General features: G+C 66.7%; 54 protein-coding genes and 1 pseudogene (1 of these 55 only partly in view). 45 read left to right on the top strand and 10 right to left on the bottom strand.

Annotated elements, in window-relative coordinates; translation table 11 throughout:
• Positions 1 to 293 (bottom strand): annotated as a pseudogene (locus ACWDXS_RS00005) (hypothetical protein); the annotation flags it as partial.
• Between the two features lie 165 nt (positions 294 to 458).
• Positions 459 to 1154: a TetR/AcrR family transcriptional regulator gene (locus ACWDXS_RS00010; RefSeq protein WP_449960277.1), complete on the bottom strand. Its 696-nt coding sequence runs from the start codon at positions 1152 to 1154 to the stop codon at positions 459 to 461.
• A 95-nt stretch (positions 1155 to 1249) separates the two neighbouring features.
• Here ACWDXS_RS00010 and ACWDXS_RS00015 point away from each other — a divergent pair, with 95 nt between their 5' ends.
• The 7 genes from ACWDXS_RS00015 to ACWDXS_RS00045 all read left to right on the top strand — a co-directional run bounded on the left by ACWDXS_RS00015 (position 1250) and on the right by ACWDXS_RS00045 (position 7689).
• A complete protein-coding gene (locus ACWDXS_RS00015) occupies positions 1250 to 2350 on the top strand; it encodes a hypothetical protein (protein WP_449960279.1) in 1101 nt (366 codons plus the stop codon).
• 49 nt (positions 2351 to 2399) lie between these two features.
• Positions 2400 to 3992, top strand: a complete 1593-nt coding sequence (locus ACWDXS_RS00020; RefSeq protein WP_378992858.1) for a zinc-binding dehydrogenase — start codon at positions 2400 to 2402, stop codon at positions 3990 to 3992.
• Complete coding sequence (locus ACWDXS_RS00025; RefSeq protein WP_449960284.1) at positions 3989 to 4783, top strand: MBL fold metallo-hydrolase; 795 nt, start codon at positions 3989 to 3991, stop codon at positions 4781 to 4783. The genes ACWDXS_RS00020 and ACWDXS_RS00025 overlap by 4 nt, the downstream gene beginning before the upstream one ends.
• Before the next feature lie 57 nt (positions 4784 to 4840).
• Positions 4841 to 5377 carry a VOC family protein gene (locus ACWDXS_RS00030; protein WP_449960287.1) on the top strand — a complete coding sequence of 179 codons (537 nt, stop codon included), beginning with the start codon at positions 4841 to 4843 and terminating at the stop codon, positions 5375 to 5377.
• The gene (locus tag ACWDXS_RS00035; protein ID WP_449960290.1) at positions 5374 to 5904 is read left to right on the top strand and encodes a carboxymuconolactone decarboxylase family protein; all 531 of its coding nucleotides are present in this window, start codon (positions 5374 to 5376) and stop codon (positions 5902 to 5904) included. The genes ACWDXS_RS00030 and ACWDXS_RS00035 overlap by 4 nt, the downstream gene beginning before the upstream one ends.
• 473 nt (positions 5905 to 6377) lie before the next feature.
• On the top strand, positions 6378 to 7460 hold the full coding sequence (locus ACWDXS_RS00040; protein ID WP_378992862.1) for an oxygenase MpaB family protein: 1083 nt from the start codon (positions 6378 to 6380) through the stop codon (positions 7458 to 7460).
• A 13-nt stretch (positions 7461 to 7473) separates the two neighbouring features.
• Entirely contained in the window at positions 7474 to 7689 is a 216-nt protein-coding gene (locus ACWDXS_RS00045; protein ID WP_378992864.1) for a hypothetical protein, read from the top strand.
• A 6-nt stretch (positions 7690 to 7695) separates the two neighbouring features.
• On the opposite strand, the gene ACWDXS_RS00050 is transcribed toward ACWDXS_RS00045, so the two are convergent.
• The gene (locus ACWDXS_RS00050) at positions 7696 to 8448 is read right to left on the bottom strand and encodes a TetR/AcrR family transcriptional regulator (protein ID WP_378992866.1); all 753 of its coding nucleotides are present in this window, start codon (positions 8446 to 8448) and stop codon (positions 7696 to 7698) included.
• Between the two features lie 298 nt (positions 8449 to 8746).
• On the opposite strand from ACWDXS_RS00050, the gene ACWDXS_RS00055 reads away from it, so the two are divergent.
• The 12 genes from ACWDXS_RS00055 (at position 8747) to ACWDXS_RS00110 (ending at position 20793) form a co-directional block, all read left to right on the top strand.
• On the top strand, positions 8747 to 9541 hold the full coding sequence (locus tag ACWDXS_RS00055; protein ID WP_378993009.1) for an MlaE family ABC transporter permease: 795 nt from the start codon (positions 8747 to 8749) through the stop codon (positions 9539 to 9541).
• A gap of 1 nt (position 9542) precedes the next feature.
• Complete coding sequence (locus ACWDXS_RS00060) at positions 9543 to 10406, top strand: ABC transporter permease (protein WP_449960295.1); 864 nt, start codon at positions 9543 to 9545, stop codon at positions 10404 to 10406.
• A 9-nt stretch (positions 10407 to 10415) separates the two neighbouring features.
• Positions 10416 to 11765 (top strand): MlaD family protein, encoded by a 1350-nt coding sequence (locus tag ACWDXS_RS00065; protein ID WP_449960298.1) that lies wholly within the window; start codon positions 10416 to 10418, stop codon positions 11763 to 11765.
• Position 11766: 1 nt separating this feature from the next.
• Positions 11767 to 12792 (top strand): MCE family protein, encoded by a 1026-nt coding sequence (locus tag ACWDXS_RS00070; protein ID WP_379312775.1) that lies wholly within the window; start codon positions 11767 to 11769, stop codon positions 12790 to 12792.
• The gene (locus ACWDXS_RS00075; protein WP_449960302.1) at positions 12792 to 13856 is read left to right on the top strand and encodes an MCE family protein; all 1065 of its coding nucleotides are present in this window, start codon (positions 12792 to 12794) and stop codon (positions 13854 to 13856) included. The genes ACWDXS_RS00070 and ACWDXS_RS00075 overlap by 1 nt, the downstream gene beginning before the upstream one ends.
• A complete protein-coding gene (locus tag ACWDXS_RS00080) occupies positions 13856 to 14950 on the top strand; it encodes an MCE family protein (protein WP_449960305.1) in 1095 nt (364 codons plus the stop codon). Before ACWDXS_RS00075 ends, ACWDXS_RS00080 begins: the two co-directional genes overlap by 1 nt.
• On the top strand, positions 14947 to 16029 hold the full coding sequence (locus ACWDXS_RS00085; RefSeq protein WP_449960308.1) for an MCE family protein: 1083 nt from the start codon (positions 14947 to 14949) through the stop codon (positions 16027 to 16029). Before ACWDXS_RS00080 ends, ACWDXS_RS00085 begins: the two co-directional genes overlap by 4 nt.
• Positions 16026 to 17300, top strand: coding sequence for an MCE family protein (locus tag ACWDXS_RS00090; RefSeq protein ID WP_449960311.1), 1275 nt, complete (start codon positions 16026 to 16028; stop codon positions 17298 to 17300). The genes ACWDXS_RS00085 and ACWDXS_RS00090 overlap by 4 nt, the downstream gene beginning before the upstream one ends.
• 25 nt (positions 17301 to 17325) lie before the next feature.
• The gene (locus ACWDXS_RS00095) at positions 17326 to 17910 is read left to right on the top strand and encodes a hypothetical protein (RefSeq protein ID WP_449960314.1); all 585 of its coding nucleotides are present in this window, start codon (positions 17326 to 17328) and stop codon (positions 17908 to 17910) included.
• 40 nt (positions 17911 to 17950) lie between these two features.
• Positions 17951 to 18544 (top strand): SRPBCC family protein, encoded by a 594-nt coding sequence (locus ACWDXS_RS00100; protein WP_387446661.1) that lies wholly within the window; start codon positions 17951 to 17953, stop codon positions 18542 to 18544.
• A 744-nt stretch (positions 18545 to 19288) separates the two neighbouring features.
• Positions 19289 to 19774, top strand: a complete 486-nt coding sequence (locus ACWDXS_RS00105; protein WP_387446662.1) for a hypothetical protein — start codon at positions 19289 to 19291, stop codon at positions 19772 to 19774.
• Between the two features lie 167 nt (positions 19775 to 19941).
• Positions 19942 to 20793: a hypothetical protein gene (locus ACWDXS_RS00110; protein ID WP_449960318.1), complete on the top strand. Its 852-nt coding sequence runs from the start codon at positions 19942 to 19944 to the stop codon at positions 20791 to 20793.
• Between the two features lie 77 nt (positions 20794 to 20870).
• On the opposite strand, the gene ACWDXS_RS00115 is transcribed toward ACWDXS_RS00110, so the two are convergent.
• A complete protein-coding gene (locus ACWDXS_RS00115; RefSeq protein WP_378992880.1) occupies positions 20871 to 21089 on the bottom strand; it encodes a hypothetical protein in 219 nt (72 codons plus the stop codon).
• Between the two features lie 124 nt (positions 21090 to 21213).
• On the opposite strand from ACWDXS_RS00115, the gene ACWDXS_RS00120 reads away from it, so the two are divergent.
• From ACWDXS_RS00120 to ACWDXS_RS00180, 13 genes are all read left to right on the top strand, one after another.
• Positions 21214 to 21888 (top strand): winged helix-turn-helix domain-containing protein, encoded by a 675-nt coding sequence (locus tag ACWDXS_RS00120; RefSeq protein ID WP_378992881.1) that lies wholly within the window; start codon positions 21214 to 21216, stop codon positions 21886 to 21888.
• The gene (locus tag ACWDXS_RS00125) at positions 21876 to 23159 is read left to right on the top strand and encodes a sensor histidine kinase (RefSeq protein WP_449960323.1); all 1284 of its coding nucleotides are present in this window, start codon (positions 21876 to 21878) and stop codon (positions 23157 to 23159) included. The genes ACWDXS_RS00120 and ACWDXS_RS00125 overlap by 13 nt, the downstream gene beginning before the upstream one ends.
• 627 nt (positions 23160 to 23786) lie before the next feature.
• Entirely contained in the window at positions 23787 to 24614 is an 828-nt protein-coding gene (locus ACWDXS_RS00130) for an MlaE family ABC transporter permease (RefSeq protein ID WP_378993011.1), read from the top strand.
• Positions 24614 to 25468 (top strand): ABC transporter permease, encoded by an 855-nt coding sequence (locus tag ACWDXS_RS00135; RefSeq protein WP_378992883.1) that lies wholly within the window; start codon positions 24614 to 24616, stop codon positions 25466 to 25468. Before ACWDXS_RS00130 ends, ACWDXS_RS00135 begins: the two co-directional genes overlap by 1 nt.
• 1 nt (position 25469) lies before the next feature.
• A complete protein-coding gene (locus ACWDXS_RS00140) occupies positions 25470 to 26735 on the top strand; it encodes an MlaD family protein (protein ID WP_449960327.1) in 1266 nt (421 codons plus the stop codon).
• Positions 26732 to 27772 (top strand): MCE family protein, encoded by a 1041-nt coding sequence (locus ACWDXS_RS00145; protein WP_067447068.1) that lies wholly within the window; start codon positions 26732 to 26734, stop codon positions 27770 to 27772. The genes ACWDXS_RS00140 and ACWDXS_RS00145 overlap by 4 nt, the downstream gene beginning before the upstream one ends.
• Positions 27773 to 27780: 8 nt before the next feature.
• A complete protein-coding gene (locus ACWDXS_RS00150; RefSeq protein ID WP_449960332.1) occupies positions 27781 to 28836 on the top strand; it encodes an MCE family protein in 1056 nt (351 codons plus the stop codon).
• Complete coding sequence (locus tag ACWDXS_RS00155) at positions 28833 to 29939, top strand: MCE family protein (protein WP_378992889.1); 1107 nt, start codon at positions 28833 to 28835, stop codon at positions 29937 to 29939. The genes ACWDXS_RS00150 and ACWDXS_RS00155 overlap by 4 nt, the downstream gene beginning before the upstream one ends.
• On the top strand, positions 29936 to 31045 hold the full coding sequence (locus ACWDXS_RS00160) for an MlaD family protein (protein WP_449960335.1): 1110 nt from the start codon (positions 29936 to 29938) through the stop codon (positions 31043 to 31045). Before ACWDXS_RS00155 ends, ACWDXS_RS00160 begins: the two co-directional genes overlap by 4 nt.
• Complete coding sequence (locus tag ACWDXS_RS00165; protein WP_449960337.1) at positions 31042 to 32349, top strand: MlaD family protein; 1308 nt, start codon at positions 31042 to 31044, stop codon at positions 32347 to 32349. The genes ACWDXS_RS00160 and ACWDXS_RS00165 overlap by 4 nt, the downstream gene beginning before the upstream one ends.
• 10 nt (positions 32350 to 32359) lie before the next feature.
• Positions 32360 to 33028: a hypothetical protein gene (locus tag ACWDXS_RS00170; RefSeq protein ID WP_449960340.1), complete on the top strand. Its 669-nt coding sequence runs from the start codon at positions 32360 to 32362 to the stop codon at positions 33026 to 33028.
• A gap of 142 nt (positions 33029 to 33170) precedes the next feature.
• Positions 33171 to 34694, top strand: a complete 1524-nt coding sequence (locus ACWDXS_RS00175) for a coniferyl aldehyde dehydrogenase (RefSeq protein WP_449960342.1) — start codon at positions 33171 to 33173, stop codon at positions 34692 to 34694.
• A gap of 73 nt (positions 34695 to 34767) precedes the next feature.
• Entirely contained in the window at positions 34768 to 36435 is a 1668-nt protein-coding gene (locus tag ACWDXS_RS00180; protein ID WP_378992897.1) for an acyl-CoA synthetase, read from the top strand.
• Positions 36436 to 36553: 118 nt separating this feature from the next.
• Here the strand turns inward: ACWDXS_RS00180 and ACWDXS_RS00185 are convergent, their stop codons facing one another.
• The gene (locus ACWDXS_RS00185; protein ID WP_449960345.1) at positions 36554 to 37339 is read right to left on the bottom strand and encodes an SDR family oxidoreductase; all 786 of its coding nucleotides are present in this window, start codon (positions 37337 to 37339) and stop codon (positions 36554 to 36556) included.
• 168 nt (positions 37340 to 37507) lie between these two features.
• On the opposite strand from ACWDXS_RS00185, the gene ACWDXS_RS00190 reads away from it, so the two are divergent.
• From ACWDXS_RS00190 to ACWDXS_RS00205, 4 genes are all read left to right on the top strand, one after another.
• Positions 37508 to 38737, top strand: a complete 1230-nt coding sequence (locus ACWDXS_RS00190; protein WP_449963344.1) for a cytochrome P450 — start codon at positions 37508 to 37510, stop codon at positions 38735 to 38737.
• A gap of 126 nt (positions 38738 to 38863) precedes the next feature.
• Entirely contained in the window at positions 38864 to 40045 is a 1182-nt protein-coding gene (locus ACWDXS_RS00195) for a thiolase family protein (RefSeq protein ID WP_449960348.1), read from the top strand.
• A gap of 29 nt (positions 40046 to 40074) precedes the next feature.
• Positions 40075 to 40836, top strand: a complete 762-nt coding sequence (locus ACWDXS_RS00200) for a crotonase/enoyl-CoA hydratase family protein (RefSeq protein ID WP_449960351.1) — start codon at positions 40075 to 40077, stop codon at positions 40834 to 40836.
• A 49-nt stretch (positions 40837 to 40885) separates the two neighbouring features.
• Entirely contained in the window at positions 40886 to 41656 is a 771-nt protein-coding gene (locus tag ACWDXS_RS00205) for an SDR family oxidoreductase (RefSeq protein ID WP_378992903.1), read from the top strand.
• 213 nt (positions 41657 to 41869) lie between these two features.
• On the opposite strand, the gene ACWDXS_RS00210 is transcribed toward ACWDXS_RS00205, so the two are convergent.
• Positions 41870 to 44038 (bottom strand): acyl-CoA dehydrogenase, encoded by a 2169-nt coding sequence (locus ACWDXS_RS00210; protein ID WP_449960355.1) that lies wholly within the window; start codon positions 44036 to 44038, stop codon positions 41870 to 41872.
• Positions 44039 to 44377: 339 nt separating this feature from the next.
• Between ACWDXS_RS00210 and ACWDXS_RS00215 the strand changes: the two genes are divergently transcribed.
• From ACWDXS_RS00215 to ACWDXS_RS00240, 6 genes are all read left to right on the top strand, one after another.
• Positions 44378 to 44986 (top strand): TetR/AcrR family transcriptional regulator, encoded by a 609-nt coding sequence (locus tag ACWDXS_RS00215; protein ID WP_449960358.1) that lies wholly within the window; start codon positions 44378 to 44380, stop codon positions 44984 to 44986.
• Between the two features lie 169 nt (positions 44987 to 45155).
• Positions 45156 to 46703, top strand: coding sequence for a VWA domain-containing protein (locus tag ACWDXS_RS00220; RefSeq protein ID WP_449960362.1), 1548 nt, complete (start codon positions 45156 to 45158; stop codon positions 46701 to 46703).
• Positions 46700 to 47494 (top strand): AAA family ATPase, encoded by a 795-nt coding sequence (locus ACWDXS_RS00225; protein WP_449960365.1) that lies wholly within the window; start codon positions 46700 to 46702, stop codon positions 47492 to 47494. Before ACWDXS_RS00220 ends, ACWDXS_RS00225 begins: the two co-directional genes overlap by 4 nt.
• 151 nt (positions 47495 to 47645) lie before the next feature.
• Positions 47646 to 48383 carry a hypothetical protein gene (locus ACWDXS_RS00230; protein WP_449960368.1) on the top strand — a complete coding sequence of 246 codons (738 nt, stop codon included), beginning with the start codon at positions 47646 to 47648 and terminating at the stop codon, positions 48381 to 48383.
• A 42-nt stretch (positions 48384 to 48425) separates the two neighbouring features.
• Positions 48426 to 48851 (top strand): hypothetical protein, encoded by a 426-nt coding sequence (locus ACWDXS_RS00235; protein WP_449960371.1) that lies wholly within the window; start codon positions 48426 to 48428, stop codon positions 48849 to 48851.
• Positions 48851 to 49996, top strand: a complete 1146-nt coding sequence (locus ACWDXS_RS00240) for a phosphotransferase family protein (protein WP_449960374.1) — start codon at positions 48851 to 48853, stop codon at positions 49994 to 49996. Before ACWDXS_RS00235 ends, ACWDXS_RS00240 begins: the two co-directional genes overlap by 1 nt.
• Before the next feature lie 63 nt (positions 49997 to 50059).
• On the opposite strand, the gene ACWDXS_RS00245 is transcribed toward ACWDXS_RS00240, so the two are convergent.
• Both ACWDXS_RS00245 and ACWDXS_RS00250 read right to left on the bottom strand, forming a co-directional pair.
• Positions 50060 to 51316 carry an amidohydrolase family protein gene (locus tag ACWDXS_RS00245; RefSeq protein WP_378992913.1) on the bottom strand — a complete coding sequence of 419 codons (1257 nt, stop codon included), beginning with the start codon at positions 51314 to 51316 and terminating at the stop codon, positions 50060 to 50062.
• Between the two features lie 60 nt (positions 51317 to 51376).
• Complete coding sequence (locus ACWDXS_RS00250; protein WP_449960378.1) at positions 51377 to 52237, bottom strand: acyl-CoA thioesterase; 861 nt, start codon at positions 52235 to 52237, stop codon at positions 51377 to 51379.
• Between the two features lie 130 nt (positions 52238 to 52367).
• Here ACWDXS_RS00250 and ACWDXS_RS00255 point away from each other — a divergent pair, with 130 nt between their 5' ends.
• Positions 52368 to 52685: a hypothetical protein gene (locus ACWDXS_RS00255; protein WP_449960381.1), complete on the top strand. Its 318-nt coding sequence runs from the start codon at positions 52368 to 52370 to the stop codon at positions 52683 to 52685.
• Between the two features lie 16 nt (positions 52686 to 52701).
• Here the strand turns inward: ACWDXS_RS00255 and ACWDXS_RS00260 are convergent, their stop codons facing one another.
• Together ACWDXS_RS00260 and ACWDXS_RS00265 are read right to left on the bottom strand one after the other, a co-directional pair.
• Positions 52702 to 54141, bottom strand: a complete 1440-nt coding sequence (locus ACWDXS_RS00260; RefSeq protein WP_449960384.1) for an amidohydrolase family protein — start codon at positions 54139 to 54141, stop codon at positions 52702 to 52704.
• A complete protein-coding gene (locus ACWDXS_RS00265) occupies positions 54138 to 55379 on the bottom strand; it encodes a CoA transferase (protein WP_449960387.1) in 1242 nt (413 codons plus the stop codon). The genes ACWDXS_RS00260 and ACWDXS_RS00265 overlap by 4 nt, the downstream gene beginning before the upstream one ends.
• Before the next feature lie 72 nt (positions 55380 to 55451).
• Here ACWDXS_RS00265 and ACWDXS_RS00270 point away from each other — a divergent pair, with 72 nt between their 5' ends.
• Both ACWDXS_RS00270 and ACWDXS_RS00275 read left to right on the top strand, forming a co-directional pair.
• Positions 55452 to 56492, top strand: coding sequence for an enoyl-CoA hydratase/isomerase family protein (locus ACWDXS_RS00270; RefSeq protein ID WP_449960390.1), 1041 nt, complete (start codon positions 55452 to 55454; stop codon positions 56490 to 56492).
• Between the two features lie 143 nt (positions 56493 to 56635).
• Positions 56636 to 56685, top strand: the 5' portion of a protein-coding gene (locus tag ACWDXS_RS00275) for an SDR family NAD(P)-dependent oxidoreductase (RefSeq protein WP_378992923.1). 748 nt of this gene lie beyond the right edge of the window; 50 of the gene's 798 nt are visible here — the first part of the coding sequence; the start codon lies at positions 56636 to 56638; its stop codon lies off the right edge, out of view.

The following is a 56685-nucleotide window of genomic DNA, read 5'->3' on the forward strand; positions in this document are numbered from 1 at the left end:
CAGGTGCTCTGAGTTTGGTTGTTGTCGGCGCCGGTGCCGTCGAGTAGGTACAGCGTCGGGCGTGGGGCTGTGCCGGTGGGGTGCAGGATGTCGAGCCCGACGACGCGGCCCATGGCGGGGGAGAAGACGTAGAGCTGCTCCCAGCGTTCGCTGCGGGTGATGCGGTGATCCACTGTCGCGGTGGTCGCGGAGGCGACACCGGGTGCGGTGAGTGCGGCGACGATGCCGAGTGTGGTGACCGAGCCGAGTAGTCGGCGGTGCAGGGTGCGGAGTCGAGTTGGTGACGCTGTCATCAGGTCCTCCCGGCCACGGTCGGTTGCCGGGCCACAAGGCTAACCGGTGAAAACTCGAATCTTGTTACGGTAGAACAGGTTCCGCTGCTTCGTCGTGTTCTCGGCGACGTCGAATGCGATGCGCATCACCCACGTCTTCCGGCCGATCGGCGGTGTCGGTGCGGCTCAAGGGCTTGCCGGTGATATCGGGGTGGTGGCGAGCCGGACGATCAGGTCGACTGTGAAGTCGAACTCGCGATCGCGGTCGAATCGGGCGAGAAACGATGCGGCGAGTCCGATCTGCGGCAGCCCCGATCCTTCGAGCGTGGACTGACGCTCGGCGATTTGGGTGGGGTCTTCCGACCCGAACGTCGGTCCGGCTGCGGCCTCGCGCAGCAATGTTCCGATGAGCGTTGCCAGCAGCGTGCGCATGAGATGGACCGCCTCCTCGGGGCTGCGGCCCGTGCGTCGTAGCACGGTAAGGATTCCTTCGACGGGGGCAAGGCCGACTGTCGAGGAGAGTTGGCGGGTCAGCACCAGCGTCGCGGCCTGGGGGTGGGCGAGGGTGATTCGGCGGAATTCGTTGGCCCACGCGCGAATATCGCGCTCGATCGAGTCGGTCGATTCCGGCGGGCGTAGTTGTTCGAGTACATGCTCGGCGACAGCGTCGAGCAGATCGCCTTTGTCCTCGACGTAGTGGTAGAGGCTTTTGGCGTCGACCCCCAGGACCCGGCTGACCGACCGCATGCTGACGGCGTCTGTGCCCTCGGCGTCGATGACCGAGAGCGCGGCCTCGCGGATCGCGGTGCGTGAAAGCTGGGCCTGAGTCTTCGGCGGACGGCCTCGTCGGGGCTGTCGCAGGCCTGTTGTCGCGTCGGTCATGGCGTTCATTAAACCCACTCTTGCATATTTCCACGGTGTGGGTTTAATCTGTCATTAATCCCACACCGTGGAATTAATGACGTGAGGTGAAATCGATGCGGATGCCCTGGCATCAAGGCGATGTGCTGGATCTGGCGAGTGTTGGTGTGCGGGTCGACAGCCTGACCGACCTCTCGGCGATCTCTGGTGGTCCGGGTGCCCGGCTCACCGCGATCCGGGCCCAGGCGGTGGCGTTCAGGCAAGAGTTCCTCGGAACCGGCACTCCCGACAGCGTCACGACCTGTGACCTGGTCACCCTGCCGTATCCGACACGGTTCGGCTTGTTCCGCGCGTCCCGCGCGATAGCGCCGTTCCTCGCGATCACCAACCGGATGTTGGTCATCAGGTGGCGTGCGAGCGACGGGACGCCACGGGTGCTGCTCTTCGAGCCCAGCGATGTCGAACTCGGCCGCTACACGCCGTACTTCGACAAGCTCGTCGAACGGACCCCCGCCATGGTGTCGAAACGGATGGTGACCGAACACGGCACTGTGGTCGAGCACCTGTCCCGCCTCGGAATCGATCCGGCCGAGGTCGATTATCTGATGTTCGACCACCTGCATACCCAGGACCTGCGCCGCTGGATCGGCACCACCACGCACCAGGCCGACCTCGGCGAGCAACCGAAACCCGTTTTCCCGCGCGCGAAGGTCATCGTGCAGCGTGACGAACTGGCCGCGATGGCGGATCTGCACCCGATGCAGCGCCCGTGGTATCAGCCCGGGGCCTACCGCGATGTGTCGCCGGAGTCGTTCCTGCCCATCGACGGGTCGGTGGTGCTCGGTCCCGGCGTCGCGGTGGTGAAAACCCCCGGCCACGTCTTCGGTAACCAGAGCTTGGTGCTCCAGACCTCCACCGGGGTCTGGGTCAGCAGTGAGAACGTCATCGCTGCGGAATGCCTCACCCCGGAGTTCTCCCGGATGCCCGGGATCGCGCGTTGGGCGCGGGAGTGGGGACAGGAGATCGTGCTCAATGCCAACACCATCGAAACCACTGTCGATCAATACAACTCGATCATCTTGGAGAAGACGCTGGCCGATCGAAGCCAACGTGATTCCCGCTTCGTGCAGTTCTTCCCGTCGAGCGAGCTGACAGCGGCGTGGACCAATCCTGGTACCTCACCGACATTCACCCACGGTGCGATCACGCACCGGTGACCTCAGGGCCAACCAGCCATTCCACAATGCTGTGAAAGGAATCCCGCACATGCGTGCACTCATCGGCGGCGCCGGACCCCACTGGCAGCTGCGCGATATCGATACTCCGCACCAACTCGGTGCGGTCCGCATTCAGGTGATGGCCGCCGGGCTGAACCGCGCCGACCTCTACGCCCTGGAAGGTAACTACTCTGCCAACTCCCAGCAGCCGGGTGAATTCACCGCGGGCATGGAAGTAGCGGGCATTGTGGAGACGTCGAGTCCGCTCGCACCACATCTGTGCGCGGGGACTCGGGTCATGGGGATCACGATCGGCGGCTTCGCCGACTACGCGCTGTGTGATCCACGGTTACTCGTGCCCATCCCTGAGGGGCTGAGCTTCGAGGAGGCCGCGTCCTTGCCGATCGGGCTGATCACCGAACACGACGCGCTGGTCAGCCAGGCGGGTTTCGTCGCGGGCAACAGCGTGCTGATCGTCGGTGGGACCAGCTCGATCGGGCTGGTCGGCATTCAACTCGCCAAAGCACTCGGCGCGAGCACCGTCATCGCGACCACCACCAGCGCGGACAAGCGAGACGCACTCACCGCCGCGGGCGCAGACCTCGCTGTCGATACCACCGGTGAGGATCTCGCGGCAGCGGTGGCATCCGCGACGAACGGCAACGGCGTCGATATCACCCTCGACCATGTCGGCGGTGAACTCTTCGCGCAGCTGCCCGCTGCCACCGCGATCGGCGGCGCCATCGTCAGTATCGGCCGACTTGCCGGCGCCACGACCACCCTCGATCTGGACACGATCGCTTTCCGTCGCCAGCGACTGCTCGGCACTACCTTCAGCATCCGCACCCGTGCCGAGCTGGCCGAGGTAGTCGCCGCGCTGACCTCGCAGGTTCTTCCCGCGGTCGCCGCGGGAACGATCAGCCCACGCGTGGACGCCGTTTTCGCCCCCGAACAAGCCGAGCACGCGGCCGAGCGGCTCCGGCGGAACTCGGCGGTCGGCAAGGTCATCTTGTCCTTCGCCGACGCGCATACCGGGCCCGCTCCGGCACCGTCACCGCGGGCCAACATGTTCGGCACCATTCGCCAGATCGGTTATGTCGTCCGTGATCTCGAGTCGTCCCTGCGCGGATTCATCGACAGCGGAATCGGGCCCTGGTTTCATCTGCGCGGCCTGCGGCCGGGGAACTTCACCTATCGCGGTGAGCCGTCGGGCATGGTGATGGATGTCGCGGTCGCCAACAGCGGCGACATCCAGCTCGAGCTCATTCAGCCCGTGAACGCGGAACCGTCGATGTACAAGGACTTTCTCGACGCCGGCCACGAAGGCGTGCAGCACATCGCCTACTGGGCGGAGAACTATCAGGAACTCTACGACCGAGCGCTGGCCGCCGGGTTCACTGTCGGACAGGAAGGCGAAATCGGCGGTCCGACAGGTCGATTCGCCTACCTGGAGACCGAACATCATCCCGGCACCGTCGTCGAGATCTCGGATCTGAGCGGATCGAAGAAGTTCGTCTTCGACCTGATCAAGGTCGCGGCGGCGAACTGGGACGGCACCCACCCGATCCAGGTCATCGATCCGGCCTTGCTCAGCGGCGATCCCGCGGCGATGGACGAGATGAAGGCAGCACTGGGCGGATGAAGGTCCATCACCTCAACTGCGGAACCATGCACCCACCCGCGACTCCCGGCGGGCTGGTCTGTCACGTGCTGCTGGTGGAAACACCGCGAGGGCTCGTGCTCGTGGATGCGGGCCTGGGGTTACAGGACTCCCGTTCTCCGGGGCCGAGGTTCGGTGCGGGCCGCTGGTACGTCCGACCCGTCTTCGACCCGGCCGAGGCCGCGATCACGCAGATCCAGAGGCTCGGCTTCGATCCCCACGATGTGCGCCACATCGTGCTCACCCACTTCGACGCCGACCATGCCGGCGGTTTAGCCGACTTCCCTTGGGCCCGGGTGCACCTCACCGCGGCAGAGGCCTTCGCTTCCCGGCATCCGCGCACGCTGATCGAACGCGGCCGCTACCTCCCCGCACAGCGCTCCCACCACCCGGTCCTCGTCGAGTACACACCGGCCGCGGGGGAGTCATGGCGCGGGTTCGCCGGTGCGGAAGAGCTCACCGGCATCTCACCCGGGATCGTGCTGATCAATCTCCCCGGCCACAGCCGGGGTCACGCGGCGGTGGCGGTCGACGCCGGTGATCGCTGGATTCTGCATGTCGGCGATTCCTTCTATCACCACGGCCAGCTCGATGGGTCCCGTTCCGCGCCAAGGGCTCTCACCGCGATGGAACGTGTCATCGCCGCCGACTGGACCAGGGTCAAGGCCAACCACGAACGTCTCGCCGAGCTGTGGACCGCCGCCGACCCCGACCTGTTCCTGATCAATGCCCACGATCCGTACCTACTCGATCGGGCACTGGGACGCCGCTGAATCCAGCTCGCCGGGCGCATGCCTCGGCGAACCCTTTGAACAGAAAGCGAGATCGCTATGAGCCGGATCTTCGGCAGTGTCACCCAATTGGGCTATGTCGTACGCGACATCAACGCAGAGATGCACCGATGGATCGCACAGGGCGTAGGCCCCTGGTTCTATGTCCACGACGTAGCGACCGACTACTTCACCTATCGCGGCAGCGATTCGCCGCTGAAAATGAGCGTGGCGCTGGCCAATTCGGGTGACGTGCAGATCGAGCTGATCCAGCCGCGCAACGACGCGCCGTCGCTCTACCGGGAATTCCTCGACTCCGGGCGCGAAGGCTTGCAGCACATCGCCTACTGGACCGACAACTACCAAGCGCTCTACGACAAGGCGCTGGCGCTGGGCTACGAGGTAGGCCACGAAGGGTCGATCGGCGGTGACCTCGGCCGCTTCGCCTACTTCGACACCGAGAAGACCTTCGGCCACATCATCGAAATCTCCGACATCAGCGGCCCCAAAGGCCAATTCTTCCGCTACATCCGGGAAGTCGCGCAGACCTGGGACGGCAGCGAACCCATCCGCGGCGAAGTCGACAAGCTCGCATGACCACAGAAGAGAACACCATGACGACCATCAACTTCCCCGACCCCGCGGCCCTGCCCGCCGCGCTCCGAGAAGCGCTGTCCACCCACACGGCCAACATCTACCGTATGGTCGCTCACTCCCACGGCATGGGCCTGAGCTTTCTGACCATGGCAGACGCCATGCTGCAAACCAACTCCGTTCCTTTCCCGCTGCGCGAGCTGGCGATCTTGCGCGTCGGCCACGTCTACGCAGCGCCCTACGAACTGCACCACCACGAGAAGTTCGCGCGCGCGGTCGGGCTCAGCGAGGACGCGATCGCCGCTGCCGCCACCGGCGGCGGCGAAGGGCTCCGATCCGAGGAAGCTGCCGTGCTCCGCTGGACGGATACGATCCTCGACCGGCACACGCTCGGCGCGGTGGCTCGGACCGAAGCGCTGGAACTGTTCAGCGTCACCGAACTAGCCGATTTCGTCCTCACCGTCGGGTTCTACCAACTCGTCTGCAACTTCCTCAACACCTTCGAGGTCACCACCGAGGGCGAAGCGTAGGCGCGGCGAGGGCCGAAATGACGATGCCCCGAGCTCGATCGAGTTCGGGGCATTCGGCCGCAGAGCCGCTGTGAAGGCGGGGACTGCTGTCACAGTGACAGATCAGTCCAGGCCCGGGAGCTGCTCGCTGAGTGTGAGAATCAGCGACGTCGATCGTGACAACTCTCCGCGTACCCGCGTCAGTGCAGGATCCCCCCATGTCCGAAAATTGGGGTAGCTGTCTCAGTCAGTTGGCGGCAGTCTGGATCGGATCGGATCTTTGGAAGGTATTTGGCCGTGAAGTCGGGGGCATCTTGTGCAGAGTAGGGCTGGAACTGCCTTTTTAGGCAGTGCGCCCGTGCCTTAGCTGTCTGGGTCAATGAGCGGGAAATCCCCGTGAACCGTTGACTCGGGGCTCGCAAGCGGTCTAGTATTCCTACTCACACGTAGTAATACTTCTACGTAGTCGTAGAAAATGGATTGGAAACCCTGCAATGGCAACAATTGCTTCCTTGCGTGAGTGGCTGTCGCTTCCCCCACTGACGCCCGCGGAGGACTACGGCTTCTTCGGCCCGGAGTCGGTCGCGTGGCAAGTCTGGAGTTACCCGACCAGTTTGACGATCGGCTTCCAGCGTGCGGTGGTGATCGAGGAGCTGGATCCGGCGCTGGTGGCCTCGGTGGACGCCACCCATGCGATCTACGACCGTCCTCGTACCCGATACGACCGCACGTTGCGATATTTCGCTATGGTGTTGTTCGCCGACAGCCGGTCGACCGCGCACGCGGCCGACATTCTGGTGAAGATCCACTCCAAGGGTATCGGCGTCGACCCCGTCACCAAGCAGTCCTACGACGCGAACAATCCGCAGTCGCAGCTGTGGATCCACCTGACGGCATGGCATTCCATCCTCGTCGCCTACGAGAAGTACGGTCCCGGCCGGCTCAGCGAGGCCGACGAACTGCAGTACTGGGCGGAGTGCGCGCGAGCGGCGGAACTACAGACTTGTGACCCGGCGGACGTGCCGCGCACCAGGGCGGGGATCAGCGAGTACTTCGAGCAGATGCGCCCGCAGCTGATCGGGTCCGACATCGCCCGCAAGGCGATGCGCCACCTGTTACAGGCGGAGGTGATGATGCCGGAGATCCCGCTCCTGGTCCGGCCGATGTTCAAGATCGTGTACGCCTTCCTGCGCCGGGGCACCCTGGCCACCATGCCGCGATGGATGCGGGAGATGGCCGGATTGCCGAAGGGCAGGCTGCTCGACGCGCTCGTCACGACGCCGATGAGCGTTGCCTTCACTCTGGTGAGTCTCAACGCGCGCCTGCAAATTCAGCTGCTGCGCTTGATCTCGCCGATGACGGTGGCGGTGGCGGGTCCAGTGCTGCTGAAGATTCCGCCCGCGAGCACGACCACGATGACCCCTCGGCAAGCGCAAGAGCTCTACGGCTACGACATTCCCGCGCTCGCCCATCAAGCGCTGCGGGACAAGCAGCGGGCCCGGGTCTTCGGCCGCGGGGAAGCGCCGGACGACCAGGGTCTGATCGAGTCCCAGGCCGTGCTCGGCGAGATCGCGTGAGGGGTGCGTTCTGATGATCAAAGAACTGCTGGGCTATCGGATCAGCCTTCGCCAGCTCATCTTCCTCGGCATCGCCTTCGGAGTGCCGTACTTCCTGATCGGGCTGTTCTGGCTGGGGGCCCACCATGAGCACCTCGACGATCTGCACGGCTTCGACAAGCTGTTCTCGGCGATCGGTGAGATCATCGCCTGGCCGCCGTTGGTGATCTCCGATATCCAGCTACGCTGACGCCGGTCAGTCGGGAAGTGTCTCCGTGTTGTCGGCCTGCCAGGCCGAGACCACCGATCCGCCGGACGGGATGATCCGAGTTCCCGTGTCGTCCTTGGGCAAGGTTCGAGTCAGTGCCCGCACCGCGGGCCGAAGTGCTTGGGGAGAAGCGAGTTCCGGATTCGACAAGACCAGCCTGCCGAGCGATTCGATGAACCCGAGCATGACGCGACTGGCCAGTTCGACGTCCACGTCCTTGGGGCCACCGCGCCGCGCGATGCCTGTCTCGAGCAGTTGGGCGCAGCGTGCGATGACCTTCTCCCTGGCATCGGCGAGCAGTCCGCGATAAGAGGCAGGGGCTCCGTCGGCGGGCATGAGGATCAACCGCCAGCGAACCGGATCGTCCTGGACCGCGGTGAGGAAGGCGATGACCGCTTCCTCGTACTCCACGTCCGGGTCGGAATCGTCGAAATCCGCTGGTAATGCCTCGAGGACCTGCGCGATTCCCCGGGTGTGTTCGCGCCGCAACAGCGCGTCGAGCAACTGGGGCGCGGTGGGGTAGATCGCATACAGCACGGGTTTGGCGACGCCGGCTTGTTTGGCCACCGCTTGCATCGTGAGCTCGGCCAATCCGTCACGACCGGTGACTTCGCGGGCCGCGTCCAGCAGCTGCTCGCGGCGTTCCTCCGGCGGTAGTCGCGGGCCGTTGCGACGCCGCGGCCGGGCAGGTTGCGGCGGGGCGATCCGCCAGACGCCGTCGGTGCCCTCTTCGATGCTCATCAGGAAATGATCCCCCAAAGCTCTGGTGCCGCGTGAGCGGCGCTGTTAGTGTCCACATATCTACTCTAGCGTAGTAATTCATGACTACGTAAACGTAGAAAACGTCCCGGGGATCAGGCGTCGCACCGAGTTCGTGCCTCGGAGCCGCGCCGGCAGCAATTCGTTCCGACCCATCAGCAACCGCCGAGAGTGAACAATCGTGCAGCAGCCGTCGACCAGGATTTCTGGTGAATTCAGTACCGGGACAACAGCTCCGCCAGGAGGTGGTGATGCCCGTGATCAGGTCGTCGCCTTCGGGCTGACCTACTGGCGCGAACACCCGCAACGCGCCGTCGAGACGGCCGGGCGCCAGGTCCTGATGACCGGCCGGGCACTCGCCGAACTGGTCCGCGCCCTGTTCACCCGGCGGTTTCCCACCACGGAATTCGTCAAGCAATGCGCGTTCATGGCCAGTGTGTCGGCGACACCGACACTGCTGGTCGCGATTCCCATCGCGGTGGTGGTGTCGATCCAGGTCGGCTCGCTCGTCAGCCAGGTCGGGGCGACCACCTTCATCGGCGCGGTCAACGGACTGGGAATCATCCGTCAGGGCGCCCCGCTCGTGACCTCGCTGATGATCGCCGGCGCGGTGGGGTCGGCGATCTGCGCGGATCTCGGTTCGCGCACCATCCGGGAGGAGATCGACGCCATGGTCGTGATGGGCGTCGATCCGGTCCGTCGCCTGGTCGCCCCCCGCCTCGCGGCGGCGGTCGTGGTCAGTACCTTGCTGTGCGGGCTGGTCGTGTTCGTCGGCTTCGCGACCGGCTATGTGTTCAATGTCTATATCCAGGACGGGACGCCGGGCTCGTACATCGGCACCTTCGCCTCGTTCGCGGTGGCCGGCGATCTGGTCGTCGCCATGGTCAAGGCCACGGTCTTCGGCGCGCTGGCGGCGATCATCGCCTGCGACACCGGGCTGCACACCCGCGGCGGACCGGCGGGCGTGGCCAACGCGGTGAACTCGGCGGTCGTCAACTCCGCGATCGTCCTGTTCGCGGCCAACATCATCCTCACGCAGCTCTACAACGCTGTGTTCCCGTCGAAGGTGCTCTGAGATGGCCTCGGGTTACGTGCCACCTCTGCTGCGTCCGGTGCGCCGGCTGCGCGCCGCCGCCGCAGCGTCCGCGACCGTTCCGGTGCGCCTCGGTCATCAAGGACTGGTGTTCCTGCAGGCGGTCGCCGCGATTCCGTTCGTGCTCAAGCACTATCGGAAGGAACTGCTGCGGCTGATCACCGATGTGAGCTTCGGCAACGGCTCCTTGATCGTCGGCGGCGGGGTGATCGGCGTCGTGGTCATCCTGTGCGGGTTCGGCGGAATCACCGTCGGCATGGAATCGCACACCGCGCTGAACCTGCTCACCATGAGCCCCCTCACCGGCGCGATCTCCGGATTCGCCACGACGCGGGAGTTGGCACCGCTGCTGGCGACCCTGGCTTTCGGCGCCCAGGCCGGGTGCCGATTCACCGCGCAGCTGGGTTCGATGCGGATCTCCGAGGAGATCGACGCCCTGGAGTCGATCGCCATCCGGCCGCTGCCCTACCTGATCACCACGCGCATGCTGGCGGCCGTCGTCGCCATCGTGCCGCTCTACACCGCGGGCCTGGCCATCGCCTACATCGCGACGAGGTTCACCGTGGCCTTTCTCGGCGGGACGACGCTGGGCACCTACGACCACTACTTCCACCAGTTCCTCGACCCGGTGGACGTGGCCTACTCGATCCTCAAGATCATCGTCTTCGCCGCCGTGGCGACCTTCATCCAGTGCTACTACGGCTACACCGCGGCGGGCGGACCCGAAGGCGTCGGAGTCGCGTCCGGCCGGGCGATCCGGATGACCATCGTCACGGTCGTGTTCATCAATCTCCTGTTCTCCCTGTCGATCTGGGGGATCGACCCGGGCATCAGGATCACGGGATAGGCCTCGATCATGATCTTCGACCCCAGCGGGCGTGGCCCGAGCGCGCTGCGCCTCGGCCTGCTCGGCGTGCTCATCGGCGTGCTCATCGCCACCACCGTCTACCTGCTCGGACTGCGCTACAACGGCAAGTTCCTCGACACCGTCGAGGTGACCGCAGCCATGACCAGCACCGGCGACGGCGTCCCCGCGCGCGCCGACGTCACCTTCCGCGGCGTGCTGGTCGGCCAGGTCGCCCGCACCGACATCGCCGCCAGAGGCGAACGCCAGAACATGCTGTTGCGCATCGAACCGCCGATGGCCCAGCGCATTCCCGCCACGGTCACCGCCCGGGTGGTGCCGAACAACATCTTCGGCGTCACGGCGGTGGAACTCATCGACAACGGACCCTCGCCGGACCGGCTGCGCGACGGAGCGACCATCGCGCAGGACACCAGCGAGGTGGGCGCCCAGTTGCAGACGACCCTGACCACCCTGCGGACCGTCCTCGACGCCATCGACCCGATCCGGCTGGCCACCGTCCTGGGCACGCTCGCCGACGCGCTCGACCCCAGCTACCGGATGCCCGGCTCCACCATCGAACGACTCGACACCTGGACCACACAGGTCAGGGCGACGCCGGGGATCGGCGACCTGCTCGGCGACCTCGGCGCCGCGGCGTCGGCGGTCAACGAGTCGGCGCCGCAGCTGGTCGACACTCTCGTCGCGTCGGTGACCGCGGCGCGCACCCTCACCGAGAAGCGGGCGAACCTGATCGCGCTGCTGACCGCCGCCCGCGGCGCGGTCGGGGTCACCAACACCCTGTTCGAACGCAATCCGCAGGCGGGCCCGGAACTGGTCGGCGGGCTGCACGAGACCTTCGGCGCGCTGGCCGCCGACTCCGGCGCCATCGGCGCCGCGGTCGCCAACCTCAATACCGCGCTGAGCAGGCTGGCGACGGTCTTCAACTGGGGACCCGACCGGCAGATGCGCTGGGCCGTCGACGTGAGCTTCACGCCCTTCACCCAGTACACCGCCGCGGACTGCCCCCGCTACGGCAACCTCGCCGGGCCGCGATGCGGCGGCTCCTCGGTGCCGTATACCGCGCCGGAACAACATATTCCGACCCAGCTGCTGCCGCGGCGGCTGGAAGCGGCAGGCCCGCCGGCCGTCGTTTCCGCGCTCCCGGCGATTCCCGGCCTGCCCGCGATTCCCGGCCTGACGGCCCCGGCCTCCGCGCCGGCGTCCCTGCAGGGCGTCGAGGCCATCGAGGCGCTCGTCGGGCGGCCGCCGAACGCCGCGCAGCTGGTGCTGCTCACGCCGGTCCTGGCCGACGGGGCAGTGCAGCTCACCTACTCCAACCCAGCGCCAGGGGGGAACTGACATGATGAAAACCCGCACCGCCGTGCTGATCCTGACGCTGTTCGTCGGACTGGCACTGGTCGCGAGCTACACGATCTTCTCGACCTTGCAGCGCGGAGTCAGCGGCGACACCGTCCGCTATACCGCGACATTCGGCAATGTCCTCGGGCTGCGCGTGGGCGACGACGTCCGGATGGCCGGAATCCGGGTCGGCCGCGTAGATTCCATCGAACTCGACGCGGATCGGCGCGCGTCGGTGGTGCTGCGTGTGCAGTCGCGCCAGCAGCTCACCACCACGACCAAGGCGCTGATCCGCTATCAGAACCTGATCGGGCAGCGATATGTCGCGCTGGCCGCCGGAGACCGAGGCGGGGACCGGCTGCCACCGGACGGGGCGATTCCCTACGAGCGCACCGAATCGTCCTTCGACGTGTCCACGGTGCTGGCGGGATTCGAACCACTGTTCGCCACCCTGGAGCCCGACGACATCAACTCGTTGTCGCACACGCTGATTCAAGCGCTGCAAGGTGACGGAGTGTCGCTGAGCGCGCTGGTCACCCAGGCGGCGCAGCTCGCCAGTACTTTCCGCGACCGCGACGAGATCCTCGGCCAGGTGATCACCAATCTCGGTGGCGTGGTGGAGGGTCTGGCCCATCGCAGTGGTGAGCTGGAAACGCTGATCACCCAGACCCGCACGCTGACGGTCGACCTCTACGAGCAGGGCACGACGCTCGCGACCGCGGTCGACCAGGCGTCGGGGTCGACCAGGCAGCTGGCCGATCTCATCACCCGGATCAGACCCGGACTCGCGCAGGCGCAACAGTCCGCGAACGAAGGTGTGCGCCTGCTGATCTCCAACGGCGCACGACTCGACATCACCGCCGCCGAACTGCCTTTCGTCCTGGCGGGTCTCGCCCGGATCAGCGGCAACGGCACCTACATCAACTCCTACGTCTGCAGTCTGGATGTCTCGCTGTGGGGTGTGCTGCTTCCGCCCGGGATGTTCAACCAGATCGGTGGCAATTCCCATTCGGAGGTATGCCGGTAATGAACTCCCCCCGACCACCCGAGCTTCTTCGACCGCTGGTGTCCGTCGTGCAGCGAATGTGGCAGGCGATACCGAGCTATTCGGGCAATCGCCATTGGTGGCTCGGCCTCGGCGCGGGCGCGGCGGTGGTGGTCCTGCTGTTCGGTTCGAGCGCGCTCACCCAGTTCGACCTGGGCAATCGGACCGTGTACGCCGAGTTCGCCCAGACCGCCGGGCTCCGCCAAGGCGACAGTGTCGATATCGCGGGCATCGACGTGGGCACGGTGAAGTCGACGCGGCTGGCGGGCGACCGGATCGAAGCCGCGCTCTCGATCGACAACGGCATCCGGATCGGCGACGACGCCAAGGCCGCGATCAAGATGTCGACGATCCTGGGCCGGATGCATGTCGAGCTCGATCCCGGCGCGCTCTCGGCGCCCGAAAGCCGCCGAATTCCGCTGGACCGGACCGAGGTTCCGTACAACCTGGCCAAGGTCGTCAACGACGGCAAATACACCCACTCCTTCGAGCACCTCGAACGGATGGACCCCGTGGCCTTGCGGGCCTCGCTGGACGCACTCGCCCGGCAGATGGGGGACTCGCCGCAATTGACCGCGGCGGCACTGGATTCGGTGGGTTCGCTGGCCGCGGTCATCAGCGATCGCCGGGACGAGGTCGAGCAGCTGCTGCGCAATATCGACAAGGTCTCGAGCGTGGTGTCCGACAACCAGAACGCCGTGCTCGTGCTGTTGACCCGTGGTCAGGCCATCGGTGACGCGGTCGCCCGACGACAATCCTTGGTCACCCAGCTCCTGGACAGTATCGCCGCGGTCTCGAAGGACCTGCAGGCGATGGGCATCGACAACGGGGGACAGCTCGCACCGTTGATCGCCGATCTGAACACGATGTCGACGGGCCTGCAGAACAACAAAGCCAATCTGGACAACCTGTTCCAGATCATGCCGGTCACGCTCCGGCAGTTCAACAACACTCTCGGAAACGGCCCCTACGGGGAGATCTATCTGCCATGGATGTTCCCCGACAACTGGCTGTGTGCCGTTCAGGCCGTGGAAGGTTGCCGCTGATGCGCACGACATTCGTCCGGATGGCCGTCCTGGCCGCTGTCGCAGTCCTGTTGTCGGGCTGCTCGGCGCTGCCACACAGCCTGACCTCGCTGCCGGACCGGCTGCTCGGCAAGGAGAAGACGATCACGGCGGATTTCGAGAATGTCGCCGGCCTGTACGTCGGCAACGAAGTCTCCGTTCTCGGGATGCCGGTGGGCCGGGTGACCGAGCTGGTCCCCAAGGGCGAGTACGTGCAGGTGCACATGGTGGTCGATCCCGAGGTCGACCTGCCCGCCGACGTGATCGCGGCGCTGGTCTCCCCGCAGATGATCACCAACCGCCACATCGAACTCACCCCCGCCTACACCGGCGGCCCCACCTTGCTCGACGGCAGCCACATTCCGTTCGCCCGCACCAGGACACCCGTCGAGCTGGACCGGATTCTCCGCAATTTCGACGACATCGGAAAGGCGCTGGCGGGCAACAACTCCGACGGTCCGATGGCGAGCCGGGTGCTGTTCCCGCTGCTCGACGGCAACGGTGACCGCATCAGGGAGACCCTGGACGCGCTCTCGGGCGCCTTCGAGGTGACCCTGGCCAACAAGGACCAGATCTCCAACGCGATCGTCCGGCTCAACGACGTCACCCAGATCCTCGCCGACAACGACGCGACGGTCCGCGACTTCAGCGCCCGGCTCACTCAGCTGGTCACCCTGATGCGCGAGCAGTCCCCGGGGCTGCAGGCGGTGCTCACCCAGATCAACGACTTCGTCGCCAACACCAGCGCTGTCGTCGGGGAGAACAAGCAACCGCTGACCGACGCATTGCTGCGACTGATCACGATCACCGCGCAGATGCGCGACCACGCGCGAGGACTCACCGAGATCGTCGACATCGCCCCGCTGTTCCTCGGCAACCTGGGTAACGCGGTGAGCCCCGAAGCCCGGGCCGTTCGTCTTCACCTGCTGACGGACAAGAGCCTGCTCGACAACGAGCTGCTCTCGCTGTTCTGCGAGCGGGTCGAGCTACGGGCCGACGGCTGCCGAACCGGCAGGCTGCAGGACTTCGGCCCCGATTTCGGGCTGTTCGCCGCGCTGCTGGGACTGACCCGATGAGCCGGCGTCTGTGGCGTGCGGCGGTGCTGGCGGTGGCGGCCTGCTCGGTCGCCGGCTGCACGGTGACCGTCGACTCCATGCCCTTGCCCAAGCCCGGTCTCGACGGCCCCACCTACACGGTGCGGGCGCTGTTCGACAACGCGCTGAACCTGCCCGATCGCGCGCACGTGAAGACCGGCGGCACCGACATCGGCGTCGTCACCGGCCTCGACACCACCGATTTCGTGGCGACGGTCGAGCTCGAGATCCGCGCGGACGTGCGCCTGCCGCGCGGATCGCGGGCCGAACTCCGTCAGCCGACCCCGCTCGGCGACATCTACGTCGCCATCGTGCTGCCCGAACTCCGTTCCGGCACACCGATGCTGGCCGAGGGCGACGTCATCGACAAGGACCACACCTCGGCGGGCGCCTCGGTCGAGGAACTGATGATGTCGCTGTCGATGCTGCTCAACGGCGGTGCGCTCAGCCAGGTCGCCCGGATCACCAGCGAGTCGAACTCGATGTTCGCGGGACGCGGGCCCCAGCTCTCGCATCTACTCACCGAACTGACCGCGACCCTGACCGCTCTCAACGAAAGGACCGGCCAGATCGATGCCGTTCTGCACGGTCTCGATGCGCTCAGCGCCACGCTCAACCAGCGCAGGGCCGAGCTCGGCCAGGCCGCGGATACCTTCCCGCCGCTGATCTCGGTGCTCACCGAGAACAACCGGGCGATCACCGAGCTCACCACCGAGGTCTCGACCACCCTCGGCGCGCTGGGCGAGTTCACCTCCACCAGCAGCGCCGACTTCGTCGGGCTCTTCGACAGCGTGCAGGCTCTGATGACCGGCTTCACCCAGATGGGCGACAACCTGGCGGGCGCGCTCGACCAGCTGCACGCGCTGAACCCGTCGCTGCGGGCCACCACCCAGGGCACCAGCCTCGCCGTCGCGGCGACGATCTCCTACCTCAGCGTCGGCGCCCTGACCGACCCGAACGGGAGCAGGCTGCCCGACGGGTCGGACCCCGGTGCCTTCGTCGGCAGTCTCGCCGAGGTCCTCGCGCGGGTCCTCGGCCGGTTGCAGGGTGGCGGGCGATGAACGGATACCCCCGTGGCAGTGTCCGCTACACCGTGGCGCTCGTCCTCACCTTCGGCATCTGGTTCGCCGGGGTGGCGCTCGAGGTCGCCGCCGAATTGCTGCTCCGGGCCGCGGGCTGGGCGAACCGGCACGTCAACGGCATCGCGGCCGCGGGCCTGGTGGCGACGCTGCTGGTCAGCGGCGGATATCTGCTCGTCGATGTCGTCCGGGTCGATCCGCTGCGGGACACCTTCACCGTGCGGGTGGAACTGGCCGGGTCCGGCGGGCTGCTCGAGCATTCCGATGTCACGTTCCGCGGCGTGCGCGTGGGCACGGTGCGGTCCTTGGAGCTGTCCGAGACCGGCGTCACCGCCGTCGCCGACATCGATGCCGGCTATCACGTTCCCGCGGGCGGCGCGGTGGTCGTGGCCCGGTTGTCGGCGGCGGGGGAGCAGTACCTCGATATCCGGCCCGATTCCAACGAGGCCCCCTATCTGGCCGACGGCGCGGTCGTCGAGCTGGACCGGACCTCGACGCCGGTCACCATCGACGAATTCCTCACCAACACAGCCGATTTCATCGGCAGCTTGAATCCGCAGCGGCTCAACGTCATCGTCGCCGAACTCGACAAGGCGCTGGCCGGCGGGCCGAACCAGCTGCGCACCGTGATCAGCGGGATCAGTCAGGCCATGGTGGGGATGACGGAGTTGCTTCCGCAAACCCGCAGTCTCGTCGAGAAGCTGTCCGTCATCGCGGAGACGACTTCGCACGCCCAGCCGGACCTGCGCACTCTCGTCGAGGGGTCGGGAGTGTTGTTCGGGCAGTTCGCCGCCGCCGACCAGGAACTGCGGCGCCTGCTCGACCTCGGACCAGGACAGCTGGCGACGCTCGGCGGCGTGGTCGCCGAGACCACCGACCCGATCACGAACCTGGTGACCAACCTGCGCGCCATCACCCGGGCCGCCCGGCTGCGCACACCGGCGCTGACGGCGCTGTTCCCGGCCCTGCGATCGGGCACAGCCCTGCTCGGAGTTCCGGCGCACGACAACGCCTTCCACACGATGGTGGATATCTGGCCGCGACCGTTCTGCGAGTACGACACCATCCCGGTCTCGCCCGCTACCGTCTCCGACGGCAGCGTCCGGCTCTACAACTACTGCATCACCAGCGATCCCGCGCAGCAGGTCCGCGGGTCGGCGAACGCGCCACGACCCGATACGCCCGACAACACCGCTGGACCGCCGCCGGGCAGCACCGGCGACGAGCGATCCGTGCCGCTGCCCGGCCGTTGATTCCCCTGCTACCGAAAGGAACTCCATGACAGACACCGACGAATCGACAGCCCCCGCGCCGCCGGAATCCGAGGAAACCGATACCGCGGCACCACCATCCACCAGCCGGAACCGCACCACCGCGATCGTGGTCGCACTGGCAGTCGCCCTCGGCATCGGCGGAACGGCCGCCGGCGGCTACTTCGGCTGGCAGAACCACCGCGCGAGCGAACTCGAGCGATCACGCACCGAGGCACGGGCGGCCGCCTGCGCGTACGGCTCGGTGCTGTCGACCTACAACGCCACCGATCTCGACGCCTACTTCGCCGCCGTGCTCGACCGGGCCACCGGCGCGTGGAAACAAGAATTCGAGTCCACCAGTGCCGATCTGCGCGAAGTCCTGATCCAGGGCCGAGTGCAGTCGACGGCGGGCACCGTCGACTGCGCGATCGCCACCAGCGGTACCGACACCGCCGAGGCGCTCGTCGTCGTCGACCAGTCCATCGCCAGCGTCGGCACCCAGCAGCAGCCCCGCCGTGGTCAGCTGTCGATCACGTTGTCGCTGGCGAAGTCCGGCGACCGATGGCTGACGAGCAAAGTCTCCTCGCCAATGCTGCGCACCACACCGTGAACCCGACTCCTCCACTCCCGCGACAAGGACTGCGCTGCACATGGTTTGGCTCGTTCTCCTCGGCACCGCACTCGGGGCCCTCGTTGTGGCCGCGGTCGGCGGTCTGGTCGTTCTGCTCGTCCTGCAGCGCCGCGCCGCACGGCTGCTCGGCGCCGAGACCCCGCCGGTCGACGACCACGCGATCCGGCTGATCGAATCCCGGCGCCCGACCTTCCAGATGTCGGTCGAGCAGGACTTCGCCGCCATGCCGTGGGAAGTGTGGTCCGCACTCGAGGACGGCGCCTTCACCTGGATCCCGATGATCGACGGCGTCACCTACCGTGACCAGGAACGTGGTCCGGGAACCGTCCGCACCCTCGACGCCATCGTCTTCGCCGCCGCGGAACAGGTCACCCGCCGCGATCCACACACCCGGCTGAGTGTGGCCGGCATCAAGACCTCGATCCCGCTGCTGGTCAAGTCCTACACCATGGACTTCGACCTTTCCGAAACGCCCGAGGGGACGACGGTTCTCCGGTGGACGATCGCGGGGAGACCAGCTGTCTTCGCTTTCCTCCGACTGAGCTGGACCGCGTTCTTCATTCGTCCGTTCGTCCGGGTCGTTCTCGGGAGATGGGCGAACTACTACCGCTGAAAGGCACGATGTGGAGCCGGTTCCGAATTTCGATGCCGGGGTCAGTCGGGAGATTCTCAACTACTTCGGCACCTGCGGCGCCTGTGGCTACCCGGCGCAAGCACACGCGGTCAGTATCTTCGCCGACGGCCACATCGTGACAAGGGTCATCGCGACCTGCGGATTGCCGTGTGGTTGGCGGGGAGTGTCCGACCGGACCACGATGACCTGACCGCCTGGCGTTCATCGGACTCCCGTCGTGAGCGAGGCGAGTAGTCGAGTACTCGTGCATGTCGCGCCCGCTTGGCTCATTCTCGTCTCATTGCACGAGAGGAGCGGGCGATGCGATGCGAATCCGATCGGTGTGACGCAGCGCGCGGTCGAGGTCGTCTCGGCGCTTGTTCGGCCGCTGGAATCACCCCTCGATGGCTGGTGATCGTGACCGCGGCCGCGATTGCGACGGTATCGGCCGGATGCGTCCGCCCCCCGCCCGAATCGCTCTCGCCCGCACCGACAGCCGCGAATAATACGGGTTCGGCATCGGAACCGGGAGGGCAATCGCCTGGCAGCGGCCCCGCGCCCGGTGGACCGATCGGCCAGGACGGCGCGGGAGCTCCCGCGCCCGGCGGTCCGGTAGGTCCGTACTCCCCACCTCCTGCCGGCGGCGCACCACCTCCGGATAAGCCGGGTGGCGGAAACCAGGCGAAGGGTTCACCGGTCAAAATCCCGTCTTTCCAGGAGAAGGGCTCTCCGCTCACCGCGGACTTGAAGGGACGCATCGATGCCGCGTTCGCGTCGGCCTGCCAGGAGGCAGGCCATGCAGCGGGTTGTGTCGAGCTCGCCTACACCATCACGTTGCCACTGGAATCCGATTGTGCGTATTCGGGATTCTCGCCGACCGACGGTGCGACCGTCGAGGCTGGGACGACCGTGACGGTCCAGCTCTCCGGTAAACAACCTTGCCCCATCAGCGGCGGCGGAGACGGTACCGGCGGTGGCGGTGGCGGTGGCGAGACGACAGAGGGCGGCGGCACGACTGGCGGCGGCACGACTGGCGGCGCTACGACAGAGGGCGGCGGCAAGACTGGCGGCGGCACGACCGAGGGCGGCACCGGCGGCACCGGCAGTACCGGCGATGGTGCGGGCACTGGCAACAGCAAGTCCGGGGGTGGTGAGACGGCCCCGGGCACCGGCAACAGCGGAGCCACGAACGGCGGCACCGATCATCCACCAGCACCGTCCGGTGGATGATCGGCAACTGATAGGACGACGATATGGGCTCTGGATTTCGTCCCGCCGGGACCGCGCGTTCTGGACGCGCCACACACCGGTCGACGGGTGTTCCCCGACCCGCGCAGCCACCGCAAGCCTCGACCTCGGCGGCACCGGGAGACACCGGGCTGTCCCGCCTCAGCCTGATGATCCGCAACTTCGCTGCGCCCACTACGTTGATCACCGCACTGCTGTTCTTCTTCGGCTGGTCTCACGCCTACTGGTTTTTCGACTACTTCGGCGTGAACGCCACAACTCTTGGCCTGACCACCCAGGACTACTTGATGCGCAGTCAGGATTCCCTGTTCATCCCGCTCGCGGCGAGCGCCTGCCTGTTCACGGCATATCTCTTCTGCCGCAGAATGTTCCGGGAATTGGCGCTGCCGCGGATCAGTCCTGAGAATCGCCGCAGACTGGTGATCGCATCGATGGTCGCCGGCTTCGTGCTCGTTGCCGCCGGACTGCTCACCATCGTGATCTCGACACCGCTGAGAATGGTTGTCGGAGCGCCGGGCCTGTGCATGGTCGGTGGAATCTTTCTGATCGTTTCCGCCGTCCGATCGAGACGCACTGATCAGGCCACCACCGAATCATCGGCAGACGTCCTCACCGCCGGAGAATGGGGCGCTGTGTTCGTTCTCGTCGGTGTCGGGCTCTTCTGGGCGGTAGCCGACTACTCGGCTGCCGTCGGCACCGGCCGAGCGATCGAGCAGGTCGAAACGTTCGCCGAACAGCCGAGCGTGTCGGTCTATTCGGACAAACGCCTCGGGCTGGCGGCGCCGGGCGTCGTGGAACTCACCTGCCCAGCTCCCGACGCCGCCTACCACTTCCGTTACGACGGCCTCAAACTCATCCTGCAATCAGGAAACCAGTACCTGCTGCTCCCGACGTCCTGGAGCCGTACGCACGGAGCAGCCTTCCTTCTCCCTCGATCCGACGCGAACCGAATAGATTTCTTCCCTCCGCAAGCCATCCCACCCGCACACAGTTGCGGGTGAGTAGAGAACCATCGCCATACTGGATCGCCCCGGTGCCGGCGCGGAGAGGTACCCCGCCGGCACCGCCGTGGGTGGGATCAGTAGGTGTACAGGTCCCAGCCACCGGCGACCTCGACGCACTCCCACTGCGCGCCGCCGGTGGTCGGTGAGGCGCCGTCGGCGGCGCAGGCTTCGAAGGTGGCGTAGCTTCCGACGAAACCGGTGTGCAGCACGGCGGGCGCCGCCGAGGCCAGACCTGCGCCCGCGACGGAGGCCGCGGCGATCACGGTGGCGGTGATGACGGACTTGAAGCTCATGGTGTTCCTTTCGTAGCAACCCGGTGGTGTCCGGGGCAGGACCAGAGAACCTCAGTGCGCGTGAGATTTTCGTGAGGTCGCCACGCCGCGAACCCGTGCCGGGCGTGCCCTACTCTCACTACTCGTGCGTGTGCTGGTGGCGGAGGACGACGAAGGACTGGGCCAGGAGATCGCGTCCGGGCTCCGAGTAGCCGGATTCGCGGTCGACCTGGTGAATCTGCTCGTCGACGCCGATCTGAAGATCTCGGTGAACACCTACGACGTCCTCGTCGTCGACCGGGGAATGCCCGACGGTGACGGCTTGCGGTTGCTCGCGGCACTGCGCGCGCGTGGCTGCCCGGTGCCTGCCCTGGTGCTCACCGCGCGCGACGAATTGTCCGACCGTATAGCCGGATTCGAGCACGGTGCCGACGACTATCTCGGCAAGCCTTTCGCGCTCGCCGAGCTGGCCGCCCGGGTCAGGGCGCTGTGCCGTCGCCGCGATCATCCCACCCCGGCGCTGCTCCGGTCGGGCGACATCGAGATCGATCTGCCGCGCCGCAGGGTGCGACGCGCGGGCATCCTGCGTTCGCTCACGCCGAAGGAATTCGCGGTGCTGGAACTGCTGGCGACACGGGCGGGCGCGGTGGTGTCGCGGTCGGACCTGATCGAGGCGTGCTGGGACGAGATGGCCGAACCGAATTCCAATGTGGTCGACGCGGTGATGGCAGGCTTGCGGCGCAAGCTCGGAGCCCCTCCGGTGATCGACACGGTGCGCGGTGCGGGCTTCGTCTTGGGCGGCGTCGCGTGCGAGTCCTGATCGCCACCTCCGACCCACGTCCCGCGGTGGCGCGGCTGCACCGGGCCAGGATCGAGCTCACGGTGCTCATCACCGCGATCACCATGCTGTGCTTGATCGTGCTCGGCCTGGTGGCCGCCGTCATCGACGCGCGGTCCCGTGACAATGCCCTCGACGCGGATCTCGACCGGGTGCTGACGGGACTGGGTCCGCGTCTCTACCTCGACGAGGACGACGCCGTCGACACCACGGATCTGCCCGGTGACGAGCTGGTCGGCGGCGAGATCGCCATCCTGGTGCTGACGGCCGACGCCACCGGCGGTTGGACGGTCCACTACGGACACCTCCGATCGCACATGCCCGCCGAATCGGGGATCGCGGCCACCGCGGACGCCGCTACCCAGGCGCCGGGCGACACGATCTACCGCGATTCGATCGACAGCGCAGGGCGCCGGGTCCGCTTGGCCGCCGCGACCTTCGGCTGGGAGGACTCCGACCGCGAGGCGGTCCTGATCACCGGCGCCGACCCCGACGCGTGGGACCGTGGCCGCGCACTCCTGCTGTGGGCATTGACGGTCGGCGGCACGGTGATGGTGGCGGCCGCCGCGGTCGGCGGGCATCTGCTGTCGGGGCGGAGCATGCGTCAGGCGCTGGCGCTGGTCGAGGAGAGGGAACGTTTCCTCGGCGACGCGGCGCACGAACTGCGCACTCCGCTCGCCACGCATCGGCTCGTCACCGTGCCGCGCGCACGCACACCGGCCGAATCCGAACGGGTGCTGGCCGATGCGAGGGCTCTCGGCGCGAGGATGGAACGGGTGGTGGCAGGTCTGCTGGCCAGGGCTCGCCTACAGTCGGGGGCGGCCACGCTGGAGCGGGTGCAGCTGCTGCTCGATCAGCTGACCGAGTCGGTGGTCGAGGAGTTCGGCGCCGACCGTCTCGTGCTGCGCGCGGAACCGACTGTCGTGGTGGGTGACCCAGGTCTGCTCGGCCTGGCGATCCGCAATCTGGTGGAGAACGCGCTCACCCACGGCGCGGTGAATCCGCGGGTGCCGGTGGAGGTCTTCGTCGGCGCGGGCCGGGTCTGGGTCCGTGACCACGGCACCGGGCTCGCACCCCAGCTGTCGTCGAATCCGTTCGAGCGCGGGGTCAGTGGGGGTCGTGGCAGCGGCATCGGCTTGGCGCTGGTGGCCTGGATCGCCGAAGCGCACGGCGGCACCGCCACCATCGAACCGGTGGCCGGCGGCGGGACGATCGCCACCCTGGTGTTGCCACCGCCGGGCGCCGCGATCTGAACGGTGTGCCCGCCGTGACGGCTGCCGAGCAGCCTGTAGCACTCTTGCGTGACTAACTGTAAGTAATACAGTATGCTTGCTCACGTCATGTCGGGCGGCTGCGGGCGACCTACGCCGCCCATGAGTCCGGAGTCGATTCGGCAGGTGATGTCGAGTGGCAACTGTAAGAGCCGGTAGGCGGATGGTGGTCATAGCGTGGCGGTCGGGAGGAGTGGGATGGTTCGTCGGAACTCGCGTCGCGGCTGGACCCTGTCCGCACGCTGGTGGCTACGGCACGGACATTCCTACGGCGCCGCGATCGGAGGGGTGTCCGACTGGTCGGACAGTCCATAAAATCTGAATTCCCTGCATATTATTTGTCGATCGTAAATATACGCCGATGCGTAGTGAGAGCTCGCCCACTATTCTGGGCGGGCAAATTGTCGTGCCATTTAATTAAATGGTCGAATTGGCTCGAAAAATAATTCCAGAATTCTGTTGACTAGACCGTGTGACGTCACGCACACTCGGGAATGGCAATTGGGCGGTGTTACCCGGATGGAGACGCGCGAACCGATGGTAAACGGATTTGATCCGGCAGCAGACAAGCGCCGTGAAAGGCGAGCAGTGAGCTCGGAGCGGTCTGTCATGCCGGCGAGCAGAGAGGTCGCCGCATGGTTCCGCGGATATCTCGACCGGCATCCCGGTGTTGCCATCGGCACTGTCGGTGGCCAATTCGTCCTCGGTGTTCGTACGGTGCAATATCTGCTGGTCGACCTCTTCACGGGGAAATTGGCTGTGCGGGAAACCCTGGCGCAGGGGGCCTTCATGGCTTCAGCGGCCGTCTTGCCGACAATCTTTGTCGCCCTGCCGATCGGGGTCACGCTCTCCATTCAGTTCGGACTGCTGGCCGGTCAGGTCGGTGCCACCTCCCTGGCGGGGGCCGCCAGCGGCTTGGCGGTCATCCGGCAGGGCGCCCCGATGGTGGCGGCGCTGCTGATGGCCGCGGCCGTCGGGTCGGCCATCTGCGCTGACCTGGGATCGCGGAAGATCCGCGAGGAACTGGACGCCATGGAGATCATGGGCGTCTCGGTGATCCGGCGCATGGTGGTTCCGCGGTTTCTGGCGGCGATCGTCATCGGCGTCTCGCTGACCGGGGTGGTGTGCTTCGTCGGTTTCGTGGCGGGCTATGCCTTCAATGTCTTCGCTCAGGGCGGTGCGCCCGGGAGTTTCGTAGCGACGTTCGCCTCGTTCGCCACGGTGGGGGATCTGGTCTTGACTCTGGTAAAAGCGGTGGTCTACGGCGCGATAGTCGCGGTGGTCGCCTGTCATAAGGGTCTTACGACCAAGGGTGGATCCGCCGGTGTCGCGAACTCGGTGAATTCAACGGTTGTTTCCTCGATCCTGTTGCTCATGATCGTTAATGTGTTGTTCACGCAGCTGTTCATGATGTTGTTTCCCAGGCAGGGCTTGTAATGGCATCCACCTATTACCCGTTCGGCACCAGATCGGTGACGACATATGCGAAGAAATTCGGCGTCGTATTCATGCGCCTGGGGCACATGCTCACCTTCTTCGTGCGTGCCGCCGGGTCGATTCCGGTGATGCTCCGCAATTATCGAGTCGAGTTCATGCGGACTCTGTCCGACATCGCATGGGGAAATGGATCGATCGTCGTCGGCGGCGGAACCGCGGGGGTCATCATCATCCTGGGCGCGGCCGGTGGCGCAATTATCGGGCTCGAAGGCTACAACGCCTTGCATCTGCTCGGTATGGAGCCCGCGATCGGCTTGGTCGCCTCGACGGCCTCGACGCGCGAGTTGGCGCCGATCATGGCCTCACTGGCCTTCGCGGCGCAGGCAGGTTGCCGGTTCACCGCACAGCTGGGCTCGATGGGTATCTCCGAGGAGATCGACGCCATGGAGTCGATGGCGATCCGATCCATTCCCTATCTCGTCAGCACCAAGCTCTTGGCCTCCGTAGTAGCGATCGTGCCGCTGTATCTGCTCTGTTTGGCGGCCAACTATGTGGCTGTCGAGATGGTGGTCGGTATGTCGGGTGGGCTGTCGATCGGGACCTATCGTCACTACTTCCAGCTCGTCTTGAACGGGCCCGACATCGTCTACTCGCTCGGCAAAGCGATTGTCTTCGTGCTGCTCACCACCACGATCCAGTGCTACTACGGGTACTACGCTGCGGGCGGACCTCAGGGCGTCGGCATCGCGGCCGGCCGTGCCATGCGCGCGGCGATCTCGGTGATGATCGTCGTCAATCTCATGCTGACCATCGCTCTGTGGGGCATCGGGGCCAGCGCGCGGCTGGGAGGGTGAGATGTCGGTCTTGTTCGACAAGGACGGACGCGGTCCGTCGAAATTGTCTCTGTTCTTGCGGGGATTGGTCGCGTTCGCGCTGATCGTCGGTGGGCTCACCGTCGTGTACATGAAGTCGACCGGGTCCTTCGAAGAGAAGGCCGAGGTCACTGCCCTGCTCGAACAGGTGGGTGACGGCCTGCCGCCCAACTCGGACGTGAAGTTCCGCGGTGTGCTGGTGGGGACTGTCACCGAAGTGACGCCATCGATCGACGGCGGCCGCAATCGGGCCCGACTCGAGCTGGAACCTCGTCTGCTGGTGAGCATTCCGGACTCGGTGACCGCGCGGGTTGTCCCCAGCAACATCTTCGCGGTGTCTTCGGTGCAGCTGGTCGACAACGGTCCTGGACGGCCGCTGCGGGCCGGTGCGCAGATCCAGCAGGACACGAGTTTGTCGACGGTGCAATTGCAGACAGCACTGACCAAGCTGCGAACCATCGTGGCGGCGACGGCGCGGATCAGTACGAGCGACACGGTGGGCGTGCTCGCCGCCGTCGCCAAGGCCACCGACCGGCGCGGCGCCGACCTCGTGCGCGCCGGTGCCCAGCTCGACCACATCACCAGGGAGCTCGCCGCCCAGATCGCGCCGCCGGGTGAGCCGTCCACGATGGGCGCGCTCACCGAATCGGTGCAGGGTTTGGCCTCGGCGGCACCGGATCTCCTCGATGCCCTGCATTCCGCAGTCGTCCCCATGCGTGCTGTCGTCGAGCAGGAGGCCGAGCTGCGCAACCTGCTCACGGCGGGCACCGCCACGTTGTCGACCGTCGGCGGCGGATTGGACCGCCACGTCGAGGAGATGGTGACGGCCACCGATCAGCTCACTCCGGTCCTGGATGTCTTCGCCGCGGGCAGTTCGAACTTCGGTCCCATCGTGGGCAGCATCAAGAACTTGTCGGACGTGTGGTTCGCCGAATTCTGGAACGAGGAGACCAAGAACGGGACCGGCAAATTCCAGATCAGGCTGACCCCGGACACCGCGTACACGCGGGCGGACTGCCCCCGCTACGGCGATCTCGCCGGCCCGAGCTGCGCGACAGCGCCGCTGACGACCTCGGCCGAGCCGCTGCCCGCGTCGCTCGACCCCCGCACCATGCCGAAACCTGTGCTGACCCCGCAGATGCAAGACCTCATCGGCCGGGTGCTCGCGGGCGGTGCCAACAGCGCGGAACAGGTGCTGGCCCAACTACTCACCACCGGTGTCCCCGGAACAGGAGGTGCCCCACGATGAACCAGCATCGTCGTTCGGTGGCCGGACTCAGCGTCTTTCTCGTCGTGGCGTTCGCCCTCATCTCGATGACCTTCGTAACCCTGAATCGCGGCATCGACGGCTCGACGAAGCCGTATTCGGCGATCTTCACCGATGCCACCGGATTGCGGGTCGGCGACGACGTGCGGATGGCCGGGGTACGCGTCGGACGTGTCGACGCGGTAGAACTCGCCGGTACCCGAGCCCGGGTTCGGTTTCGGGTTCAAGATGCCCAGCACCTCTACGGCGACACCGTGGCCGCCATCACCTATCAGAACGTCATCGGACAGCGCTACCTCGGTTTGTCCCGTGGGGAAAACCGCGTGGACTCCGTCCTCGCGAGCGACGGGGAGATCCCGGTGGAGCGTACCGAACCGTCCTTCGACCTCTCGGCGCTGCTCAACGGATTCGAACCACTGTTCAGCGGTCTCGATCCCCAGCAGGTCGACAATGTCACCGCCGCACTCGTGCAAGCGTTGCAGGGCGACGTCGGCTCGCTGACCCGGCTGATCGAGCAGATGTCCACGCTGGCACAGTCTTTGGCCGGTCCGGACCAGGTGCTCGGCGCGGTCATCACCAATCTCAACCAGGTCGTGCAGAACCTGGCGGGCCGACGGGCCGAACTCAGCACCTTGCTGAGCCGAACCCGGACCATCGTCGAGGGGCTGGCGCGTCACCGTGACGAACTGATGACGACGTTGACCGAGGTCTCGGGAGTCGCGGACCGGATGGCGACCGTCGTCGCCGAGGATCGGCCCGCGCTCGAGCGACTGATGAACCGGGAACCTGGGTTCACCCGGCATTTCGAGCAGAACAAGGATCAGTTCGCCTACCTGGGTTTCAACCTGCCCGCGCTGTTGAAGGGCATCGCCCGCGTCAGCCAGGAAGGCGCGAACCTCAACGTCTACCTCTGCAATCTCGGCTTCACCGCGATCCCGGCGCTCTCGGAATTGATCCCGGCGATCGTCAGAATGGCCACCCCGGCCGGAACCGTTCAGCAATCGCCGATCTGTAGGTGAGGCAATTCATGACACTCTCGACTCGAATTCGGCGGCTGAGCGCTTCGTACGCCCAGCCGATCGAAGAACAGAGCCCGCGCGCGCTCGGGCTCGTGGCGCTGGCCGTACTGGTCGTGTTGCTGGCGTGCGCGCTGGGCTGGAACACCCTCGGTGTCGGCGAGCGCAGCTACGACGCCGAGTTCGCCCAGGCAGCCGGGCTGCGCGTCGGTGACAGCGTCACGGTCGCCGGCGTCCAGGTCGGTGCGGTGACCGGCCAGACGCTGGTGGGTGACCGCGTCGTGGTGCGGATGCGGATCGCCGGCGACGTACCGCTCGGCACGGAGACCACCGCCGCGATCAAACTGACCACGCTGCTCGGCGCCCGCTATGTCGAGGTGCGCCCGGCCGGTCCCGGCGAGCTGCGTGATCGTCGGATCATGCTGTCGCACACCGCTGTTCCCTACGATCTGCAACAGTCGCTGGAGAACGCCACCACCACGTTCGAACAGGTCGACGCCGCGCAGATCAGCCGCTCCCTCGACACCCTGGCCACGCAGCTCGACGGCGTGCCGGCCGTCCTTCCCGGCGTGCTGACCAATATCAGGACGTTGTCGAGCATTCTGGGCAGCCGCCGGAACGAATTGGGTTCCTTGCTGACCGGGGTGCGTGAGTTGACCGCCATGGTCAACAGCCAGCAGTCCGATGTCGAAGTGATCGTCGGTATGGGTCGAGACCTGTTGACCGACATAGCTTCCCGGCGGCAAGCGATCGAGTTGCTGATGTCGGCGACGACTCGACTGGTCGAGCAGGTCCGCGGCATCGTCGTCGATGACCGGGCGGATATCGACCAACTACTCACCGGACTCAACGGGCTGCTCGGCAGCCTCGCCCGCCACGACGACCTGCTGCGCAATACCTTGCAGATCCTGCCCGTCGCGGTCCGCAACCTGACCAACGCCTCCGGCAACGGAAACTCGGTGGACTTCAACGCGCCCGGCGGTGTGCTCGTCGACTCGTGGATGTGCGCCCTGAGCGGACACGCCGAATTAGCCCAGTTGCCACAGTATTTCGGAGATTGTCGATGAGAACACTGATGAAGCTGGTGCGGGTCGTCACGGTGCTCGCAGTTCTCGGGTTCGTCGGTTGCGCGAGCGCGCCGATGCGAAGCGGACCCGACGACATCACGGTGGTGGCCCATTTCGACAGTGCCGCAGGACTGTACGTCGACAACACGGTCGCGATACTCGGGATGCCGGTCGGCGAGGTCACCACGATCGTGCCGCGAGGAGCCTACGTCGAGGTGACCATGCGGGTGGACGGCGAAGCGAAGATCCCCGCGGACGCGATGGCGGTGACGGTATCGACCTCGGTCCTGACCGACCGGCACGTGGAGTTCACCCCCGTGTATCGGGGCGGGGAGATGCTGCGCGACGGGACGACACTCGGATTGGAGCGCACCAGAACGCCGGTAGGGGTGGATCGGTTGCTGGCCATGGCCGACGGCCTGTCCGGTGAGCTGGGCGGCGAGCAACCCGGTGACGGTCCGATCGCACGGATACTCGCCGTCGCCTCGTCGGCGACCAGCGGCAATGGGCAGCAGATGCGCGCGACCATGGATGAATTGTCGCGGGCGCTGCGCCTGGGTGATGACGCGGGAGCGGGGACCCGAGACTCGGTCACCCAGATCACGCAGGAGCTGTCGGTACTGGTCGCTGCGGCCGCCGACGGTGATCAGACTATTCGCGAATTCGGCGCTGCCTCGGGGCAATTGGGTGAGATGTTGACCCAGCTCGAGATCGGATCGGGCGCTACCGGCGCGCAGATCACCGCGGTGATGCGGCAAGCCGACGATCTGCTGATGGCCAATCGGGAGCCGTTGCGCCACGCGGTCGCCGACACGGGAACCGTTGTCAAGGCGCTCGCCGACTATCGCGACCAGTTGGCCGAATTCCTCGACCTGACGCCGATGTTGCTGGCCAACGGCTACAACGCGGTCGATCAGGAGGCAGGCGGCGCGCGCATCCACGCGCTCCTCGACCGGGTCGCCTTCGACGGGCAGATGGTCAAAGAGGTGTGCAACATCCTCGGGCTGCGCCAACTGGGTTGCAGCACAGGAACTCTGCAGGATTTCGGACCCGATTTCGGTATCACCGACATGTTGGAAGCGATGAGTAGGTTGCCTCGATGAGAACCAGGAATTCCGTGCTGACGACGGCGGCGCTGGCGCTCGCCGTGGTCACGGTGACCACCGGATGTGGCGTCGGGCTCGACGACTTGCCGCTGTCGGCACCCGGGTCGGGCGAGTCCGGCTACACGATCAACGCGACGTTCGCGAACGCGCTGAACCTGCCGGCGAAGGCGAAGGTCCGGCTGGCGGGCGCCGACGTCGGCGAGGTAGCCGAGATGTCTGTCGCCGACTACAAAGCCAAGGTGGCGCTGCGTATTCGGGCCGATGTCGAACTGCCGGTCGGCACTCGGGCGCAGCTGCGCACCGCGACCCCGCTCGGCGATGTCTACGTGGCGCTCGACGCACCGATCGATGCCACACCCTCGACCGCCGCGCTGCGCGACGGAGATGCCATCGCGTTGCCGGAGACCTCGGCCGCGGCGACCGTCGAAGAATTGCTGACCACGGCCTCGCTGCTGGTCAACGGCGGTGCCATCCGCAATCTGACCAGCGTCGTGAACGGACTCGGGCGCGCGGTCGGCGATCGAGGCGACAACCTCGGTGGGCTGCTGGATCAGTCCACCCAGCTGGTCACGGCCCTGGCCGCCCGTTCCGACGACATCCGGCTCGCGCTGACCGAAACAAATCGGCTGGTCAGCGAATTGGCCACGCACCGCACTGTGATCGACGAGTTCATCAGTGCCGTGGGTCCCGCGTCCACCGTCATCGAGGCGAACGCGCAGCAGGCGCTAGCACTCGTGCGGCAGGTCGACGATGTCAGCGCTCAACTGGCGAAGTTCCCGGTTCTTCGCGGTGGTGAGATCGGCGGGCTGATCGCGAATCTCGACCAGATCTCCGCGGGGCTCAACGACGCCATCCTGAATCCGAACGCGAGCCTGGCCGCGATGAACGCCATGCTGCCGACCATCATCAGGCTCTCCAGCGGAACCTCGGCGCACGGCAATGTCGACCTGCAGGACTTCGCGATCGGGGCGCTCGCCGACCCCGGCCACCAGGCCGATCCCGGCAACCGGATACCCGACGCGAGCGATTGGCAGGCACTGGTCGGTTCGCTCACCTACACCCTGCTCGCACTGCGTGAGCGCGTCCTCGGACCCGGCCGATGAGCGCCGTCGGCGGGCTCGCCGCACTCGGCTCGACGGTAGCGGATCTGCCCGCGCGACTGCTGGTCGGCGGGGTGCGCGGGGGACATCCCTACCGACTCGCGCTCTCCGCGGTGGCGTTGGCCATGGTCGCGGTCGCCGGTGCGACCTATCTGGTGTTCGGTGCGCTCGGCTTCGATCCCTCGGCCTCGACGATCGCGGTGCGGGTGCATCTGACCCAGTCCGGTGGACTGTTGCCCGGCCAAGACGTCACCTTGCGCGGTGTGCCGATCGGTGAAGTCCGGTCGGTCGAGTTCGAACCGGGCGGCGTGGTCGCGGTGGCCGGCATCGACGCCGATGTCCGGGTGCCCGACGACGGCACGGTCGACGTGACGAGTTTGTCCACGGCCGGCGAGCAGTTCCTCGACTTCCGGCCCACGCGCTCGACCGGGCCGTATCTGAGCGACGGCGCGGAGATCTCCGCGGACAAGACCTCCACGCCCACACCGCTGTGGCAGATGCTCGGCACGCTCGATTCGAGCTTGGCGCAAGTAGATCCGGCCCAGCTCGCCGCCGTGGTCGCGGAGCTCGGCGTCGGGCCGGAGGGACCGCGCAAGCTCACCGACCTCCTCGACGGCGGGATCTTTCTGGTGTCGACGCTGGATTCGGTGCTCCCGCAGACCGTCGCGCTGATACACGACAGCAAGACCGTGCTCTCGACCCTGGGCCGTGGATCGACAGGGCTGCAACGGTTCTCCGCCGACGCCGCGCACTTCATGCGTGGCGTCGAGGTGAAGACCGGCGGTTTCCCGGAGTTCCTCGACGCGGCGCCGGGGACGCTCACCGCCCTGGACACCGTGCTGGCGGACAATTCCGCCGCGATGGTCGGTCTGTTGAGCAACCTCTCGACGGTGGCTCAGGTGACGAACACCCGAGTACCGGCCATGCGGGAGTTCTTCTTCCCGACTCAGCGTGCCGGATCGGCCCTCGACGCATTGGCGACGGTGATGCACGACGGCGGATTCTGGGGGCTGGTCAGCCTCTATCCGCGCTACACCTGCGTCTACGACCTGCCGCGCAAGCCGCCGTCGGTCGGTGACTATTCCGAACCGTATCTCTATACCTACTGCCCAGACGGCAATCCGTCGATCCTGGTCCGCGGCGCGGACAACGCGCCGCGCCCGCCGGGAGAACGCCTGCCCGGCCGTCCGCCCGCGGGCGAGTCGGCCGATCGCACCGCCGACCCCACGCCGATCGGCCCCTGGTCGTTGCCCCTGCCGTTGCCGCTGGCCGAGTCCGGCCAGACGGTTCCCGCTCCACCCCGATGAGGAATCCGAGATGAACCAGAAGACCGACTCCACCGATAACCCGACCGCTGACGAGCCGACCACCGACGTCCCAGTGGAGACGAGTCAAGCGCAGTCCGCCGACCAGGCCGCGGACCCTGCCGCGAACGCGACGACCCCGGCCGCCGAACCCGAATTCGTGATGCCGTCCAAGTGGGCGATCCGTCGGATGATCGCGACCGTGATCTGGAAGAAGATCCGCATCCCGCTGCTCGCGCTGGTGGCGGTGGTGGCCGTGGTCACCGCAGCGATCCTCGGGTGGAAGCTGAAGCAGGACAACGACACCGACGCCGCGGCCGCGGCCGGACTCGATGCCGCGCGGGCGTACGCGGTGACCTTGACCAGCGTCGACTCCGGCAACCTCGACCGCGATTTCACCGCGGTGCTCGACGGGTCGACGGGGGAGTTCAAGGACACCTATACGCGGTCGAGCGGGCAGCTGCGTCAGCTGCTGCTGGAGAACAAGGCGACCGGCAAGGGGACGGTGCTCGATGCGGCGGTGAAGTCGGCGACGCCGACGAAGGTCGAGGCGATCCTGTTCGTCGACCAGACGGTGACCAACACGGCCTCGCCCGATCCTCGGGTGGACCGCAGCCGGGTGATGATGACGATGGAGCTCGTCGATGGTCGCTGGCTCGCGAGCCGGGTGGCGCTGCCCTGACCTCCGCGCTGGTCACGCCCAGCCCGCGCAAACACTGTGCGGGCGGGAGCGTCGCTGTTACAGTTGGTATTACTGGAACGATATCTGTTGTCAATATATCTGTGTGAGCGGCAGCGGGTTCGATGTGAGTGCGGAGGCGCGGATGTCACAGGTTGTCGGGTTGGGTGAAGCCGGTCGAACCGGTGAATCGACAGACCCGGATGAGCTGGTCGCGATCCTGGAACGACAACGCCAGTCATTCCTGCGTGAGGGCCCGGCATCGGCGGCCGTGCGACGCGACCGAATCGACCGGCTGCTGGCCATGGTCCTGGACAATATCGACGACTTCGTCGAGGCGATGTCCCGCGATTTCGGGACGCGATCGCGGACCGGGATGCTGTTCGCCGAGATCATGGGGATGCTCACCGCTTTCGAGCACACCCGATCACAGACCGAGCGATGGATGCGTCCGATCCGGCCGAACCGCCTCGCCCGGCTGTACGGCATTCGCACCGAAATCCATCCCTCGCCCCTCGGGGTGGTCGGCATCGTCGGCCCGTGGAACTTCCCGCTGCAACTGGTCGTGGTGCCCGCGGCTTCGGCGTTCGCCGCGGGCAACCGCGTGATGATCAAGATGTCGGAGATCACCGCGCACACCGCCGAACTGACCCGCTCGCTGGCTGGGCGCTATTTCCACCAGGACGAACTCGCGGTGGTGACCGGCGGGCCCGACATCGGCGCGGCTTTCACCCGGCTGCCGCTGGACCACCTCTTCTTCACCGGGTCGACCGGAGTCGGTCGCCTCGTGCAGCGCGCCGCCGCCGAGAATCTGGTCCCGGTAACGCTCGAACTCGGCGGCAAGAATCCCATCGTGGTCGGGCCCGACGCTGATATCGACCGTGCCGCGAACCGGATCGCACGCGCCAGAATGGTCAATGGCGGCCAGGTCTGTGTCTGTCCCGACTATGTTTTCGTTCCAGCGAGCCGGATCGAGCGATTCGTCGACAGCTTGCGCACCGAATTGCGCGCCATGTTCCCGTCGATCCTGGACAACGACGACTACACGGCCTCGGTCGACACCGCCAACTACGACCGGGTGCTCGCCCTCGTCGACGATGCCCGAGCTCGGGGGGCCAGGGTGGAATCACTCGCACCGGCGGGCGAGGAGTTGCCCGATCCGGTCGCGCGGAAGATCGCGCCCACGCTGATCCGTGACGTCGACGACGACATGCGCATCGCTACCGAAGAGATCTTCGGTCCGGTCCTGTCGATTCGGCCCTACACCGATCTCGACGACGTGATCGACTACGTCAACGCGCGGCCTTCGCCGTTGGTCGCCTACTGGTTCGGTCCGGACCGCAAGGATTTCCGCAAGTTCGTCGACGGCACCCGCAGCGGCGGGATCGCGCGCAACGAATTCGCGATCCACATGTTCTCCGAGAACGCGCCCTTCGGCGGTGTCGGGCACAGCGGGATGGGCGCCTATCACGGGAAGACCGGCTTCGACACGTTCAGTCACCTGCGCACGGTGGCGGGGACCGATCTCCCGTTCGCCATCACCGGCAGAGCGGCGCCGCCCTTCGATCCGCGGACGGCGAAATTCATCGATCTGGCGTTGCGGGCCGCGCGCTGGCGTGCGGGACGTCGAGTGCGTGGACGCCTGCCTCGACGTGAGCCGACCAGCTGAGACGCCGTCTCCACTACTTCCACCACAACCTACGGGCGTGCGTGAGCGCACCACCGACTATCGAGGAGTTACGTTGTCCCCTTCCGCGACCGGGTCCGACTCGACGCAATTGACTCTTGTCGGCGCCGCCGACGCTGCCGCCGCGGCGCTCCCGGATCGGGACATCATCATCCAGGGCGACCACCGGCACACCTACGCGCAAGTGGCCGAACGATCCCGGCGGCTCGCGGCTTACCTGCATGCTCAGGGGCTGGGATGTCACACCGAGCGTGCCGAGCTCGAACCCCACGAGGTCGGTCAGGACCTGCTCGGCATCTACGCCTACAACGGCAACGAGTATGTCGAGAGTTTGATCGGGGCGTTTCGCGCGCGCGTGGCGCCATTCAATGTGAACTACCGCTATGTCAAGAGCGAGCTCCAGCACCTGCTGGCCGATGCCGGCGCCACAGCGCTGGTCTACCACGCGACCTTCGCACCGCGGGTAGCCGAGATCCGGTCCGATCTGCCGCATCTGCGTGTCCTCATCCAGATCGCCGACGATTCCGGCAACGAACTGCTCGACGGGGCCGTCGACTACGAAACGATCATCGCCGCAACGGAACCGGTGGACCCGCCGGTGACGCCCTCACCGGATGATCTCTACGTGCTCTATACCGGCGGCACCACGGGGATGCCGAAGGGCGTGCTGTGGCGCCAGCACGACATCTACATGGCAGCCTGCGGCGGGCGCGACATCAACACCGGCACGCAGGTGAGTTCCTACGAGGAGATCGGCGCGCGCGCGGCGGCCAACCCCGGCGTCAAACTCATGCTGTTGCCGCCGCTGATCCACGGTGCGGCGCAGTGGGCGGTGCTCACCGCTATGACGACCGGTCAATCCATTGTGTTCTCCCCGGTGGTGGATCGGATCGATGGCGCGGAGATCGTGCGGACGATCGAGCGCGAACGCGTCGCGATCGCCATCGTGGTGGGCGATGCCATGGCCAGACCGCTGCTCGCCGCGGTGGAATCGAAGACCGCCGATGTGTCCTCGCTGGCCGCGCTCGCCAATGGTGGCGCGGTGCTCACGCCGCAGCTCAAGCAGCAGTGGATCGAGGCGGTGCCGGGTTTGGTGGTGCTCGACGGCGTCGGATCGTCGGAAACCGGAACCCAGTTGCATCATGTCTCGGCGGCGGGCTTCGTCTCGACCGGAACATTCTCGGCGGGCCTGGACACCAGGGTCGTCGCCGAGGATTTCAGCACCGTCCTGGAGGCCGGCCATGACGGTCTCGGCTGGCTCGCGAAGCGTCAGTTCACCCCGCTCGGCTACAAGGACGACGCGGCCAAGACCGCGGCGACGTTCCCTGTCATCGACGGCGTGCGCTTCGTGCTGCCCGGTGATCGTGCGCGCCACCTCGAGAACGGCACGATCGAACTGCTCGGTCGCGATGCCGTCACCATCAACTCCGGCGGCGAGAAGATCTTCGCCGAGGAGGTCGAGTCCGCGATCGTCTCCCATCCCGCGGTCGCTGATGTGCTGGTGGTCGGGCGTCCGAACGAGCGATGGGGTCAAGAGGTCGTCGCGGTGGTGGAACTCGTGGCCGAGGCGACCGCTGATTTCGACGAGCTGGTAGGCCACGCGGCGCAGTCGCTCGCCCGCTACAAGCTGCCCAAGGCCGTGGTCTTCCGTTCCGCGATCAGCCGTAGCCCGGCCGGGAAAGCGGACTATCGCTGGGCGCGTGAACAGGTCACCGAACTCTGATCGAACGACCTCGGACGGCACCGATCTCGTGGTGGCGTCCGAGGTTTCGGCACGACATCTTGCGATCCCACCGCCCCTGCGACACCACAGCATGTGGTGCCGCAGGGGCGGAACGGGGTCAGAGTTCGATGGGCGGGCCGACGGTCAGCGGGGCGACGAATCCACCGTCGACGTGAATGTCCTGGGCGTTGACCCAGCGGGATTCGGGTCCCGCGAGGAACGCGATCACGGGAACGATGTCGGCCACGGTGGCGTGCCTGCCGATGGTGGCCTTGACCGAGTCGAGCACTTCTTTACCCATCGACGCTTCGAAGTCCGTGAGAATCGGCGTCTCGGTGGGGCCGGGGCTGACGGAGTTGACCCGGACGCCGAACTTCTGCCAGGCGGTCGGGGCCAGGCGCTTGGCGAAGATGATCGACGCTTGCTTCGACGTGCTGTAGACGGGGTACGCGGGGTCCTGCGTCGCCTGCCACCGCGCCACGGCGTCGGCGTCGGTCGCCGCCAGCAGGCCCGCGAGATCGCCGATTCGCTGCTCCCAGCCGAGGGCGGCGACCGAGGCCACGGTGACGATCGCGCCGCCCTGGCGCAACAGCCCCAGCATGCCGGTGGTGAACAGCCGCATGCCGAGGTAGTTCACCCCGAGGACATCGGCCGCGGGCGCGGTGCCGGGCACGCCCGCGACGTAGGCCAGCGCGTCCCAGTCCGCCCCGATGCGCCCCAGCAGGGCCGCGATCTCGCCCGCGTCGCGCAGGTCGCACTGTTCGTGCTGACTGGCCGGAGTGTCGTTCGCGTGCAGGTCGACCGCGAGGACGTGGTCTCCCCGCTCGTGGAAGTGCGTCGCGGTCGCCGCTCCGATGCCGGACCCTGCTCCGACGACGACGATCCTGCGCTGCTGGGCGACCATGGGTTCCACCGTTCTGATGCCCGATACGGCATCTGTTACAGAAAGCTTGACAGTAAGGGTAACTATAAATCAGTCTTGTGGGCGAGACAACGTCCTCGGCACGCTCTGTGTGTGCGATGGGGCGAGTGCCGGGATGCCGGCCGAGGAACGGAAAAGGTGCTGATAGGAATGCCGATCGTTGATGAGGCCGCGAACGTTCTGGCCGAGCCTGCCGCCTACGCCGACGAGCCGCGCTTACACGCCGCGTTGGCCGCGTTGCGGGCGGACAAGCCGGTCGCGCGCGTGGAAGTGGCGGGATACAAACCGTTCTGGGCGATCACCAAGCACGCGGATGTGATGGCGGTGGAGCGGGCGAATCGTCGGTTCACGAACTGGCCGCGTCCGGTGTTGATGACGGCGGAGTCCGACGAGATGCAAGCCGCCGTGGGGATTCGGACGCTGATCCATATGGACGACCCGCAGCACCGCGTGGTGCGGGCGATCGCGGCGGAGTGGTTCGCGCCCAAGGCGATGAAGGCGATGGGTGAGCGGATCGAGGAGCTCGCGAAGCGATACGTGGATCGGATGCGAGACACCGGTGGTGAGTGCGATTTCGTGTCCGAGATCGCGGTGAATTTCCCGCTGTATGTGATCATGTCGTTGCTCGGGGTACCCGAGTCCGATTTTCCGTTGATGTTGAAGTTGACTCAGGAATTGGTCGGAAGTGACGACGACGAATTGAAGCGGTCGACGCCCCCGGATGAGGCGATGAACGCGTTGGTCGAGATGTTCACCTTCTTCCAGGCGCTGACCGAATCGCGGCGGGCGAACCCGACCGATGACCTTGCATCGATGATCGCGAACGCGAAGATCGACGGCGAACCTTTGTCAGATGTGGACATTGTTTCGTATTACGCGATTATCGCGACCGCGGGCCACGATACGACGAGTAGCAGTATCTCGGGTGGTGTGCGGGCGCTGATCGAACATCCCGATCAGTTGGATCGGTTGCGGGCTGATCCAGGTCTGATGCCGGGCGCTGTCGAAGAGATCATCCGGTGGGTGACGCCGGTGAAGGCGTTCATGCGTACCGCTGCTGAGGATTCGGTCGTCAACGGGGTGTCGATCCCGGCCGGTGATTCGTTGTTGCTGTCCTACGCTTCGGCCAATCGTGACGAGGATGTTTTCGAAGATCCCTTCCGGTTCGATATCGGGCGTGAGCCGAACAAACATGTGGCGTTCGGTTACGGGGTGCATTTTTGTTTGGGTGCGGGGTTGGCGCGGATGGAGATCAGCAAGTTCCTGGGGGAGTTGTTGCCGCGTTTGAAGTCGATCGAGTTGGCGGGGGAGCCGGAGTTGACGGCGACGACGTTCGTGGGTGGGTTGAAGCATTTGCCGATCCGTTTCACCATCGACTGACCGAATACCTGTGCCTCACCTGGCCGCCGATACCGGCGCCGTGCGCACAGAACACGACTCGAAATTCATCGGAATACACACGAGGCCGCACCGAGGGGTGCGGCCGGAACACAGAGGTTGAGAACTATGCCCAAACCAGTCATCGTCAGTGCGGTCCGAACCGCGATCGCGCGATCGTTCAAGGGCGCGCTCGTGAATGTGGCGTCGGAGACGCTCGCCATCGAGATCCTCACCGAGGCCGTCCGCCGCTCGGGCATCGACCCGACCCACATCGACGACGTGATCCTCGCCGAACTGAATTACGGCGGCGGCGACCTCGCCCGCCACGCGGCCGTGGCCGCGGGGATGCTGAACGTGCCCGGCCAAGCGGTCAATCGGCACTGCGCGGGCAGTCTCACCTCGATCGCGAACGCGGCCGCCCACATCGGTGTCGGGATGGAACGGGTGATCGTGGCCGGTGGCGTGCAATCACTGTCGACGGCTCCCCTGATGAAGTGGCGGGTGCCGGGGTCGGGGCCCGAGCTCGAATTCAAGGAGCCGTGGATTCCCCCGTCGCACCCGGAAACTCCCGACGCGCCCACCATGGACATGGCGATCACCGTCGGTTGGAACACCGCGAAGAAGGTCGGGATCAGCCGTCAGGAAATGGACGACTGGGCACTGCGGTCGCATCAGCGCGCCATCGCCGCGATCGACGAGGGCAGATTCACCGACGAGATCCTGCCGTTGAAGGTCGCCCAGCCCGACGGCTCGGTCCTCGATTTCGCCGTCGACGAGCATCCGCGCCGGGAGACGACCGCCGAGCGGTTGGCGGCGCTGCCCGTGCTGCATCCCGAAATCGAGGGGTTCTCGATCACGGCGGGCAACAGCAGCGGCATCAACGACGCCGCCGCGGCGGTGACAGTGACCGCTGACGACTACGCCGCGAGTGCGGGCCTGGAGGTTCTCGCGACAGTGCGTGCCTGGGCGAACGTGGGTGTGACACCGGCGGACAACGGCATCGCCGCGGTGAACGTGATCGGCAAGGTGCTCGACCGTGCCGGGTTGACCGTCGGCGACGTGGCGCTGTGGGAGATCAACGAAGCGTTCGCCTCGGTGCCGATCGCCGCGTGCCGCGCGCACAACATCGACGAGGAGCGGGTGAACTTCTCCGGCAGCGGATGCAGTCTCGGCCATCCGATTTCGGCTTCGGGCGCCCGCCAGGTGGCGACCCTGATCTACGAGCTCCGCCGTCGCGGCGGCGGCATCGGCGTCACCGCGATGTGCGCGGGTGGCGGCATGGGCGGCGCCCTCGTCATCGAAGTCTGAGTGCTTACCCCGAGAGAATGGAGATATCTGTGTCGGACGCAGTGCTAGTGGAACGGCGCGGGCGAACGCTGGTGATCACGATCAACCGGGCGGACGCGCGCAACGCGATCAATCTCGCCGTCAGTCAGGGACTCGCCGACGCCGTCGACGAGCTCGACGAAAGCCCCGAGCTGTCCGTCGCGGTGCTGACCGGCAGCGGCGGAAACTTCAGCGCCGGAATGGATCTGAAGGCATTCGCGGCGGGGGAGTACCCCTACGTCGCCGGTCGCGGCCTCGGATTCACCGAGAAGCCACCGGTCAAGCCCATCATCGCCGCCGTCGAAGGCTACGCGCTGGCCGGCGGCACCGAGTTGGTGCTGGCCACGGACCTGGTCGTCGCGTCCACAACCGCGCGGTTCGGGGTTCCCGAAGTCAAACGCGGTCTGGTCGCGGGCGGCGGTGCGCTGTTGCGGCTGCCGCAGCGCATTCCCTACCAGAAGGCGCTCGAATTGGTCCTGACCGGTGACACTTTCACGGCAGACGACGCCGCCGCGTGGGGTTTGGTCAACGAGGTGGCCGAACCGGGAGGGGCCCTGGATCGGGCGCTGGCTCTGGCCGACCGGATCACCGCCAACGGGCCCATCGCGGTCGCGGTGACCAAGGAGGTCATCGTCAAGGCGGCCGAGTGGAGCACCGCGGAGATGTGGCAGAAGCAGCTAGAGCTCATCGCCCCGGTCTTCGGGACGAAGGACGCGCAGGAAGGCGCGAAGGCGTTCGCCGAGAAGCGGACCCCCCACTGGACGGGCACCTAGGCCGACGAGCCGCCCACCCATCATCAACCCATGAAATGAAGGAGACGCAGTGTCGTTCGAAGGTGAAGTAGTTCTGGTGACCGGCGGTGCCGGTGGCCTGGGTGACGCGACGGTGCGCAAGTTGCACGCCGAAGGCGCGGCCGTTGTCATCGCCGATGTCAACGACGACAAGGGCAAGGCGCTGGCCGAGGAACTGGGCAACAAGGCCGTCTATGTGCGCACCGACGTGCTCGACGACTCGACGATCGAGGAAGCGTTCGCCGCGGCCGACGAACTGGGCACGCTGCGCTACGCGGTGATCGCCCACGGTGGTTTCGGAGTGCTCGAGAAGGTCGTCAACCGGGACGGCACGCCGCACACGTTGAAGGGCTTCACCGACACGATCGGGCTGTACCTCACGGGTACCTACAACGTGCTCCGGCTCACCGCGGCCAAGATCGCCAAGCTGGAACCGAAGGAAAGCGGCGAGCGCGGCGCGATCGTCATGACCAGCTCCATCGCCGGCTACGAGGGCCAGATCGGTCAGTCGGCCTACGCGGCGGCCAAGGGCGGTGTGATCTCGCTGACTCTGACCGGCGCTCGCGACCTCAGTGCGGTGGGCATCCGGGTGAACAGCATCGCTCCGGGAACGATGCACACCCCGATCATGGACTTCCTCGGCGAGGAGAAGCTCGCGAAATTCGCTGCGGCGGTGCCGTTCCCGAAGCGGCTCGGCGCACCTGCCGAATACGCGTTGCTGGCTCAGCATCTGCTCGAGAATCCGTATATCAACGGTGAAGTCGTGCGTATCGACGGCGGGCAGCGTTTCCAGCCCAAGTAGATTCGCCGCCATCCTTGTCGATGGACAGTCGCCGATGGCCGCCACTTCGAATGCGGAGTGGCGGCCATCTGCTGTTCGGGCGGGTTCCGGCTCGGCTACAGCTCCGTACGTCCGCGATCAGAGCGGGTATGGAAATACACATCGCAATCTATCCCGTAAGTGAAACCATTGCCCTATCGCCAGCGTGTTGGATCAACGGTACGAAGATGTCTGTCAGCGCAGGAGCGGATCGCGTGGCATTTCGAGAATGCGTTCCGCGATCTGGTTCCGGGTCACCTCGGAGGTGCCGCCCGCGATGCTCATCGCTCGGGCGCCGAGCAACATGAGCCCCGCCATGGCGGCGTCACCGTCGGCCAGTGCGATATCGGGGCCGAGCAGCATCGCTGTGATGGCTGCGTACTCGCTGAAGTGTTGCGCCACTTTCAGTTTGGTGATGTTGCCCTCGGGGCCCGCGCCTGCTCCTTCGATGCTGCGGACGGCACGGCGCAGGTTGAGCAGACGCAGGGCGTGGGCTTGCGCCAGGTATCGGCCCACGCGGACGTCGGTATCGGCCGAGCGCGATCGGTGCCGCTCGACCAGGCGCAGCAGCGTGCCGGAGTCTGCGTTGCCGGTGCCCGAGCCACCGCCGATGCTGACCCGCTCGTTTCCCAGCGCCGCTCGCGCGACGGCCCAACCATCGTTCACGGCACCGACCACGTCGGCGTCCGGCACGAAGACCTCATCGAAGAACACCTCGTTGAATTCCGAGCTGCCCAGAAGCATGCGCAGTGGTCGCACCTGTACGCCGGGAGCCGTCATGTCGACGATCATCGTGGTGATGCCCGCGTGTTTGGCGACGCCGGGGTCCGTGCGGACGGTGGCCAGACCGCGCCGGCTGTAGTGCGCGCCGCTGGTCCACACCTTCTGGCCCGTGATTCGCCAGCCGCCGTCGACCCGCGTCGCCTTGGTTTTCACGGCGGCCGCGTCGGAACCGGCGTCCGGCTCGGAGAACAACTGGCACCACACCTCCTCCTGGCGCAGCGCCCGGTCGACGAATCTGTCGATCTGGCTCGGCGTCCCGTGCTGGATCAGGGTCAGAACGACCCATCCGGTGATCGAATAGTCGGGTCGCCTGAGTCGGACCCGTGCGAACTCCTCGTCGATCACCACCTGCTCGACCGCGGTGGCCGAACGGCCCCATGGCTTCGGCCAGTGCGGCATGACGTAACCGGTGGCGATCAACTCCGGCAGGCGGATCGATTCGTCCATCGCGGCAATGCGCTCGACATCCCCACGGATCTCGGCGCGCACCTGGTCGGCTTCCGTGGGCAGGTCGACGGTACTGGTGCGGTCGACCCCGGCCGACGTCAGGGCGAAGACATCGGCGGCGGGCGCGTCACCACCGATGAGGGCGCGTAGCGTCACCGCCCGCCGCAGATGCAGGTGTGCGTCGTGGGCCCAGGTGAACCCGATTCCACCGTGCACCTGAATGTTCAGTTCGGCGTTGTGGACATAGGCGGGCAGCGCGATCGTCGCGGCGGCCGCGGCCATCAACTGGAACTGACGCTCATCGTCGGCTGCCGCGCGTGCGGCGTCCCAGACGGTCGCGACCGCGGACTCCGCCTCCACCAGCATGTTCGCGCAATGGTGCTTCACCGCCTGGAACGTCGCGATGGGTCGCCCGAACTGCGTGCGGATCGCGGCGTAGCCGACGGCGGCATCGACACAATCGCCTGCCCCGCCGGCCGCCTCGGCGGCGAACAACAGCCGCGCCCGCGCCACCGCGGCGGCGCGTGCTCCGGCCAGAACCTGGTGCGGCTCGACCGAGACGTCATGGAGGACCACGCGTCCACTCCGTCGGGTCGGATCCATATTCGACGGTGTCTGTACCGAGATGCCCGCGGCAGCGCGTTCCAGGATCACCACGTCGTCTCCGGCGCAGATCAGCAGCAGTTCCGCCGAATCGGCACCGAGAACGATTCCCGCGCGACCGTGCGCGCGTCCCCGGTTGTCGATGGTGACCTCGCCGCCGAAGCCCACTGCGGCGGTGACTGTTCCGTCGACGAGTCCGGGCAGGAAACGTTCGCGCTGTTCGGTACTGCCAACGGCCGCCACCACCGCCGAGGTGATCACGGTCGAGACGAACAATCCCGGTGCGATCGCACGGCCCAACTCCTCGACGACCACCACCGATTCGGGCAACCCGTATCCGGAACCGCCGTACGCCGGGTCCACATGCAGACCGAGCAATCCCAGCTCGGCCAGTTGCGCCCAGAACGCGGGCGGGTCCTCTGTCGCGGCGTCGAGCAGTTCGCGCGCCGCCTGTCTCACCGCGCGGTCGGTGGCGAACTTCCGGGTGACCTCGGCCAGCGCGCGGTGTTCGTCGGTCAGTGCGATACCCATGCATACGTCCTCGGGGGCTGAGTCGATCGAGCGTTCGCGGGCAGGGAGGCTGTGATCGTGACGCGAACGAAGAGGTATTTACAGTATAGCTTTCGGTATGTCTGACGTGGGGAAATGCTGATCGGCGCCTTCGATCAACCGGGGTCCCGTGGATCGCGGTTCGCGAATTCGTTGACGTGGTTCAATGACATATGTCAGTATTACCGACATGGTCACCGGCAGGAAGAGCAGCGACCTTCTCTCCTGAATTGATAAGGGGGAGAGGGGATTTGGTGACCACCCCGTGAGCTCTGTGCGCGCCTGATTGACGCGAGTCAATGACGGGAGTTAGCTCGCCGCATGAGCGAAATCCAGGACAAGCCTCAGGGGCGACAGGCCCAACGTCTCCACACACGGAAGCGAGTGCTCGATGCGGCGGTTGCGGAATTCGGTAGAGCGGGCGCGGCCGAGGCCGACATCGCCACGATCGTCGAGGACGCGGGCGTGGCGCGCGGAACCTTCTACTTCCACTTCCCGACCAAAGAGCACGTGCTGCTCGAACTCGAACAGCGCGAGGAGGCGCGCATCGCCGGGGAACTCGAACGGTACCTCCGGACACCGCACGATCTCGCGGGAGTGCTGGCGAAAGTCGTCCGGCTGATCGCGGCCCTGGAGCGGCGATTGGGTAGCAAATTGTTCAAAGACCTACTCGCCGTGCACTTCTCACCGACCAGACCGTTGGACGACACCTGGCGAGAACATTCCGTGATCGCTTTGGTCGCCCAGGAGATCGAACAGGCCGCCGAGCGCGGTGAAGCGCAACTCGTCGTCGAGTCGTACCACAGCGCCGTGTTCTTCCTCATCGGCTTGTACGCCCTGCTCACCAGTACGAGCGGCTCGAAAGCGCTGCGCACCGCGGTGCTCGCCGACTACGTGACGACGACGCTGCGCAGCCTGGAGCCCCGATGACGCTGCCGCACCACACGATCCGCCGACAGATATGGAAACCCGATCATGCTTCTCGATCTCGTCCGACTTCTCCTCGCCTGGGGCGCGGTGGTGCTGATCATCGCCTTCTGGTACTGGATCCTGAGCAATATCGGGACATTCTGATCATGTGTACGGCTCCTGAACCGGCATGTACCCGCGGAGATCCACCGTGACCGCCACCCGGCCCGCCGCGTCGGTCGAACGCAGCTGCGCGGTGACGGCGGTCGCGCTGTCGGGTCGCCGCCGCGAAGGCGTTCGCCTGGTGACCGGCGAGCGGCGCGGCTTCGGCTTGAGCCCTGGACTCGGCATCGTCCATGTGCCGTATCCACAGCCGGTGCCCGACTGGAACCACACGACAGTGACCTGCGGCATCGCCCTGCAGTGTTCGCCGTCCAAGGACCGGATCGCGCGGTATCCGCTGCACGAGTTGTCCCCGCGGGAGCGCGGTGCGCTCTCGATCGTGGAGGGCGACGTCGCCGCGACCTGGGCCGGTGAGCGGTTTCCCGGACTGGTACCCGAGCTGCGCCGTCGGCTGCGCGCCCTGGAGTCCACCGATCCCGACCTGTCGGGCGAGGACATGATCGAGCGTGCCGTCGCGCTCGCTCGGTCATCGGGTGTGCTGGGGCAGTACCCGCTGCTCGGGAGCCTGCCGCTGGCCGTTGCGCCGCGTAGTCGCGTGTCGATCGCGGCGCGGCGGATCTACGGCCGGATGCCGTGGACCTCTACCCGTACCGACAGCTACCGCGTGTGGTCGGTACCGGTCGGCGGCGAAGGCGGCAGCCGGGCCTCGAACCTTCCGCCGCCGAGCCGACCCGAGAACGAGGACATCGAGATCCGCGCCGACCAGCGCGCGGGGATCCCCTATCCGGAGTGGAACCAGTGGACGTCGAGTTTCCTGCCCGACCACGTCGCCGTCCTGGAACGCCGCCAACCCACCTCGTCGAGCCCGATCGCGCCCGCCGCACCCGAGGTGCGGCGCTGGTTCGAGGAACTCACCCATCGGTCCATGCGCGGTGGCCTCGTGGACGGGTCCGACCTCGACATCGACCGCTACATCAGCCACTACGTCGACACCCAGGTCGGCGCGACACCGCAACCACGGGTGTTCCGTGAACTGCTGCCCAGTGCCCGCGATGTCACGACCGCGGTCCTGCTCGACGGCAGTTCCTCGCTCGGCATCAACGGGGGCGCGACCTTCCGGTTGGAGCTGGACTGCGCGGACGCTCTCTCGCGGGCGATGACGGTCGCCAGGGAACGGCACGCGATCTTCGTGTTCACCGGCAATACGCGCCATCGCGTGGAAGTCCGGTGCCTGAAGGACTTCGACGACCGAACCTTCGTCGATGTCGGCGGGCTCGGGCTGGCGGCCGGTGGCTACACCCGACTCGGCGCCCCACTTCGGCACCTGACCAGTCGGTTGCTCGACCAACCCGCGCAGCGTCGCCAGCTCATCATCATCGGCGACGGCCTCATCTCCGACGAAGGGTACGAGGGCCGCTACGCGTGGGCCGATGTGGCGCACGCTGTCGAGGAAGCCGTCACCGCCGGGATCGCCGTCTACTACATCGGCATCGGACCCGTCCGAGTCGATCCACTGCCCGAAGTCTTCGGGCCCACCCGCTCGCAACGGATCCGGCGGGTGGAGGAACTGCCCCGCGTTCTCGCACATATTCACCGAGAGTTGGTCGACCTATGACATCTGATTCCTATTTCGCCGGTGGCGGCGAGGTCGAACTGTTCGAACGAGCGTTCCAGCAACGCCTTCCGGTCATGCTCACCGGACCGACCGGCTGCGGTAAGACCCGATTCGTCGAGCACATGGGCTCGCTGCTGGGTCGCCCGGTGGTCACCGTCAGCTGCCATGACGACATCACCAGCTCGGATCTGGTCGGGCGGTTGCTCGTCACCGGCGGTGATGTGGTCTGGAACGACGGCCCGCTCACCAGGGCCGTGAAGGGCGGGGCCATCTGCTATCTGGACGAGGTGATCGAGGCACGCCACGATTCGCTGGCCGTGCTGCATTCGCTCGCCGACCACCGGCGCGCGCTCTACCTCGACCGCGCCGATGAGGTAGTGCAAGCCCCCGAATCGTTCATGCTCGTCTGTTCCTACAACCCGGCCTACCGCAGTTCGCTCAAGGTCCTGAAACCGTCGTTTCGGCAGCGCTTCGTCACCATCGCGATGGACTACCTGGCACCCGAGCGCGAAACCGACGTGGTGGTAACGGAATCCGGCGTCGATCGGGGCGTGGCGACACGATTGGTGCACTGCGCGAACACCATTCGTGGCGCGGACGAGATATTCCACTTCGAGCCACCGTCGACGCGCGTACTGGTGGCCGCGGCCCGGCTCATCGCCGCGGGCGCGCGCGAGATCGACGCGGTGCAGGCCTGTGTGCTGGCGCCGCTGAGCACCGATACCGCCATTGGTGACGGCCTGCGCCAGATCGCCACCGCCGGTCTGCTCGCCGGCGAAGAACCCGTGTGACCACCTCGAGGAGAACGCTCTCATGAACGAGCAAGACCGTAGACGTAAGCGTGCGCTGATCGTCTTCCAATTCACCATCTATGGGTTTCTGCTGCTGATGTTCCTCATCCAGTTGCGGATGCTGATGACCAGTGACTGGTAGGAGAAAAATATGAATCTGCCGACATTCGTCAAGCGCCGTACCGGATCGGGGAACCCTCAGGGTTCCGATATCCGGACCGCCGGAAGCTATGACGAGCACGAAGCGGAAAGCCGGGCGAGCCAGCGCCGCGCCGACGTCTGGCTCACCGCGGGCACGGCACTGATGGGCACCTATGTTCTGGGCCTGTTCGGACTACCGATCTTTCTGCGCGGCGTCTGGTTGCAGCGCCGCGCGCAACAAGAGGGTTTGTCCGTGCGGCCGCTCATCGTCACGCTGATCGGGTATCTCGTCATCCTCGATGCCTTCCTCAACAGCGTCGGCTGGGTGCTCGACGTTTTCGCCAGCCACACCTTGGTCACACGGGTCTTCTTCACCGCCTGGGGCAATTTCTTCGACGCGGGCTACTGGTGGCACTACAACGAGCTCTGGATCGGCGGCGCGGGCGCGCCTGGCGAGAAGGGCTGGGAGTTCGCCTGTGTGCTCGTCGTCTTCCCGATGCGGATCGCCGCCGCGATCGCCTTCCTGCAGATGAAGCGGTGGGGCCATCAGTGGCTGATCGTCACCTGCTGGTTCGGTGTGGTCATCTGGGTCGGCTACATCGTGAACATGACCGTGTACGCCGATATCCGTTTCGACGGTGTCGTGCTGCCGGTGTTCGGCTGGTGGCTGTACGACATCTTCTACATCACGCCATTCCTGGCAATTCCCTATCTGCACACGGTCAATCGCGAGATATTCGCCGACTGACCGCGGTTCGACTCGATTTATCTGCTGAAGGAGAGTTTCGCGATGAGCACACCATCGTCCGAATCGGGATCGGCTCCGGCGGGAGAACTTCCGCTGGGAACCACGCCACCGTTCGCGCGCATGCATCGATGGCTCAAACGGGGAATCATGGTCTGTCTGGTCGCGCTGGTGGTCGAAGGGGCTTTCACCGTGCCGGCGCTCGCGCTCTGGTACGGCTGGCCGACCCTGTCGCTGCAGGAGATCTGCGACGAGATGATCAAGGTCCGCTACGACGACGACGCCTTGGAATGCCAGTATCCCGCCGATTTCAACGCACCGCCGCTCGGCGGGCAGCCCGAGGCGGCCGGGCAGACCACCGCACGTGACGAATGGGGCGTCCAGCCCAAACCCGGTTGGGACCACATCGGATTCCGGGAGCTCGTCCATCGCCACAACGAGCGGATCGCTCGAGAAGGCGGGGGCCGATAGTGCGCGATTCGGTACTCACTGCCCGAGCCGTCGGATCGGCGGTGGGGCGGGCGGTGCGGGTCGCGGTGGACCGCGCGGTGCCGGGAGGCGCCGCGCGCGTGCCGCTACGCGTGGAAGATGTCACCGAGGCCTGGCTCGCCGAGGTCTTCGGGGTGGCACCGGAACGGATCCATCGGATACGTGTCGTGGAATCCCACTCCGGGACCGCGGCGCGGGCGCGCATCGAGGTGAGCGCGGACGCCGATATCCCCGAGTTCCTGTTCCTGAAACTGCCGCCGCGCAACTACTTACAGCACGTCCTGATGAACCTGTTCAGCCTCGGGTCGCGCGAGGTCACCGCCTATCGCGTACTGGGCGACACGCCGCCGATCCGGGTGCCGCGCTGCTATGCGACCCGCTCCGACCGGGTGCGGGGTCGCGATGTCCTGGTCTTGGAGGATCTGTCGCCGACCGCGCGTTTTCGTACGGTCGTCGATCCGCTCGGCCGCGACGAAGCGGAGGCTGTCGTCGACGCCATGGCGGATCTGCATGCCGCCTTCTGGCGTGACCCCGCGGGCGCGGCGGGCCCACGGTCGGAAGTGGAAACCCAGCTCGGGCTCCTGATCCGGCGCCGTCTGCTCGGTGAGCTCACCGGACCCGCTGCGGACCTGGTCCCGGCGACGATCCGGGAGCAGATCCGGATCTTCTACGAGCGGGGCAGGGAGATCGACGCCTTCTGGGCGCGTCAACCGCAGACCTTGATTCACGGTGACCCGCACCTGGGCAACCTGTTCTTCGAGGACGCGGGACCCGGCTTCCTGGACTGGCAGATCTCGACAACGGGTTGTGGCATACGCGATGTCGCCTACTTCGCGAACGCGTCGGTGGAACCCGAGTTGCTGCGCGAGATCGAACGCGGACTCGTCGAGCGCTATGCCGCCCGGCTCGACGCCGCCGGCATCGCGGTAGATCCTGAGCGGCTGTGGACGCTGTACCAGGTCGGCATCACCGAGTTGCTGCTCGCCATCGTCTGCACCGCCGAGGCGGGCGAACGAATGCAGTCGAGCGCGGTGACCCGGTGCGGCGTCGCGCGGGCCGTCGCGGGCGTCGAGGCGCACAACAGCCTGGTACTGCTCGCCGCATTCCTCGATGGCAGGCGCGTCTGAGGTCGGGCGCGCCGGAAGGCTGCTGCCGCCGAATCCGATTCGGCGGCAGCGCAAGTCGTTGGGTCAGTGGGTTGTGGTGGTCGCGGCGCTCGGTTCGGGGTTGGCGATGGGCAGTCCGAGGAAGCGGCGGGCGTTGTCGCCCATGAAGTCGTAGGTGCGCTGGACGTCCATGCCTTCCGCGTATTTCCAGAAGCCCTTCGGCTCGGCCAGACCCTCCGGATGCGGGTAGTCCGAGCCGAAGAGGACTTTGTCCCAGCCGACGGTGTCGACGACGTCGGCCACGCATCCTTCCCAGAACGGGCTGACCCAGATATTGCGGCGGAACACCTCGTGCGGGTGCTCGGGGAAGTTCTGCGGCATCTTCTTGTACAGGTCTTCGAAGTCGTGGAACAGCGGGTAGATCCACGAACTGCCGTTCTCGACGCTGGCGACGCGCAGCTTCGGGAAGCGGGTCAGGGTGCCGTGGCAGATCAGACTCGTGATCATGTCGGAGATCTCGCGGTGGCCCAGCGCCATCCAGCGGAAGGGGCTCTGCGCCATGAAGTTCGCGGTGTGCGGCGGTTCCCAGGAGGCGATGTAGCTGTCCAGCGGGGGGTAGCTGGCGTGCAGCACGATCGGCAGGCCGGCGGCCTCGACATCGCGCCAGAACGGATCGAATTCCGGCAACGCGGGTGAACGCCAGCCGTGCAGGCCGTTCACCGGGCCCGGCTTGATCAGGGCGACCTTCGCGCCGTTGTCGAGGATGTACTCCAGTTCGCGCTGGGCCGCGTCGACCTCGGACAGATTGATGATCGGGGTCGAGTAGATCCGGTCGGCGTAGTTGTAGGACCAGTGCTCGGCCATCCACTGGTTGAGCGCGTGGATGATCGCCAGGGTGAGCTGTGGATCGTCGGCCGCCGAATGCTCGACCAGACTGGCCAGCGTCGGATAGTTGAGGGCCTCGACGACTCCTTGGCGGTCGAGCTCGGTGATCCGGTCCACCGGATTGCGGGTGGCCGCGGGTGCCTCGATCGCGGGTCCCTGCATCTCACGCAGCGTGAGCCCGTCGGAGTTCTCGCCCGCGAAGAACTTCTCGTGCGCGCCGGGCGCGGCGACCCGCTCGAAGGTCGGGTTGGGGATGAAGTCGGTGACCTTGTTGTTGATCACGATCCGGGTCTGCCGACCGATCTGCGCGAACTGCACCGCACGCGCGTACTGCTCCGGCAGATACTTCGTCAGCGAGTCCGGGGTCTCGTACATGTGCTGGTCGGCGTCGAAGATCGGCGCATCGCGGAATTGCTCCTCGGTCCGGCTCGCGGTCGGGTCGGCGGTGTTCGTCATCTGGTTCCCTTCCATCACTGCAGTCTTATCTACTGTAATGCATACAGTATAAGTTGTGGTTCACCTGGCCGGGACGGCGTCGACACGGAACCTGAGTAGGGCCTCCTGGGCGAACGAGGCGACCAACGTGCCGTCCGCCGTGAAGACGTCCCCGCGTCCGAAGCAGCGCCCGTGTGCGATCGTCGCGCCGTAGTGGCGCAGGAGCAGCCAGTCGTCGGTGGCGAACGGCCGGTGGAACCAGACCGTGTGTGAGGTCGTCGCCGAGGTGAACGCGGTGCCGTTTCCGCGTTGGTCGATGCCGTCGAACGGGCGCAGCGCGGTGCCGATCACGTTCAGGTCGGTGGAATAGGCCAGCAGCGCCGCGGCCGAGCCTTCGTCGTCGAGGGTGGGCATTCGCATCCACAGGTCGTAGTCGGTCCGTCCGCAGCCGGGGGCGTCGAGATCGGTGACCGACCTGGTGTCCCAGGGGAGTAGGTCGAATCGGACACGGTTCTCGGGGCCCGGCAGTGAGGCGGTGGGGTGAATCGGCTGGTAGGACGGGCCCGCTTCGGCGGCGTGGAGCGAGACGGCGCACGTGGCGATCGGGCGGCGGCCCTGCGTCGCGGTCACCGTCAGTGCACCGAACGAGCGGCCGTCGTGCAGTAGATCGGCGAGGTAGTGAACGGGGGTGTCGGAGGTGCCCTCCCGGAGGAACGACGCATGGAGGGATTTGACCGCTTTGCTCGGGTTCGCCGCGTTCGCCGTGCGCACGAACTGGCCGAGCAACTGCCCGCCGAAAAGGCGCCGGTGGGGCAGGTGCTGGTTCGGCCCCTCGAAGGTGTGTGGCGGACCGGTCGGGCTCGATCCCGCGCCATCGGTGGGCGGTGTGGGTATCGAGCGAAGTTCGAGGCAGGCCGCGAGGTCGTTCCAGATGTCTTCCACGGGAAGATTGTAAGTCATACGGTAATAGTTACAGTATATCCCTGATCTGCACTCGGGATCGAATTCTCTCACCTATGGTTGTGGCAACAGTATGAGTGTCAGGTTCTCGCGGATGCCGAGGTGATGGTCGATGACGAACTACAAGGATTTTCGGCGCAGGTCGCCCACGATCGGCGACCGGCGATCGCCGGCGTCATCCGCCGCCGACGAGCACGACGCGCCGATCCCCGGCGAGGTGGTTCGGACCATGAGCCACGACCTGCTCGACTATTTCGCGAAATGCCCACGGTGCGGTTACGCGGCGCAGGCAACGGAAACGGTTCGGGCCTTCTCGAGCGGGTTGGTCGAGCGCAGGCTGTATCGCACGTGCGGGTTGCCGTGTGGTTGGCACGATTCGGCGACGCAGGTCGCCGACACGGTTCCGGCGGTCGCGCTCCCCGCTCCGTAGCCGCCGATCACGGCGCTCACGCGAACAGTGCGCGATCTACGGCATCGGCCGACGGCTCGCGTAGTACCTGTTCCAGCGGCGCTCGCAAGAGGACGAGATCCGCGGGCGCCCCCCGCCGAATCCGGCGTGGCCGTCCACCCGGGTCGTCGAGGGGGGTGAGGTATCCCGCGAGTGCCTGTGCGGGCGTGAGGCACTCGCCCGCGTTGAGGGTCGCGCCGGTTTCGGTGGATCGGCGACTGGCCGCGGCGATCACTGCCCACGGGTCGAGCGGGCCATAGGGCGAATCGCTGGACATGGCGAGGGGGACACCCTGCGCGAGCAGGCTTCGGCAGCGATACAGATCGTCGAGGTCGTCGGGTTCGACGTGGTCGAGGTAGTAGTCGCCGCGCTGGGACAGAAAACCCGGTTGGGTGATCACCCGCAGGCGGTGGCGGCGCAGATCGGCGATGCTGTCGGCGGGAACCAGCGCCGCGTGCTCGACGCGGTCGCCCGGGAAATCTCCTGCCACATCCAGGGCGGCGAGCAGCAGGAACAGCGCTGCACGGCTGACGCAGTGGACGGCCACGGCCCGCCCGCCGCGGTGGGCGGTGCGAATCCGATCCACCAGCGCGTCGAACTGTGGGAGTCCGGAGTCGGCGATGACGATCTTGTACGGTCCGACGCTGACCCGTTCGGGCAGTGGCGTGACGCTGTGCGCGGGCTCGCCGCGCAGGGGGGCCCCGAGCAGGTGCAACCGCTGCGGCAGGTCGCCCCCGGTCACAGCGGTGACCAGCGCGGCTGCCGAGCGGGCCGACAGATCGGGGGTCGCGTCGGTGACACCGGTGATGCCGTAGCCGGTGAGGGTGGCGCCGAGCGAACCGAGGTGCGGCGGCGTCGCGGGTGGCAGCCGGGTGCGTAACCAGGTGTCCGCGCGCCAGATCCGGCCCGTCGGGACACCATCGGCAGTGCATTCGACGCCGGGATGCGCCGCGTCGGTGATCTGCGCTGCGACGAGCGCGGCGGTGTTGAGGATCCACATCGCGCCACTGCGGTGCTGTACTCGCACCGGTCGGCTGCCGTGCAGGGCGTCGAGGGCGAGCGCGTCGAGATCGCCCGCGACGGTGTCGACATAGCCGACGCCGCGAACCCAGCCGTGCTCGTCGGCCGATGCCTCGGCCAGGGCAGTGCCCAGCGCGCGGCGGTTCGGGACGGCCGGTGGGCCGCAGCGCACCGATGCCGCGTCGGCGGCCGTGGCGTGCAAGTGCAGGTGATGATCGTGGAGACCGGGAATGACGGCACCACCGCGCGCGTCGATCACCTCCGTCGCCCCGTCCGTGGACAGCGACCGTCCGATATCGTCGATCCGGCCGTCCCTGATCCGGAGATCGAGACCGGGGATGCCGTCGATCTCCGCGTCGAGCACGATGACGACCCGGCCGCGCGCGGGTCGGCGAGTCCGGCTGGAGTCGTCGGTCACGGCACCGGAATCCTCAGCGACCCGAGTACGCGCGCCGTATCGGCACCGGAGTCCGCGGCGGGGCCGATCATCTTGCGGGACAGTGGTTTCGCGACCGGAATCGGTCCGTTCTCGGACTCGACGAACCAGGTATCACCGCGCTGCGCCGTGCGCGGGACCGGATCGGCGGTCAGCGTGCTCGCGACGACATCGGTCATCGAGATGTCCCACAGCACGCCGCGCCCATCGGCCGGCGCCGACATCGCGAGTACGGCGGCGGTCAGGCCGGTGAGTGGGTCGGCGATGGCGTCGCCGACGAAAGCCGTTGTGCTCGAATCGGGCTCGAAGGCGACCAGCCCGGCGGCCGCGGCGATGTCGTCCCCGAAACCGATCCGGTTCGACGCCCGACCCGCGGCGGTGATCGACACCCAGCTCGCCCCGCGCGCGACAGCCGCCTCGGCGTCGAGCCCGAAACCGGCGAGCGCCCGGGGCCGTGACGCCTCGATGACGATGTCGGCGGCGTCGACCAGAGCCCGCAGCGCCGATCTTCCGGTGCGCTCGGTGGGATCGAGAACCACCGACTCGTGGCCGTGATGCAGGAGCGCGTAGAACTCCGGGCTGCCGCGGCGGGCGCCGTCGGGCCGTCCCGGGGTCTCGACCTTGACCACGCGCGCGCCTGCCAGACCGAGCAGATGGGCGCACAGCGGGCCCGCCCACAGGGCGCTGAAGTCGACGACGAGCAGCCCCTCGACCGGCCTCGGCGTCATCGGTGACGGGCAGTGCGCGGGCTCGTCGGGCCGCACCGGACCCGCCGCCACGCCGAGGAGTTCGGCGCGTTCGAGGAGTTCGTCGCCGCGATGCGCGCGGACCCATTCGGCGAGCGCGGGCCACGGATCCGCCGCGTCGAGATCGTCGCCGATCAGCGCGCCGAGCAGCAGCGGATCATCGGGTCGGGCGCATGACACCGCCGCCCACCCGTCCGAGGTGCGCAGCAGTCGGCAACGGCCGCCCGCCGACACCGTTCCCCGGCGCCGTAGACCGGTGAGCGCCGCGCGTTCGCCCAGTAGCTGAGCCCCGTCGACAGTGATCGTTCGCTCCGAGAACGCGGCCAGTGTCGAGGACAGCTCCCTGGCCCTGGTGGCCGCGCGCCCCGGCGGCACCAGGGGCGGTCCGTCCGGGCGACCGGAGAGGGCGACCACGCCGCTCGCCGCCCAGTCCGCCGCGGGCGGACCGGGAACCGGCGCTGTCGTTGGCTGCACGGCTCGATAGTAGGTCGCGGGGCCCGCCCGGTCTCGGTCATCACCGAGCCGACACCGTGTCACTATTGCGCGGTGAGCCGTGAAGCGACTGATCTGGCCTCGGATGCCATGGAACTCGACATCAGCCCGCAGGGTACGCCGAGAAATCCCCTGCTGGTCATCGCGCTCGACGGGTGGGCAGGGGAGTCGCCCGAGCGGATCGCCCGGGTCGCCGAAGCGCTGGCAGGCTCGCTGCGCCTGTCGATCGGGGTGTTGCGTGGACCGGCCTCCCCACGTCTGGAGCCGCTGTTGCGCGCGCTCACCCTGACGCTGGCCGAGGATGCCGCGAGCTCGCCGATGATCGTCGACCATCCCGACCCCGAGGCGGCGGTGCGGCATCTGACGGACGTTGTGCGGCGCAATCCGCAAGCGAGCGTGGCGCTCGGGCGACTGCTGCGCCAGACCGCGGTGCCCGATACGACCGCGGCCCTCGGCGCGGAAGCCGCGGTCTACTCGATGCTGCTGGCGGGCACAGAGTTTCGGCGGTGGCTCGCCGAACGCGGCGGGCCGAAACCGGTGAACTTCCCCGATCGGCCGCTGGTGCGGCTGGACCGCGACGTCGACCTGCTGTCGGTGACCCTCGACCACCCTGAGCGCCGCAACGCACTGAGTGCCCCACTGCGTGAACAACTTCTGGAAGCCCTGCGGCTCGCCGAACTCGACGACAGCATCGAGCGGGTGCTCCTGCGCGGTGCGGGTCCGGTGTTCTGCAGCGGCGGCGATCTCGATGAATTCGGCACCGCCGTCGATGTGGTCGCGGCGTATCAGGTGCGGCTCGAACGGGGGCCGTGGCGGGTCGTCGACCGGCTGGGCGAGCGGGTCTCGGCACAGGTCCACGGCGCGTGTATCGGGGCGGGCATCGAGCTGTCGGCTTTCGCGCACCGACTGGTCGCGGCGCCGGACACGTACTTCCGGCTGCCCGAGATCGCGATGGGGCTGGTTCCCGGAGCGGGCGGCACCGTCAGCGTCCCGCGGCGGATCGGACGCTGGCGCGCGGCCTGGATGATGCTGACCGGTGATCGGATCGACACCGGTACCGCGTTGCGGTGGGGGCTTGTCGACGCCATCGAGTAGATCGAGTGACTCGCCGCTCCCGTGAGGCATACTGAATGCATTACAGTAATGCCATGTAGGATCGTGTCGTGTTGCCGGCTGTCGACAGTCCGCAGCGAGGTCCCACGGGAAACGGCGGTTCGCTCGAATGAGGTGGTTGCGGAATGGATTTGGGATTGCGGGGCGCGGCAACGGTCGTGGTGGGCGGTAGTCG

Source organism: Nocardia sp. NPDC003183 (assembly GCF_053590715.1).

What these genes read in the sequence shown, in the direction of transcription:
- ACWDXS_RS00110 (WP_449960318.1), top strand. Translation starts at nt 19,942, where the DNA reads ATGATCCGCAACTTCGCTGCGCCCACTACGTTGATCACCGCACTGCTG.
- ACWDXS_RS00150 (WP_449960332.1), top strand. Translation starts at nt 27,781, where the DNA reads ATGACACTCTCGACTCGAATTCGGCGGCTGAGCGCTTCGTACGCCCAG.
- ACWDXS_RS00155 (WP_378992889.1), top strand. Translation starts at nt 28,833, where the DNA reads ATGAGAACACTGATGAAGCTGGTGCGGGTCGTCACGGTGCTCGCAGTT.
- ACWDXS_RS00170 (WP_449960340.1), top strand. Translation starts at nt 32,360, where the DNA reads ATGAACCAGAAGACCGACTCCACCGATAACCCGACCGCTGACGAGCCG.
- ACWDXS_RS00220 (WP_449960362.1), top strand. Translation starts at nt 45,156, where the DNA reads ATGTACCCGCGGAGATCCACCGTGACCGCCACCCGGCCCGCCGCGTCG.
- ACWDXS_RS00065 (WP_449960298.1), top strand. Translation starts at nt 10,416, where the DNA reads ATGATCTTCGACCCCAGCGGGCGTGGCCCGAGCGCGCTGCGCCTCGGC.
- ACWDXS_RS00045 (WP_378992864.1), top strand. Translation starts at nt 7,474, where the DNA reads ATGATCAAAGAACTGCTGGGCTATCGGATCAGCCTTCGCCAGCTCATC.
- ACWDXS_RS00025 (WP_449960284.1), top strand. Translation starts at nt 3,989, where the DNA reads ATGAAGGTCCATCACCTCAACTGCGGAACCATGCACCCACCCGCGACT.
- ACWDXS_RS00095 (WP_449960314.1), top strand. Translation starts at nt 17,326, where the DNA reads ATGACAGACACCGACGAATCGACAGCCCCCGCGCCGCCGGAATCCGAG.
- ACWDXS_RS00255 (WP_449960381.1), top strand. Translation starts at nt 52,368, where the DNA reads ATGACGAACTACAAGGATTTTCGGCGCAGGTCGCCCACGATCGGCGAC.
- ACWDXS_RS00195 (WP_449960348.1), top strand. Translation starts at nt 38,864, where the DNA reads ATGCCCAAACCAGTCATCGTCAGTGCGGTCCGAACCGCGATCGCGCGA.
- ACWDXS_RS00100 (WP_387446661.1), top strand. Translation starts at nt 17,951, where the DNA reads ATGGTTTGGCTCGTTCTCCTCGGCACCGCACTCGGGGCCCTCGTTGTG.
- ACWDXS_RS00185 (WP_449960345.1), bottom strand. Translation starts at nt 37,339, where the DNA reads ATGGTCGCCCAGCAGCGCAGGATCGTCGTCGTCGGAGCAGGGTCCGGC.
- ACWDXS_RS00165 (WP_449960337.1), top strand. Translation starts at nt 31,042, where the DNA reads ATGAGCGCCGTCGGCGGGCTCGCCGCACTCGGCTCGACGGTAGCGGAT.
- ACWDXS_RS00050 (WP_378992866.1), bottom strand. Translation starts at nt 8,448, where the DNA reads ATGAGCATCGAAGAGGGCACCGACGGCGTCTGGCGGATCGCCCCGCCG.
- ACWDXS_RS00080 (WP_449960305.1), top strand. Translation starts at nt 13,856, where the DNA reads ATGCGCACGACATTCGTCCGGATGGCCGTCCTGGCCGCTGTCGCAGTC.
- ACWDXS_RS00145 (WP_067447068.1), top strand. Translation starts at nt 26,732, where the DNA reads ATGAACCAGCATCGTCGTTCGGTGGCCGGACTCAGCGTCTTTCTCGTC.
- ACWDXS_RS00140 (WP_449960327.1), top strand. Translation starts at nt 25,470, where the DNA reads ATGTCGGTCTTGTTCGACAAGGACGGACGCGGTCCGTCGAAATTGTCT.
- ACWDXS_RS00160 (WP_449960335.1), top strand. Translation starts at nt 29,936, where the DNA reads ATGAGAACCAGGAATTCCGTGCTGACGACGGCGGCGCTGGCGCTCGCC.
- ACWDXS_RS00035 (WP_449960290.1), top strand. Translation starts at nt 5,374, where the DNA reads ATGACCACAGAAGAGAACACCATGACGACCATCAACTTCCCCGACCCC.
- ACWDXS_RS00020 (WP_378992858.1), top strand. Translation starts at nt 2,400, where the DNA reads ATGCGTGCACTCATCGGCGGCGCCGGACCCCACTGGCAGCTGCGCGAT.
- ACWDXS_RS00245 (WP_378992913.1), bottom strand. Translation starts at nt 51,316, where the DNA reads ATGACGAACACCGCCGACCCGACCGCGAGCCGGACCGAGGAGCAATTC.
- ACWDXS_RS00070 (WP_379312775.1), top strand. Translation starts at nt 11,767, where the DNA reads ATGATGAAAACCCGCACCGCCGTGCTGATCCTGACGCTGTTCGTCGGA.
- ACWDXS_RS00235 (WP_449960371.1), top strand. Translation starts at nt 48,426, where the DNA reads ATGAGCACACCATCGTCCGAATCGGGATCGGCTCCGGCGGGAGAACTT.
- ACWDXS_RS00085 (WP_449960308.1), top strand. Translation starts at nt 14,947, where the DNA reads ATGAGCCGGCGTCTGTGGCGTGCGGCGGTGCTGGCGGTGGCGGCCTGC.
- ACWDXS_RS00030 (WP_449960287.1), top strand. Translation starts at nt 4,841, where the DNA reads ATGAGCCGGATCTTCGGCAGTGTCACCCAATTGGGCTATGTCGTACGC.
- ACWDXS_RS00230 (WP_449960368.1), top strand. Translation starts at nt 47,646, where the DNA reads ATGAATCTGCCGACATTCGTCAAGCGCCGTACCGGATCGGGGAACCCT.
- ACWDXS_RS00210 (WP_449960355.1), bottom strand. Translation starts at nt 44,038, where the DNA reads ATGGGTATCGCACTGACCGACGAACACCGCGCGCTGGCCGAGGTCACC.
- ACWDXS_RS00115 (WP_378992880.1), bottom strand. Translation starts at nt 21,089, where the DNA reads ATGAGCTTCAAGTCCGTCATCACCGCCACCGTGATCGCCGCGGCCTCC.
- ACWDXS_RS00060 (WP_449960295.1), top strand. Translation starts at nt 9,543, where the DNA reads ATGGCCTCGGGTTACGTGCCACCTCTGCTGCGTCCGGTGCGCCGGCTG.
- ACWDXS_RS00015 (WP_449960279.1), top strand. Translation starts at nt 1,250, where the DNA reads ATGCGGATGCCCTGGCATCAAGGCGATGTGCTGGATCTGGCGAGTGTT.
- ACWDXS_RS00130 (WP_378993011.1), top strand. Translation starts at nt 23,787, where the DNA reads ATGCCGGCGAGCAGAGAGGTCGCCGCATGGTTCCGCGGATATCTCGAC.
- ACWDXS_RS00090 (WP_449960311.1), top strand. Translation starts at nt 16,026, where the DNA reads ATGAACGGATACCCCCGTGGCAGTGTCCGCTACACCGTGGCGCTCGTC.
- ACWDXS_RS00040 (WP_378992862.1), top strand. Translation starts at nt 6,378, where the DNA reads ATGGCAACAATTGCTTCCTTGCGTGAGTGGCTGTCGCTTCCCCCACTG.
- ACWDXS_RS00075 (WP_449960302.1), top strand. Translation starts at nt 12,792, where the DNA reads ATGAACTCCCCCCGACCACCCGAGCTTCTTCGACCGCTGGTGTCCGTC.
- ACWDXS_RS00215 (WP_449960358.1), top strand. Translation starts at nt 44,378, where the DNA reads ATGAGCGAAATCCAGGACAAGCCTCAGGGGCGACAGGCCCAACGTCTC.
- ACWDXS_RS00010 (WP_449960277.1), bottom strand. Translation starts at nt 1,154, where the DNA reads ATGACCGACGCGACAACAGGCCTGCGACAGCCCCGACGAGGCCGTCCG.
- ACWDXS_RS00135 (WP_378992883.1), top strand. Translation starts at nt 24,614, where the DNA reads ATGGCATCCACCTATTACCCGTTCGGCACCAGATCGGTGACGACATAT.
- ACWDXS_RS00190 (WP_449963344.1), top strand. Translation starts at nt 37,508, where the DNA reads ATGCCGATCGTTGATGAGGCCGCGAACGTTCTGGCCGAGCCTGCCGCC.
- ACWDXS_RS00175 (WP_449960342.1), top strand. Translation starts at nt 33,171, where the DNA reads ATGTCACAGGTTGTCGGGTTGGGTGAAGCCGGTCGAACCGGTGAATCG.
- ACWDXS_RS00225 (WP_449960365.1), top strand. Translation starts at nt 46,700, where the DNA reads ATGACATCTGATTCCTATTTCGCCGGTGGCGGCGAGGTCGAACTGTTC.